This is a genomic window from Geodermatophilus amargosae (assembly GCF_041028265.1).
Lineage (GTDB): Bacteria > Actinomycetota > Actinomycetes > Mycobacteriales > Geodermatophilaceae > Geodermatophilus > Geodermatophilus amargosae_A.
In genome coordinates, this window is sequence record NZ_JABGCW010000024.1 from 1 (window position 1) to 49,639 (window position 49,639).

A 49,639-nucleotide genomic window follows, 5' to 3' on the forward strand; every position below is an offset into this window, starting at 1 on the left:
TGGCGGCGTCGGCCTTCTGCTGGGTGGCCTCGACGTTGCCGATGGCGGCGTCGGCCTTCTGCTGGGTGGCCTCGACGGCACCGATGGCACGGTCGGCCCGCTGCTGCGTCCGCTCGACGTTGCTGATGGCGCCGTCGGCCCGTTCCTGGGTCTTCTCGACGTTGCCGATCGCGTCGTCGGCCCTCCGCTGGGTCTCACCCACCGCGGAGATGGCCCGGCCGGCCGCCTGGATCGTGGAACCGGCCCCGTCGACGAGGGTGTCCGCGCGGCGGCGGGTGGCGTCCAGTGCGGTCACCGCGTCGTCCACCCGGTCGACCAGCCCCTCCGCCCGGACCACCACGGCGTCGGCCCGGTCCAGCAGCCCCTCGAGCCGGCCCACCGCCGCCGCCACCCGGGGCACCAGCGCGAGCGCCTCGGCGACTCCCTCGCGCAGGCTCTCGACGGCGGTGAAGACGTCGGACGGACCGGGGATCGACGGGAGCCTCACGGGCCGACGCTACGTCCGGACGGGATGCCCTGCCCGCCCGAGGAGCCCGTTCCCGCTCGATCGGGGCCCCCGAGGACGGATCGCCCGGCGGGTCACGGCCCACGTGGCCGGTCTCCGGGGGCACACGGCCGTATCGTCGAGTGCTGCCGCGCGTGCAGTGCGCGACGACACGGACGGCTTGGCACGGCCACGACGATGGGATGTCGACACCGGTGGGGGACGAGCGCGGGCGGGACGAGCGGGCCGCGGGCCGCGGCGCGCCCGGTCCGGTGACCGTCGAGCAGCTGCTGGCCCGCCAGGGCGGCGCCACGGGCCGCCGGGCCGCGCGGCGCACCGGCGAGGTGCCCATCCCGCTCGAACCCGGTGAGTCGCTGCCCCCGCACCGGGGGCCACGCCCGCCCGTGCCGGGCGCACCGCAGGCGGACCGGAGGAGCCGGCCGGGCCCGGCGGACCCGCCGGCCGGGCTCGAGGACTCCGCCGGCCTCCGGCGCGGGCTGCCGCCGGTGCCGCACGCCCCGGCCGGGGTCCAGCGCTCCGCCCCGGTCCCGCCGCTGCCCCCGCTCGGGGGAGCCGCCCGGTCCCAGCCGGTGCCGCCGCTGCCCGGCACCCCCCGCGACCGGGCCGTCCACCGGTCGGGCCCGGTGCCTCCGCTGCCGGCCGTCCACCGGTCGGGGCCGGTGCCTCCGCTGCCCGGGACCCCCGTCAGCGTCCAGTACTCACGGCCGGTCCCGCCGCTGCCGGGGACCGCGGCCTCCGGGGTCCAGTACTCGCGACCGGTCCCGCCGCTGCCCGGCCGCCCCGCGCACCCGCCCATCCCCGGCCTCGACGGCCCGGCGATGTCCGGGGTCGGCAGCACCCGGCGCCCGCTGGCCGACCACCCGCCGCGCAGCCCCGGACGCCGGCGGCTGGCCCGGGCCGCCGTGGTCCTCGGCGTGCTGCTCGGCCTCGTCATCGGCTACCACGCCGGCCTCTACGCCTACGTCGACCGGAGCATCGCCCGCGTCGGCGCGCTGACGCCCGAGGGGCCGGAGGTGATCGCCCCGCGGCTGCAGGAGGGCGCGACCACCTACCTCGTCGTCGGCACCGGCCTGCCCGGCACCGACGGCCCCGCGTCGGTGACCACGATGCTGGTGCACGTCGCCGCCGGTGAGGAGCGCGCCGTGCTGGTCAGCGTGCCGCCCACCGCGATGGTCGACACGCCCGGCTGCCGGGCCGACGACGGCTCGCTGCGGGAACCGGTGTCCGAGGCCTTCGCGACGTCGCTGCTGGCCGGCGGCCCGGCGTGCATGGTGCGCGCGGTGCAGCAGCTGTCCGGCCTGCGCGTCGACCACTACCTCGCCGTCGACCTCGCCCGGCTGCCTGCCCTGGTCGACGCCGTCGGCGGGGTGAGCGTCTGCCTGCCCACCGCCGGCCCGGCCGACACCGCGTCGGCCGCCCCGCTGCCGGCCGGCACCTCGCAGCTGACCGGCGCCCAGGCCACCCGCTACCTCGCGCCGGGGGACGCCGGGTCCGACGTCACCGGGATCGCCGCCGCCGAGCGGACCCAGCAGCTGCTGTCGGCCACACTGCGCTCGGCGATGACCGTGGGGATGCTCGCCGACACCTACGAGCTCACCCGCTTCCTGACCCGCGCCGCGGACGCGCTCACCGTCGACGAGCAGACGACGCTCGGCGACCTGCGCACGCTGGCCTCCGCGCTCGGGGGTCTCGACGAGGACGCGGTGCAGCGCGCCAGCCTGCCGGTGGCGCAGGTCGGCTACGTGCCGGCCGGCAGCGACCAGGCCCACGTGCTGCTCGACGGCGCGGCCACCCGCTCGCTGTTCGACGGCGTCATCGAGGACGGCGCCGTACCCGCCGAGCTGGCCACTCCGGTCGCCGCGGCCGCCGCGGCCCCCCTCGAGGACCCGGCCGCCGCCCCTGCCGCCGAGGGTCCCGCGGTGGACACCGGCGCCGAGCAGTCGCCCGCGAGCCCCGCCGCGCAGCCGCTGTCCGTGGCACCGGCCGCGGTCACCGTCGACGTCCTCAACGCCACCGCCACCAGCGGGCTGGCCGGCACCGTGGGCGACCTGCTGCGCCAGCAGGGCTTCACGGTGGGGGAGGTCGGCAACGAGAGCGGCACGGTGAACCAGACCGTCGTCCGCCACGGGACCGGGGTCGTCGAGCAGGCGCGCACCGTGGCCGCCGCCGTCCCCGGCGCGGTCCTGCAGCCCAGCGACGCCGTCGGCGCCACCGTGCAACTGGTGCTCGGCCCCGGCTACTCCGGCGTCGTCCCGGTCCAGGTCCCCGCCCCCGCGGCGGCCGTGGCGCCGGCGCCCGTGCCGGCCGCCGGGACCGCTGCCGCGGCGGCTCCTGCCGGCACCGGCCCCGTCAGCTGCGGCTGACAGGCGCACACACCGCGCAGGCCGGCACGGCCGCACACACGACGAGGGCCGCCGCGGGGGTCCCGCGGCGGCCCTTCCCTCGGGTGGCCCCCGTGCAGCGTCCCGCCGCGAGCTCGCGAGTGGCGGGGGGCAGGGGGGTCACTACTCAGCCGAAGCGGCCGGAGATGTAGTCCTCGGTCGCCTTCTGGTCGGGGTTGCTGAAGATCTTCTCGGTCGGGTTGAACTCGATCAGCCGGCCGGGCTGGCCCACCCCGTTGAGGTTGAAGAAGCCGGTGGACGTGCTCACCCGCGCCGCCTGCTGCATGTTGTGCGTGACGATCACGATGGTGAAGCGGTCCTTCAGCTCGGCCATCAGGTCCTCGATGGCGAGCGTGGAGATGGGGTCCAGGGCCGAGCACGGCTCGTCCATGAGCAGCACGTCGGGCTCGACCGCGATCGCGCGGGCGATGCACAGCCGCTGCTGCTGACCACCGGACAGGCCCGAGCCGGGCCGGTCGAGGCGGTCCTTGACCTCGTTCCAGAGGTTCGCGCCCCGCAGCGACCGCTCGACCAGGTCGTCGGTCTCGGACTTCTTCATCTTCTTGCTGTTGAGCCGGTTGCCGGCCACGACGTTGTCGTAGATCGACATCGTCGGGAACGGGTTCGGTCGCTGGAAGACCATGCCGATCTGCCGGCGGACGTCGACCGGGTCGGTGTCCGAGGCGTAGAGGTCCTGGCCGTCCATGACGACCTTGCCCTCGACGCGGGCGCCGGGGATGACCTCGTGCATGCGGTTCAGCGAGCGCAGGAAGGTCGACTTCCCGCAGCCGGACGGGCCGATCAGCGCGGTGATGCTGCGCGGCTCGATGGAGACGTTGACGCCCTCCACGGCCAGGAAGTTGCCGTAGTAGATGTTGAGGTCGGAGACCTCGATGCGCTTGGCCACGTGCGGATCCTCCGGGTCGGGTCGCTCAGCGACCGGTCTTGGGAGCGAAGAAGCGGCTGATCAGGCGGGCCACGACGTTGAGGGCCATGACCAGGATGATGAGGACGAGGGCCGCCGTCCAGGCCCGGTCCAGGAACGCCTGGGTGGCGGTGCCCGGCTGGGTGAGCTGGTAGTAGGCGAACACCGGAAGCGTCGCCATGCGTCCGTCGAACGGGTCGAGGTTCGTCCCGGTGATCAGGCCGACGGTGATGAGCAGCGGTGCGGTCTCGCCGACGACGCGGGCGACCGCCAGCGTGATGCCCGTACCGAGCCCCGCGACGGCGGTCGGCAGGACGACCTTGACGATCGTCCGCCACTTGGGCACGCCCAGGGCGTAGCTGGCCTCGCGCAGCTCGTTGGGGACGAGCTTGAGGACCTCCTCGCAGGAGCGGACGACGACGGGGATCATGAGGACCGACAGTGCCGCGGCGCCCATGAGGCCCATCCGGACGTCGTTGCCGAACAGCAGCGTGAACAGCGCGAAGGCGAACAGGCCGGCCACGATCGACGGGATGCCGGTCATGACGTCGACGAAGAAGGTGATCGCCCTCTTGAGCCGGCCGGAGCCGTACTCCACGAGGTAGATGGCGGTCAGCAGGCCGATCGGCACCGAGATGACCGCCGTCAGCGCGGTGATGATCACCGTGCCGAGGATGGCGTGGTACGCGCCGCCGCCCTCACCGACGACCCGGAACATCGAGTTGCTGAAGAAGGCGCCGTCGAAGCGGGCCAGGCCCTTGTCGAGGACGGTCCAGACCAGCGAGACCAGCGGGATCATCGCGATCCCGAAGGCCGTGGTGACCAGCGCGGTGACCAGCCGGTCGGTGGCCTTGCGCCGCCCCTCGACGGCCCGGGAGCCGATGTACACGGCCAGCGTCCCGAGGACCGCGCCGTAGACGACGGTCAGCGCGATGCTGAAGCCGGTGAGCAGCGACAGGAGCGCACCGACGGCGATCCCGGCGGCGTAGAGGCCCAGCGGGGCGTACCGCGGCAGGTGCCGGCGACGGGGGACAGGGCCCTGCGACTCGGGGGCGACCTGCGGCGCGGACTGCGTGGAGGTGCTCATCAGTTGGCTCCGGAGAAGTCGGCGCGCCGGTCGACGATCCAGCGGGCGAGCATGTTGACCGCGAGCGTGATGACGAAGAGCACCAGGCCGCTGGCGATCAGGGTGTTGATCCCCAGGCCGGTGGCCTCCGGGAACCGCAGCGCGATGTTCGACGCGATCGTCGAGGGGTTCGAGCTGCTGATCAGGTTGAGCGTGGCACCGGCGCCGCCGGAGAGCACGATCGCGACCGCCATCGTCTCGCCGAGCGCGCGGCCGAGGCCCAGCATCGCGCCGGCGATCACGCCCGACTTGCCGTAGGGCAGCACCGCCATCTTGATCATCTCCCAGCGCGTGGCGCCGAGGGCCAGGGCGGCCTCGCGGTGCAGCGCCGGCGCCTGGCTGAAGACCTCGCGGGCGATGGCCGAGATGATGGGCAGGATCATGACCGCGAGCACCAACCCGACGGTGAGCATCGTGCGGCCGCTGGTGGAGGCGGGACCGGCGAACAGCGGGATCCAGCCGAGGTGGTCGGCGGCCCACACGTGGAAGGGCACGAGGGCCGGCGCGAGGACCGCCAGGCCCCAGAAGCCGTAGACGACGCTGGGGATCGCCGCGAGCAGGTCGATCACGTAGCCCAGGGCGGCCGCGATCCGGCGGGGCGCGTAGTAGGTGACGAACAGCGCGATGCCCACCGCCAGCGGGGTCGCGACCACGAGGGCGAGGACGGCGCCGAGCAGCGTGCCGAGGACGAGCGGGGCGATGTAGCCGGCCAGGCCCTCGCCGCCGGGGATGTCCTCCGGCGGTGCGGTGAGCGCCGGGATCGCCTCGCTGACGAGGAACGCGGCCACGCCGGCCAGCACCAGCAGGATGAAGATGCCGGAGCCCTTGGCGCTCCCGGCGAAGACGCGGTCACCCGGACGGCGCACGACGCGCTGCTGCGGGGGTTCGGTCGGGGCCTTCGTGGCGGTCACCGCTGCTCCGGTCGGTCGGTCGGTGGTGCGGGGAGTGCCCGTCTCCGGGCGGGGCGGTGGCCCGGGGCGTCGTCGACACCCCGGGCCACCTGAGGGGTTCCGGTCAGCCGGCGGAGGAGATCGCGTCCACCGCGGTCTGCGCCTGCTCGCGCAGGGTGCCGGAGATCGGCGCGTTGCCGGCGTTCTCGGCGGCCGCCTGCTGGCCGTCCTCGCTGATCACGTAGGACATGAACGCCTTGACGGCGTCGCCGGTGGCCTGGTCGTCGTACTCGACGCATCCGACGTGGTAGCTGACGAGGACGATCGGGTACTCACCCGAACCCTCCGTCTGCCGATTGAGCTCGATGGCGAAGTCGTACTCGCCGCGGCCCTCGACGGCGGGGGAGTTCTCGACGACGGCAGCGGCGGCCTCGGCCGACGGGGCGACGAACTCCTCGCCGACGGCGACGTTGGCCACGCCCAGCTCGCCGGCGCGGCTGGCGTCTGCGTAGGTGACGGCGCCGACGGTGCTCTCCACGACGCCGACGACGCCGGAGGTGCCGTTGGCCGCTTCGCCGCCGGGCAGCGGCCACACGCCGTCGGGCTCGGAGGTCCAGACGTCGGGGGCGGTCTGGAACAGGTAGTCGGTGAAGTTGTCCGTGGTGCCCGAGTCGTCACCGCGGTGCACCGGCGTGATCGCCGTGTCGGGCAGCTGCGCGTCCGGGTTGTCCGCGGCGATCGCCGGGTCGTTCCAGGTGGTGATCTGGCCGCTGAAGATGCGGGCGATCGTGTCGGGCGTGAGGTCGAGTGAGTCGACGCCCTCGAGGTTGAAGATGACCGCGATCGGCGAGATGTAGTTCGGCAGCTCGAAGACCTCGCCGCCGCCGCAGCGCTCCTGCGCGGCGGTCAGCTCCTCCTCGTCCAGCGGGGCGTCGGAGCCGGCGAAGTCGGCGCGGCCGTCGATGAACTGCTCGCGACCGGCACCGGAGCCGGCGGGGTCGTAGCTGAACTGAACGTCGGGGTACTCGCCCTCGAAGCCGGCCTGCCAGGCCTCCATCGCCGCCTGCTGGCTGCTGGCGCCGGCGCCGGCGAGGGCGCCGCTGAGCGACGCGGCGCCCGAGTCGCTGCCGCCGCCCGAGGAGCTCTCGGACTCGTTGGCGGCGCCGCATGCGGCGAGCGCGAGGGTGCTGGTCAGCGCCGTGCTGAGGACGACGGCGCGCGACCTGGTGCTGAGCTTCAACCCAGTGCCTTTCGAAGGAGCCCGGACCTCGTTGCCGGGCAGGGGAGGACCAACGAGAGGGACGGTAGGGAGCGCAGGTGGCCGGTCCCGGGTCGCTCGATGAACGGCCGGTGAACGGCCGCGGAGCCTTTCCCGACCAGGTGAGAACGACGTCACGTCGAGCAGGTGAACCCGGGCGTTTCCGGTGGCGGGAGGCGACCGTGGTGCGGGAGGAAGGTCCGTTCGCACCACGGTCCGGAGGTCAGGGGGTGCGCCGCCAGGAGACGTCGACGGCGTACCGCGTGAAGCCGGTGCGCCCGTACAGGGTCACCGCGGCGGTGTTGTCCTCCTCGACGTAGAGGAGCACCTCGTCGAGCCCGCGCCCGCGCAGGTGCGCCAGGCCGCGGGCGGTGAGCGCCCGGCCCAGCCCGAGCCCCTGGGCGTCGGGGTCGACGCCGAGCACGTACACCTCGCCCACGGCGTCCGGGCCGGCGTCGCCGGGCGGGTGGACCTTGGTCCAGTGCGCGCCGAGCAGCGTGCCGCCGGCGTCGCGGTCGCCCCGCCAGGCGAGCAGGAACCCGGCCGGGTCGAACCAGGGCTCGGCCTCGCGCAGCAGCAGGTCCTCCGGCGTCCACGCGCCCTGCTCCGGGTGGGCGACGAAGGCCCGGGCGTTGAGCCGCAGCCAGGCCGCCTCGTCGCGGCCGGGGCGGAAGGCGGCCACGGACACGTCGGCCGGGAGGGCCGGGCCCCCGGCCAGGTCGGCGTCGCCCAGCGGACGGCGCATCTGCAGCAGCACGCGGGCCCGGGTGTAGCCGCGCCCGGTGGCCAGCGCGCTCGCGGCGGGGAGGTCGCCGTGCGCCCACACTCGCAGCGGGCGGCCGGCGGCGAGCTCCTCGAGGCGGGCGAGCAGCGCCCGCCCGGTCCCGCGCCGCCGGGCGCCGGGGGCGACGACCAGCTCGGCCTCGGCGTCCCCCGTGCCGTCGCCGAGCTCGAGCCGGGCGTAGCCGGTCACCGCGTCGTCGGCGTCGGTGGCCAGGACGTCGTGGCCCCCCGCCGGGCCGCCGTGCTGCAGCCGCAGCTCGGCCTCCTCCGACAGCGGGCGCACGCCGTCGGCCTCGGCGGCCGCGCGCAGCAGCGCGAGGACGGCCGCGGTCCGCGCGGGGTCGAGCCGCGCGGGGCCGGAGACGACGGCGGTGCTCAGAGCAGCGGGGCGGCGTCGCGCGCGTCGGCGACGGTGGTCGCGGCGGGCTCCTCCGCCTGGGCGCGGGCGGCCGCGGCGGTGGCGTCGGCGACGTGCTGGTCGAGCTTGTAGCCGACGTTGCGGACCGTGCCGATCAGCGCCTCGTGCTCGGTGCCCAGCTTGGCGCGCAGCCGGCGCACGTGGACGTCGACGGTGCGGGTGCCGCCGAAGTAGTCGTAGCCCCAGATCTCCTGCAGCAGCTGGGCGCGGGAGAAGACCCGGCCCGGGTGCTGGGCGAGGTACTTGAGGAGCTCGAACTCCTTGTAGGTGAGGTCGAGCGGGCGGCCGCGGAGCTTGGCCGAGTAGCTGTGCTCGTCGATGACCAGCTCGCCGGCCTGGGTGACGCCGCCGTCGGCGCCGTCGGCCGGGGTGGCCGCGGCCAGCCGGCGGGCGGTGGCCCACTTCAGCCGCGCGTCGACCTCCGCCGGGCCGGCGGTGTCGAGCAGGACGTCGTCGACGCCCCAGTCGGCCGACAGCGCGACCAGCCCGCCCTCGGAGAGGACGGCGACGAGGGCGGAGGCGACCCCGGTGGAGGACAGCAGGCCGCACAGCGTGCGGGCCTGGATGAGGTCGTGGCGGGCGTCGACGAGCACCACGTCGCCGGAGTCGCCGTCGAGCAGGCTCGACAGCTCGGGGGCCACGACGCGCACCTGGTGGCCGAGCAGGCCGAGGGCGGGCAGCACCTCGGTCGTGGCCTGACGCGCCGCGGTCATGAGCACGAGTCGCATGTCGTCTCCTCGGGGAGGGCAGTCGACGGCGCTGTCGAACCGGGACCGCAGGATAACCGACGTGTCCCCGTTCCCCGGCGAACCGCCCGGTACCGGTCCCGGGTCGGATCGACTCATGGCCGTCGCCGGGCCGGGACACGCGTGCCACTCCGCTCGCCGGGCGGGCGGGATCTGCGACGATCGGCGCGAGCGGGAGACGACGGCACCGGCGGGGATGCCGGGCCGCCCCGGGCGGGGAGGGCGCGTGACCACGGCGCTGGATCCCCGGTCCGCCACCCGGGCGCGGCACGTCGCCGCCGCGGTCGTCGCGGGAGCCGCCGTCGCGCTCCTGCTGCTCGCGCCTGACCTGCTCGGCGGGCACGGCCGGCTGGTCGCCGTCCTGGTGCTGCAGGCGGTCCTGGTGGCCGCGTGGGTGACCGCCACCGCACCGGCCGGCGCTGCGGGCGTCGCGGTCCTCGGGGCCGCGGCCGCGGTCGGCGCCGACCTCGCCGTGGACCTGCTCGCTCCTTCCGGGGACCGGCCCGGTCCCGGGCTGCTGCTGGCCGTGGCCGGTCCCGCGCTGATCGCCGCCGTGCTGCACCAGATGCTGCGCCGGCCGCCGCGCACCGACGTCGTCGGCTCCCTCGGCAGCGTCGCGCTGCTGGTCGCGGCCGTCTGCGCGCTGGCGCTCCTCCTGCTGCCCGACGTCACCGGGGACGTCGGCGACCCCGCCGGCTCGCCGCTGCTCGTCGTCGGCGCCGCGCTGGTCGCCGGGCACCTCGTCGACGCGGTCCTGCCCCGTCCCGCGGTCGCCGCCGGGGCCGACCGCGGTGTGCCGGGGCTGCTGCTCGCCGCCGCGGCCGGGGTCGCCGTCGCGCTGCTCGCGAGCGGCACGGGGGAGCTGGTCGACGTGGTCTCCGGCACCACCACGGGCCTGGTGCTCGGCCTGGTCGCCGCGCTGGGCGGGACGGCCGCCTCCTTCGTCGTCGTCGGCGAGGCCAGGGGCCGGGCCGCCGCGGCGGGGGCCGCGGTCGAGGCCGTGCTGCCGCTGTCCGTCTGCGCGCCCGTGCTGCTGGCGCTGGCCGTCGTCTGACCCGGTGCGCGCCCTCCTCGTCGTCCTCGCGCTGCTCGTCGTGCTCGCCCTCGTGGCCGACCCGGTGGCCGAGGGCATCGCCGAGGACCGGGTGGCCGAGGCGCTGCGCGACGCGGGCGGGCTGGCCGGGACCCCCGACGTCGACGTGCAGGGGTGGCCCTTCCTCACCCAGGCGGTGTCGGGCACCTACGACGACGTCCGCCTCGCCCTGACCGCCGCGGAGCTCGGCCTGCCCGAGGGCACCCGCGCCGACGTCCGCCTGCGCGGGGTCCACGTGCCGCTGTCCGGCGCGCTGTCGGGATCGGTGCAGGAGGTGCCCGTCGACCGGGTGGACGGCACCGCGACGCTGTCCTACGCGCTGCTCGAGCAGCAGTTCGGCGGGAACACGACGCTGGCCCGCGAGGGCGACGGGCTCCGCGTCACCCGCACGGTCGAGGTGCTCGGCTACTCCGTGCCGCTCACCGCGGTCGGCACGGTGTCGCTCGACGGCCAGGACCTCGTGGTCGACGTCGAGGAGGCGGAGGCGGCCGGCGTCGGCGTCCCCGACGTCGTCGTCGACCGGGCCGCCGACCTGCTCGACCTGCGCTACCCCGTCGAGCTGCCGTTCGGGCTGCGGCTGACGGGCCTGCGGCCGGCCGACGACGGCGTCGACGTCACCGCCGAGGCCACCGACACGGTGCTGCGCGCGTCCTGAGGCCCGCCCGGGAATGCGCACCGGACCGGTCGGGTTGGTGCCGGGGACGAGCGGACCGGCGGAGCCCGCCGCGGCGGCCGGTCGCGAGCGGCGGAGGAGGGGTGCGTGGGCGGACCCACCGCGGTGCTCGAGGACCTCGGCGTGCGGCCGGCCGACGCGGACCTCACCGTCGTCCAGTTCTCCACCGCGTTCTGCGGGCCCTGCCGGACCACGCGCGCCCGGTTGCAGCACCTGCAGGCCACCCGGCCGGGGCTGGCCTACGTCCACGTCGACGCCGAGAGCCACCTCGAGGCCGTGCGCGCGCTCGACGTCCGGCGCACGCCGACGCTGTTCTACCTCGACCGCGAGGGGCGACTGCTCGGCCGCAGCAGCGGTGCCCCGCGGCCGCAGGAGCTCACCGCCCTCGTCGACGCCCACACGGGGACACGGGCGTGATCGGTTACCCTCGGCGCGTGGGCACCCTGCTGACCTCGCGCCGCACAGTCGACCTGTGCCGCGTCGGCAGCTGCCTGTGTCGCGCCTCCTGAGGGCGGCCCCGCTCCGCCCAGACGTGCCCTGACCGCCGTCCGGAGAGCCCATCCATGTCGCAGAGTCCTGCCCGCACGGTCGCCGCGCGGGTCCCCGGCGCCGCCGTCGACGGCGAGCCGGACCCGGCCGTCCGTCGGGCCGGCCCTGCCCGCACCGCCTGATCGTCCGCACACCCACCACACGGAGGAGTACCCCCATGAGCCGCACCGACGTGCTCGTCACCGCCGACTGGGCCCAGGAACACCTCGGCCAGCCCGGCATCGTCTTCGTCGAGGTCGACGAGGACACCAGCGCCTACGACGGCGGCCACCTCGAGGGCGCCGTCAAGCTGGACTGGAAGAAGGACCTGCAGGACCCGCTGCGCCGCGACTTCGTCGACAAGGGCGCCTTCGAGGCCCTGCTGTCCTCGCGCGGCATCGCCAACGACGACACCGTCGTCCTCTACGGCGGCAACAACAACTGGTTCGCCGCCTACGCCTACTGGTACTTCAAGCTCTACGGCCACCAGGACGTCAAGCTGGTCGACGGCGGCCGCAAGAAGTGGGAGCTCGACGGCCGCCCGCTGTCCAAGGACGCCGTGGAGCGCCCGGCCACCGAGTACACGGCGCAGGAGCCGGACCTCTCGATCCGGGCCTTCCGCGACGAGGTCGTGGCCTCGATCGGCTCCAAGAACATCATCGACGTCCGCTCGCCCGACGAGTTCTCCGGCAAGATCCTCGCCCCGGCGCACCTGCCGCAGGAGATGGCGCAGAAGGGCGGCCACGTCCCCACGGCGAAGAACATCCCGTGGAGCAAGGCGGCCAACGAGGACGGCACGTTCAAGAGCGACGAGCAGCTCGAGGCGCTCTACGCCGAGCAGGGCTTCGACGACACGAAGCCGACCATCGCCTACTGCCGGATCGGCGAACGCTCGAGCCACACCTGGTTCGTGTTGCGCGAGCTGCTCGGGAAGACCGACGTCAAGAACTACGACGGCAGCTGGGTCGAGTACGGCTCGCTCGTCGGCGTCCCGATCGAGAAGTGAGCTGACATGTGCGGAGCTCCGAAGCAGGGCGGCGCCCTCGCCGGCATCGACCTGGACACCCAGACGGTCATCCAGGGCCAGGTCTGGCACGACGGCGCCCCGGTGGCCGGCGCCTACGTGCGGCTGCTCGACGAGACCGACGAGTTCACCGCCGAGGTGGTGACCAGCCCGGAGGGTGAGTTCCGCTTCTTCGCCGCGCCGGGGAAGTGGAAGCTGCGCTCGCTGGCGCCGGTCGGGCGCGGTGAGCGCGTCGTCGACGCCGAGGTCGGCCTGACCGAGACCACCGTCGTCCTCGAGTAAGGACCCCCGTCCCCCTCGCCACTCGCAGGCTCGCGGCGAGCCTCTGGACGGGGGCCGACCCAGCGCCCCTCCCGGCCCCGGCCGGGAGGGGCGCTGCGTGTCCGCGGGGCAGGATGGGCCCGTGCGCAGGTCGTCCGTGGTGACCGGCGGCGCCCGCGGGATCGGGCGGGCCGTCGCGGCGCGGCTGCTGCGCGACGGCGCGACCGTCGTCGTGCTCGACCGGGACCCGCCGGAGCAGCCCGCGGACGGGCCGGTGTCCGTGACCGGCGACACGGCCGCGAAGGCGGCGGTCGGGGGCCTGACCCGGGCGCTGGCGGTCGACGCCGGCCCGTCAGGGATCCGCGTCGACGCCGTCGCGCTCGGATCGGTCGACACCGCGCGCCACCGGACACTGCTGGCCGGCCAGGACCCCGAGCAGGCAGCCCGCACCGAGGCGCAGATGGCTGCCCTGCACCCGCTCGGCCGCGTGGGGACACCGGAGGAGGTCGCCGAGGCGGTGACCTCCCTGCTGTCCGACGCCGCGGCCTTCGTCACCGGGGTGGTGCTGCCGGTCGACGGCGGCCGCGCCGTCCGGGGCGCGGACCCGGGGGAGGCCTGAGCGGCGACGCCCAGCCGCGTCCGGTCCGCCCGCGCACGGTCCAGGCCAGAGCCAGCAGGACGGCGGTCCCCAGCGCCACGCCGCCGCCGGTGAAGGCGGCCGCCACGGCTCCCGACCGCACGTCCGGCGCACCCGCGGCCGCCATCGCGCCGGCCGCACCGGCCGCGACCGCCAGGGCGGTCCACGGCAGCCACCACAGCGGCCGCGACACCGCCGGCCCGGCCGGGGTGCGCCGCCACCAGCCGACCAGCCAGCCGGCGAGCACCAGCCCGCCGGCCAGCCCGCTCAGGTCCTGCGCCCAGGAGTACCCGGGCACCCCCGCCCAGGTCGAGGCCAGCGCCGGCACGTGCCCGGCGCCCCAGCGCCCGGGGTGGGTGAACTCGTCCCACAGGACGTGCGTGGCCGCGCCGGCGGCCAGCGCGGCCGGCACCGCGGCACCCTGGCGGGCGGTGCGCAGCCGCCGGCGCAGCCCGGGCGCCGCCCGCGCCGGCAGCCGCGCCACCAGCGGCGCCGGCGCCCAGGCGAGCACCGGGCGGGAGAGCAGCCCGTGCCACAGCGCCCACAGCAGCGCGCCCAGCAGCACGTCGGTGGTGACGACGGAGAGCGCGGTGTGGGTCGGCGCGCCGAGGTCGACCGGCAGGAAGAAGGGCAGGTCGGGAGCCAGCGAGCCGGCCACCAGTGCCGAGGCCGGCAGGCCCGTGCGCAGCAGCGGCAGCACGGCCGCGGGGTGGCTGCCCGTGAACGGCACGGGCCCCATCCTGCCCGGCCCGGCGGGTCCGGCCGCGGTGCGCCGGGCAGGCTGCCTACCGTGGCGTCGTGGTCGCCGCCTGGGTCCTCGTCGCGCTCGCGCTGCTGATGGCGCTCGCGTGCGCGGTCGCCGTCCGCCGGCTGGCCCGCCGTCCCCGCGCCCGGCGGGAGCCCGCGCGCGTGCCGCCGTCCCCACCCGGACGCGCCGCCCGCGGGCGCTGACTACCGTGGCGGGCATGTCTGCCCGGGACGCCGGCCGGTGACCGGCCCGACCGACCTGCCCGTCGTCGACACCGTCGACGTCCGCGACGGCCCCGAGGTGGCGCACGGCCTGCTGTCGGTGCTGCCGCTGCTGGGGGAGTGGCACGGCGAGGGCGTGCTCGCCGGAGGGCAGGCCGGTGGTGCTGCCGGTGACCGGCGCTTCGGCCAGTGGGTGCGCTTCGCGCACGACGGCCGTGACTTCCTCGCCTACGAGTCGCGCACCTGGCTCATCGGCGACGACGGCCGGGTCGAGGGCCCGGCGCTGCGCGAGACCGGCTTCTGGCGGCCTCGCGGGGAGGACGACGTCGAGCTGCTGGTGGCCAGCCCCGACGGCCTGATCGAGCTCTACGTCGGGACGGCGCGCACGACCACGAGCTGGGAGCTGACCAGCGACGTCGTCGCCCGGACCCCCGACGCGCCGGAGACCATCCGCGCCGTGCGGCTGTACGGCATCGTCGAGGGGGCGCTGATGTACGCGATCGACCGCGCCGGGGCGGACACGCCGCTGCGGCCCACGATGTCGGCGCGCCTGGAGCGCCTCCGGTGAGCGGGACCCCGCGGGGATCCACCCACCCCACCACCCCGCGCACGGTGGCCGACCGCTACGTCGACGCCGTCTGCGACCTCGACCCGATCGTCGCTACGTCGCTGGGCACCCGCCCCGGCGACGACCGGCTGCCCGACCCCAGCCCGGCCGGGCTCGAGGCCGAGGCCGAGCTGACCCGCCGTACGCTCGCCGAGCTCGACGCCGTCCTCGCCGCCGACCCCGCCCTGGAGGACGACGCGGTCGAGCGCCGCTGCGCCCGCCTGCTGCGCGAGCGGCTGGGCGCCGAGCAGGCCGCGCACGAGGCCGGCGAGGGCTTCCGCGCGCTGTCGAACCTCTTCAGCCCGGTGCACTCGATCCGCCAGGTCTTCCTGCTCATGCCCACGGCGACCGACGACGACTGGGGCGTGGTCGCCCGCCGGATGGCGCGGGTGCCCGAGGCCTACCGCGGCTACCTCGACACGCTGCGCGAGGGTGCCCGGCGCGGGCTGCTCGTGGCGCCGCGGCAGGTGTCCACCGTCGTCGGCCAGCTCGACGAGTGGCTGCGCGGGCCCTTCTTCGGGCAGCTGGCCGGCTCCGGGCCCGACGCGGTCCGCAGCGAGCTCGACGCCGCGGCACGGGACGCCGACGCCGCGGTGGCCGAGGTCCGCGACTTCCTGCGCGAGGAGTACCTGCCGCGGGCCGAGGGGACGCCGGACGCCGTCGGCCGGGACCGCTACGCGATCGCCGCGCGGCGCTGGAACGGCTCGGACCTCGGCGCGGGCGCCGGCCTGGAGGAGGCCTACGCCTGGGGCTGGTCGGAGTACCGGCGGATCCTCGGCGAGCAGCGGGCCGAGGCGCAGGCGCTGCGGCCGGGGTCGACGCCGGTCGAGGCGATGCGCTGGCTCGACGAGCACGGCCCCGCGGTCGACGGCGTGGAGGCGATCCGCCAGCGGCTGCAGTCGATGATGGACGAGGCGATCACCGCGCTGGACGGCACGCACTTCGACCTCGCCGAGCCGGTGCGCCACGTCGAGGCCATGATCGCGCCGCCGGGCAGCGCGGCGGCGCCGTACTACACCCGCCCCGCGCAGGACTTCTCCCGTCCCGGCCGCACCTGGCTGCCCACGCTGGGGCGCGAGCGCTTCCCGCTCTGGGACCTGGTCTCGATCTGGTACCACGAGGGCGTCCCCGGTCACCACCTGCAGCTGGCCCAGTGGGCGTACGTCAGCCGCGACCTGTCGACCTACCAGACGTCGCTGGGCTCCGTCAGCGCCAACGTCGAGGGCTGGGCGCTCTACGCCGAGCGGCTGATGGACGAGCTCGGGTACCTGACCGAGCCGGGCGCGCGGATGGGCTACCTCGACGCCCAGCAGCTGCGGGCGATCCGGGTGGTCATCGACATCGGCATGCACCTGCGGCTGCCGGTCCCCGACGACGCCGAGGGCGTCCTCGCCGGCTCCCGTGGCCGGCCGTGGACCCCGGAGCTCGCGCGGGCCTTCGCCGGCGAGCACCTGGGCAGCGACCCGGAGTTCCTCGACAGCGAGCTGATCCGTTACCTCGGCCTGCCCGGGCAGGCGATCAGCTACAAGCTCGGTGAGCGCGCCTGGCTGGCCGGCCGCGCGGCGGCCCAGCGGGCGCGCGGCGCGGACTTCGACCTCAAGGCGTGGCACATGGCCGCGCTGTCACAGGGGTCGCTCGGCCTCGACGACCTCGAGGCGGAGCTCGCGCGGCTCTAGGACGCGTCGAGGCCGATCAGCGCGCCCAGCTCGGCGACGGCCCGGGCGAAGTAGGCGTCGGCGTCCTCGACCGACCCGACGAGGTGGCCGAACAGCTCGAAGCTGACCGTGCCGAACAGCGAGCTCCAGGCCAGCAGGGCGCGCACGCGGACGGCGTCGTCGATGCCCGGGGCGTCCCGTCCGAGGACCTCGACGGCGGCGTCGCCGAGCAGGCCGGGCACGCGACCGCCGTCGCCGTGCAGCCGGCCGGCACGGGCGGCGTCGCCCAGGATCCCGCCGAGCACGACCCCGACCCGCGACGCCGCGCGGACGGTGTCCCGCGGCGCGGCGTAGCCGGGCACCGGTGAGCCGTAGAGCAGCGCGTACTCGTGCGGGTGGGCGCGCGCCCAGGCGCGCACGGCCCCGCACACCGCCGACCACCGCTCCTCCGGAGGCGCGGCCGGGTCGTCGGCGTCCTCCGCCGCCTGCCCCAGGGCGTCGTAACCGTCGATGATCAGCCGGGTCAGCAGGTCGTCGCGGCTGGGGAAGTAGCGGTACACCGCCGACGACGCCATGCCCACCTCGCGGGCCACCGCCCGCAGCGACAGCGCGGCCGCGCCGACCTGGGCGAGCTGGCGGCGCGCCGCCTCGGCGATCTCGGCGGTGAGCTCGGCGCGGACGCGCTCCCGGGCGGTGGGCACCACCGGATCCTGCCGACCGAGAGCACCACGCGCAAGAGAGAGCGCCGCTCTTGACAGCCGGAGCAAGGCGGGAGATCGTCGTCCCGGAACGAGAGCACCGCTCTCGTCGGATGGTGAGGAGATCCGCATGGCACTGCACGTGATCGTGGGCAAGGGCCCCGTGGGCACCACGACGGCGGAGGCGCTGGCCGCCCGCGGCCACCGGGTGCGGGTGCTGTCGCGCAGCGGTGGCACCTCGGCGGGCGCGGTCGAGCACCGGCGGGTGGACGCCGCCGACGCCGCGGCGCTCACCGCGGCCACCGCGGGCGCGTCGGCGCTCTACAACGCGGTCAACCCCGCCTACGACCGGTGGCCCACCGACTGGCCGCCGGTGGCCGCGGCGCTGCTCACCGCGGCCGAGCGCACCGGCGCCGTGCTCGTCACGATGGCCAACCTCTACGTCTACGGCCGCCCGGCCGGCCCGATGACGCCGGACGGCCCGCTGGCCGCCACCGACACCAAGGGCCGGGTGCGGATCGGCATGTGGCGCGAGGCGCTGGCCGCGCACGAGGCCGGGCGCATCCGCATGACCGAGGCGCGCGCCGCGGACTTCGTGGGGCCGCAGGTGCCGGCGTCGCAGTCGCACCTGGTGCGCCAGCTCCCGGCGCTGCGCCGCGGCCGGCGTGCCTGGGTGGTCGGTGACCCCGACGCGCCGCGCAGCTGGGCATACCTCCCCGACGTCGCGGCCACGCTGGCGACCCTCGGCACCGACGAGCGGGGGCTGGGCCGGGCCTGGCACGTGCCGAGCGCCCCGCCGCGCTCGCAGCGCCAGGCCCTCGGCGACCTCGCCCGCGCGATGGGCCGGGCGCCGGTGCCGGTCAGCGGCATCCCGTGGCCGGTGCTCACGGCGGCCGGCTGGTTCTCGCCGGTCATGCGGGAGGTGACCGACGTCCGGCACCAGTTCGACCAGGAGTACGTCATCGACGCGACGGCGACCACGGACACCTTCGGCCTGACCGCCACGCCCTGGGACGAGGTGGTCGCCGCGACCGCCGGCGCCCCGGTGCCCGCGCGGGCCTAGGTGCGCGGTGCGACGGGGTTGACCGCGTCGCAGTCGGGCGTGACCGGGTCGCGGGGGCCGGCCGGCGCCACCTCGAGCCGGGTGGCCAGCAGCGCGTCGACGGCGGCCACGCCGGCGCCGACGTAGGTGCTGGTGAGCGCGGGGTCGGTGACGACGCACCAGGCGCGGTCGGCCGGCCACCACAGCGCGGCGCTCTGCTCGCGCGGCTCCGGGGCGAAGTTGGTGGCGGCGCGCTGCACCGGCCCGCGGGTCAGCAGCAGGTCGGCGCGAGGGAGGCGCAGCCGGGGCAGGTCGGCGGCGCCGCCGTCGTCCCAGCCGAACCAGCACTCCCCCGGCGTCGTCGTCTGGTCCTCGAGGACAGCGACCAGTTCCCGGGCGACGTGCGCGACCAGGTGCCCCTCGGCGGGGGCGTCGTTCCACAGCCCGGGCTGGTCGGCCTCGCCGAGGTAGTCCCAGGAGCCGGTGATGCCGGGCCACTGCATGAGCCGGTGCGCGGTGGTGCCGTTGGCCGCGGCGACCTCGTCCCAGCGGACGTGCACGTCGTCGTCGCCGTCGTAGCGGACGGCGGGGTGGAAGACGCGGGCGTAGGCGGCGAAGCGGGCCGGGACGAGCGCGGCGACGGTGTCGGGAGGAGCGGCGCGGATGGCCTCGGCGACCCAGCGGCCGTCCGGCGCGGTGCGCCCAGCGGTCTGCACGGCCGCCGTTCCTCCCCCACGGTGGTGCGGATCGATCACAGGGTGGTGTCCCGTACCCGGGGGACGGACAACCCCCGGGCTGCTCCGTGGCGCCACCTGGGGCGGCAGCTCACGGGCCGACTGGACGAGTGTCGGCAGCCCGGGGGTCGGATGACTGTCCGGTTCTCGCTCGCCGCCGTGCGACGGACGGGCGATGACGTGCCACCGTTCGGATTCCACTCCGAACGGGCAGCCCATCTGGACGGCGGCTAGCGGACAGCCACCTCACGAGTCCGATGAGAAATCAATTGTTCGGACCACCTCCCCTCTCGTGTACCTCGACGGTACGTCGCGGTCCCGCGGTCGGCAACGACGTTGTTCAGCCGTCAGCCGAATCGCCGAGTCGCCGCCCGGGCGGCGGCGCACCCCGCCAGTCGGGGTCGTGGTCGGCCCGGTCGCGCACCGTGTCGCCCTGGTAGACGTCGGGGATGCCGTCGGCGTCGGCGTCGACGGACTCGAGCTCCTCGATCCGCCGGTACCGCCGGTTGCGCAGCCGCAGGACGACGGAGGCCAGCAGCGCGGAGAGCACGGTGCCGACGAGGACGCCGACCTTGACGTGGTCGTCGCGCTCGGAGCCCAGGCCGAAGGCGAGCTCGCCGATGAGCAGCGACACGGTGAACCCGATGCCGCCGAGCAGGGCCAGCCCGACCAGGTCGGGCCACCCCAGGTCGTCGGCGAACTCCGCCCGGGTGAACCGGGTGACCAGCCAGCTCGCGCCGACGATGCCGAGCACCTTGCCGAGCACGAGGCCGACGACGATGCCCAGCGCCACCCGGTCGCCGAGGGACTCGACCAGGCCCGACAGTCCGCCGACGGTCACCCCGGCCGCGAAGAAGGCGAACACCGGGACGGCGACCCCCGCGGAGATCGGCCGGAACCGGTGCTCGAGGTGCTCAGCCAGCCCCGGTCCGGCGTCCGGCCCGCCCGCGGCGTCGCTGCGCACCACCGGCACGGTGAACGCCAGCAGCACCCCGGCGACGGTCGCGTGCACCCCGGACTCGTGCACGAACACCCAGGTGAGCAGCGCCAGCGGCAGCAGCAGCCACCAGGAGCGGATGCGCTTCTGCACCAGGAGGCCGAAGACCGCCAGTGGCAGCAGGGCCAGCGCCAGCCAGCCCGCGGCGAGGGACGACGTGTAGAAGATCGCGATGATCGTGATGGCCAGCAGGTCGTCGACGACGGCGAGGGTGAGCAGGAAGGTCCGCAGCCCGCTGGGCAGGTGCGTGCTGATCACCGCGAGGACGGCGAGGGCGAAGGCGATGTCGGTGGCCGTGGGGATGGCCCAGCCGCGCAGGCCGCCGTCGCCGCCCAGGTTGAGCAGCGTGTACAGGACCGCGGGCATCACCATGCCGCCGACGGCCGCCGCCACCGGCAGCGCCGCCCGGCGCGGGTCGCGCAGGTCGCCGGCCACGAACTCCCGCTTGAGCTCCAGGCCGGCGACGAAGAAGAAGATCGCCAGCAGCCCGTCCGCGGCCCAGGTGCCGAGGGTGAGGTCCAGGTGGAGCGAGGCGGGCCCGACGCGGGTGTCCCGCAGGGACTCGTAGGCCGCCGACCACGGCGAGTTGGCCCAGACGAGGGCGATCACCGTGCCGACGAGGAGCAGGACACCGCCGACGGTCTCCCTGCGCAGGACGTCGGCGATGCGGCTGGCCTCGGTCCACGAGCCGCGGGCGAACACGCGGGTGGAGCCGTGCGGTGCGTTCATGGGGCGGCTCCGGGGTGTTGGGTCGGGTCGGACACCGCCGACCAGACTTCCCGGCACACCGCCGGACAGCCTATCGGCGCGGGCTCGTCGTCGCCGTGCGTGGGGCGGGCCGTCCGTAGAGTGGTGGGCGTGGACCCCCGCCCGGCACCGCCCCCGCGGGAGCGGTCCCTCCGGCTCGCGGAGCTGGCCGGCCGCCGCGTCGGGGTCTGGGGGCACGGCCGGGAGGGCCGGGCCGCGGTGTCGGCGGCACTGGCCGCCGGTGCCGCCTCGGTCCTGGTGGCCGACAGCCGCCCCGTGGACCCGGCGGCGCTGCCCGGCGGCGTGACCGCCACCCCCGACGTCGCCGACCTGGCCGGCTGCGACGTGGTCTTCCGGTCGCCGGGGATCAGCCCCTACCGGGAGGACGCGCGGGCGCTCGCCGACCGCACGCTCGTGACCACCGGCACCGGCGTCGCGCTGGCCGAGGCCGCCGCGCGGGAGGTGCCGGTCCTCTGCGTCACCGGCACCAAGGGGAAGAGCACGACCAGCGCGCTGGCGGCCGCCGTGCTGACCGCCGCCGGCCGCCCGGCCGTGCACGCCGGCAACATCGGCACCCCGCTGCTCGACGTCCTGCCCGGGGTGGGCGACCGGACCCTCGTCGTGGAGGTCTCCAGCTACCAGGCCGCCGCCGTGCCGGACTTCGCCGGCCGCGGCGCGCTCACCTCGCTGGCTCCCGAGCACCTCGACTGGCACGGCTCGGCGGAGACCTACTACCGCGACAAGCTGCGCGTCTTCTCCTCCTGCCCGGAGGGGTCGGTCGTCGTCAGCGCCCAGGCCCGCCCGCTGGCCGAGGAGCACCTCGACGCCGGGCGGCTGGTCGACCCCGCCGACGTGCTGCCCGCCGGCCTCGCCGCCCGCGTGCAGCCGGTGCACCTGCCCGGCGCGCACAACCGCAGCAACGTGGAGGTCGCGCTGGCCGCGTGCGCGCTGCTCGGCCTGGACCTCACCGCCCGCGCCGACGACGTCACCGCCGCCGTCGCGGCCTTCCGCGCGCTGCCGCACCGGCTCTCGCCGGTGGCCACGCTGGGCGGGGTCACGTTCGTCGACGACACGCTGAGCACCACACCGGTCTCGGTGCTGGCCGCCCTCGACGCGCTGGCCGGCCGCCCGGTCACGCTCATCGCCGGGGGCCAGGACCGGGGCCTGGACTACACGGGCCTGGCCGCGACGTTGGTGGCCCGTCGGGAGGAGGTCGCCCTGGTGACCGTCCCCGACACCGGGGCCCGGCTGGCCGACGACGTCCGCCGGGAGGCGGCCGGTGCCGCCGTGCGCCTGACCGAGACGGCGTCGCTGGCCGAGGCGGTCGCGGCGGCGATCGCCGGCACCGCACCCGGCGGCGTCGTGCTGCTCTCGCCCGGTGCCCCGAGCTACAACCGCTTCCGCGACTTCGAGGAGTTGGCAGCCACCTATGAGCAGATCCTCGTCGACGCCGGCGCCGAGCGCGTCCGTGCGTCCTGAGGCCGGCCACTTCACCGTCGCCGACCGGTCCCTCGACCCCGCGACGGGCGAGGCGGCCTTCACCTACCGGCTCGGTGACGACGAGTTCACCGAGCGGCTCACCCTCGACCCGGCGCTGCTGACCGGCCCGGCGCCGGCGCAGCTCGACGCCGCGCTGGACCTGGTGCACCTGGTCATGGGCACCAGCTACTACAAGCTCGCCGCGCCCGGCCGGGTCACCGTCGAGCGACCGGTCACCGCCGCGCAGCTCGCCGTCGCGCAGGCCGCCTACACGCACGGGCTCGGGGAGTTCGCCGCGGTGAACCGGCTCCCGGTGCCGCACCGCGTCGACTTCGACGCCGAGGTGCGCGAGCCCGGGGCGGCCCCGGCCGGCGGCGGGCGCGGCGCGCTGCTGCCGGTGGGCGGCGGCAAGGACTCCGCCCTCGCGCTCGTCGTCATCCCCGACGGCACGGCGCTGGCGGTCAACCCGACCGGCGCCCAGCGGGACGTCGCCCGCGCGGCCGGCGTCCCGCTGGTCGAGGTCCGGCGGAGGCTCGACCCGCTGCTGGCCGAGCGGACGGCGCAGGGCGGGCTCAACGGGCACGTGCCGGTGACCGCGATCAACTCCTCGATCGCCACGCTGGTCGCCGTCCTCGGCGGCCACGACCCGGTGGTGTTCGCCAACGAGCGGTCGGCCGACGAGGAGACGCTCACCGTCGACGGCGTGAGCGTGAACCACCAGTACTCGAAGTCCCACGAGTTCGAGCGCCTGTTCGCCGCGGCCGCCGCCGAGGTCGGCACCGGGTACTTCAGCCTCACCCGGCAGCTGTCGGAGCTGGCCACCGTGGCGGCCGTCGCCGCGCTGCCGCTGCGCGCGGACATCCTCAGCTGCAACCGCTCCTACACCCAGCGGCACCTGGGCGGGCAGGCCGAGCAGCGTTGGTGCCTGCACTGCGACAAGTGCCTGTTCACCTTCCTCTGCTTCGCCGTCTTCCTGACCCCGGCCGAGGCGGAGGAGATGTTCGGGGGCGACCCGCTCGCCGACCCCTCGCTGGCCGACGGGTTCCGGAAGCTGTGGGCGACGGAGAAGCCGTTCGACTGCGTGGGCGAGCGCGCCGAGAGCGCCGCGGCGATGGCCCACCTGGCGGCCAGCCGGTCGTGGGGCGACGCGCCGGTGGTGCGGGAGCTGGGTGCCGAGGCCGCGGCCGCCGCCGAGGTGACCGGTGCGACCGTCGCGCGGTTCCTCCCGCCGCGCGGCGGGCACGGCATCCCCGAGCGTTACCTGACGTCCCTGCAGAGGGTGCTGGCCGGCGCCCGCAGCGCCGTGGACTGACGGTGATCCGGACCCGGCCGGCGGGACCGGAACTAGGCTCGCTCCGTGACGACCGAGCACGGTCCGGCCCCGCTGGCCGAGCGGCTGCGGGCCCAGGGCCTGCGGCTGACGCCGCAGCGCCAGCAGGTCCTGGCCGCCGTCGCCGAGCTCGACCACGCCACGCCCGAGGCCATCGGCGCGCGGCTGCGCGAGCAGGCCGGGCCCGGCGGTGCGGCGCCGGACACCTCGACCGTCTACCGGACGCTGGAGCTGCTGGAGCGTCTCGGCCTGGTCTGGCACACGCACCTGGGCAAGGGTGCGCCGGTCTACCACGCCTCGGAGCACCCGCACCTCCACGTCGTCTGCGCCTCCTGCGGGGAGATCTCCTCGGCCGACCCGGCGCTGCTGGAGGAGGCGGCGGAACGTCTGGCCGCCGACCTGGGTTTCACCCTCGACGTGGGGCACGTCGCGCTGTCGGGCACGTGCCGCCGCTGTCGAGAGTCCGGGACACCCCAGGAGTGACGGAGCAGTCATGACCACCACCTCCCCGCTGGCCACGCGACCGGGGGCCGTCCTCGCCGAGGGCACGACCGTCGCCGCCCACCACGGCGACCCCCTGCGCGAGCAGCGGCTGCTCGCCGAGGGCGCCGGTCTCGTCGACCGCAGCGACCGCGACGTGCTCGCGATCCCCGGCGCCGACCGGCTGACCTGGCTGCACAGCCTGACCAGCCAGCACCTCGAGCGGCTGGCCGACGGCACCGGCACCGAGGCGCTGGTGCTGTCCCCGAACGGCCACGTCGAGCACCACCTGGTCCTCGCCGAGCTCGGCGGCACCACCTGGGCCGACGTCGAGCCGGGCACGGGGACGGCGCTGCAGACCTTCCTCGACCGGATGCGCTTCCTGCTCCGCGTCGAGCCGGCGCGGGTCACCGCCGACTGGGCGCTGCTGTCCCTCGTGGGCCCGCGCGTCCCGGAGGTGCTCGCCGCCGCGGGTCTGCCCGCCCCGGACGCCCCGTACGCCGTGACCGCCCTGCCCGGCGGCGGCTTCGTGCGCCGGATGCCGCCCCTCGGCGACGGCAGGGCGACGGCGGTCGACCTGCTCGTGCCCCGCGCCGACGTCGCCGCGCGCGCCGACGCGCTCATCGCCGCGGGTGCCGCCTCCGCCGGGCTCGACGCCTACGAGGCGCTGCGCGTCGAGGCCCGCCGGCCGCGGCTCGGCGTCGACACCGACCACCGCACCATCCCCAACGAGCTGCCGTGGCTGACCGGCGCCGTCCACCTCGAGAAGGGCTGCTACCGGGGGCAGGAGACCGTCGCGCGCGTGCACAACCTCGGCCGCCCGCCGCGGCGGCTGGTCCTGCTGCACCTCGACGGCGTCAGCGAGGACCTCTCCGCGCCCGGCACCCCGGTGCTGAACGGCGCCCGCGAGGTCGGCCGCACCGGCACGGTCGTGCGCCACCACGAGCTCGGCGTCGTCGCGCTCGCGCTGGTCAAGCAGTCGGTCGCCCCCGACGCCGACCTGACCGTGGGCGGCTCGCGCGCGTCGGTCGACCCCGACGACGCCCCGTCGGCGCTCGACGACACCCGGGCGGCGGCCCGCGACCGGGTCCGCGCGGTCCGGTCTGCCACCATCGGGCGGTGACCTCCGTGAGCCCCTCCCCGACGCCCGCCGGCGGTGCTGCCGTCGACGCGCTGCTCGACCCCGGCTTCCTCGAGGGCGTGGAGTCCCGCGCCATGGGGGAGGTGCGCGGCCTGCGCCGGCGCGCCGAGCAGGAGGAGGTCAACCTCTCCTACACGCGGCGGCTGCTGCAGGGCCGGCTGGACATCGTGCGCCGCGAGCTGCAGCGCCGCGCCGAGCACGACGGGCGCTCGCTGGTGGACCTGCTGCCGGAGATCCTCGCCGAGAAGGGCCGCGGTCCCGCGCACGGCCTGGGCCGGCACCAGACGGTGCAGCCGGCCGCGCCCGAGGTCTACGAGTCCTGGGTGCACGGCCTGACCCCCGACGTCGACCTGTCCGACGTGTCGGGCCTCCCCGACGCCGACCTCGAGCGGGCCGCCCGCGCGCTGGCCGCCGCGGAGGGGTCGCTGTCGGAGCGGCGCCGCGGCGTGCAGCACGTGATGGACGCCCTCGCCGGGGAGCTGGCCCGCCGTTACCGCAGCGGCGAGGCCGACGTCGCCGCGCTGCTGGCCCAAGAGGGCCGATGAAGGACCCCGCTCCTCCCCACGCCTCGCAGGCTCGGCGCGGGCCCCCCGAGCGGAGCCGTTCCCGCACCGTTCCCTGGCCGGACGCGCCGGTCCTCGTCGAGGTCTGGCGGTCGGGGTTCCTGGAGTCGGTGCACCGCGGCGCGGTCGTCGTCCTGGGTCCCGACGGCGCGGTGCGCTGGTCGGCCGGCGACGTCGCCCGCCCGGTCCTGCCGCGCTCGTCCAACAAGCCGGTGCAGGCCACCGCCTACCTCACCGCCGGCTGGCAGCCCCGCTCGGGCGAGGAGCTCGCCATCGCCGCCGGCTCGCACGCCGGTGAGGACGGCCACCGCGACGTCGCCGCCGCGATCCTCGACGCCGCCGGCCTCGGCCCCGACGCGCTGGGCTGCCCGACCGCGCTGCCCGGTCACGAGCCGACCCGCGCCGCCTGGACGGTCGCCGGCCGTGAGCCCGAACGGCTGGCCTTCAACTGCTCCGGCAAGCACGCCGCGATGCTGGCCTCCTGCGTCGCCGCCGGCTGGCCCACCGAGGGGTACCTCGACCGCGGGCACCCGCTGCAGCAGGCGATCGAGGCGCGGCTCGGCGAGGCGGCGGGCGAGCAGGTGGCCGCCGTCGTCGTGGACGGGTGCGGCGCACCCCAGCACGGGCTGTCCCTGACCGGGCTCGCCCGCGGCCTGCGGTCCCTGGTCGACGCGCAGCCGGGGAGCCCGGAGCGGGCCGTGGCCGACGCGATGCGCGCGCACCCCTGGTTCGTGGCCGGCACCGGCCGGGACGACACGCTGCTGATGGAGTCCGTCCCCGGCCTGCTGGCCAAGGGCGGCGCCGACGGCGTGCACGTCGCCGCGCTGCCCGGCCGCGGCGCGATCGCCTACAAGCTCGACGACGGCGGCGACCGCGGACGGGCGCCGGTGCTCGCCGCCGCACTGCGCCGCCTCGGGGTCGACGCCGACATGCTCGACCGGTGGACCGTCACGCCCGTGACCGGCGGCGACGGTGTCGTCGGGGAGGTCCGGCCCTCGGCGCTCCTCACCGACCGACCGGCCGGCTGACCTGCGGGTCGACGGCGACACGCGGGGTGTGAGGAGACTCACGGAGCGGTGCTAGCAGCACCGCTTGCAGTTGCTAGCACCCGTGGTTACCGTCGAGTAGTGCAGACCCCCGGCGAGTTCGTGAGCGGTCAGGTGAGGTCGGTCCGCGAGAAGGTGGACCTCCTCGCCGGGAGCGTCGCGGAGACCGTCGCGGCCGAGGCCCAGCAGGTCTCGGCGGTGCGTTCGCAGGTGGGTGAGTACATCCGGGAGCAGCGCAGCGCGGCCCGGGTGTCCCTGCGCGAGCTCGCCCGCACCGCCGGGGTGAGCAACCCCTACCTGTCCCAGGTGGAACGGGGACTGCGCAAGCCGTCGGCGGAGATCCTCGCCGCCATCGCCCGGGGTCTGAAGATCTCCGCCGAGTCGCTCTACGAGCAGGCGGGCATCCTCGACCGGCGGGCCGGCAACCCCGACACGGTCGCGGCCATCCGGTCCGACGACCAGCTCTCCGAGCGGCACAAGGCCGTGCTGATCGAGCTGTACGAGACCTACGTCCGCGAGTACGCGGCAGCGAGCACCCCCGCGCGCACCGCCGGCACCGCACCGGGCGCCATCCCGATCCCCCCGCCCGGAACCGACCCGAACCCCTCCAAGGAGTCCGCATGACCACCGCCACCACCCTCCTCGAGCAGGTCGCCGAGCGCAGCCGCCGCCCGCTCCTCGTCGCCGTCGGCGCCGGTGACCTCGCCGTCGAGCAGGCCCGCACCGTCCTGGCCACGCTGCGCACCCGCGCCGAGGCCCTCCCCGGTGAGGCCCAGGTCCAGGTCGACCTGGCCGCCAAGGAGGCCCGCACCCGCGCCGAGCAGGCCGTCGCCCAGGCCCGCGAGAACAGCCGTCAGCTGGCCGTCGCCGTCCGTCCCGACACGGTCGTGAGCACCGTCGCCGGTCTGGTCGAGCAGGCCCGCGCCCAGGCCACCACCGCCGTCGAGCAGCTGGCCGAGCGCGGCGCCGACGTGCTGCAGGAGCTGCGCCGCCAGCCCGGCGTCCGCCGCTTCGTCGTCCGCACCGAGCAGGCCGTCGACAAGGTCGAGGACGTCGTCGAGGACGCCATCCAGGAGACCGCGGAGGCCGTGAACGAGGCCTCGAACGAGGTCACCTCGCTGGTCCAGAAGGCCGCCGGCAAGACCACCAAGGCCGCCGCCAAGGCGGAGAAGGCCGTCGACCAGGCCGCCGAGCAGGCCAAGGCCGTGATCGAGGAGACCGCCGAGGCCGCCGACGAGGCGACCGCGAAGGCCGCCCGCAAGCCGGCCAAGCGCACCACCGCGGCCCGCACCAAGTCCGCCGCCGGCACCTCGGCCCGCGTGTCCCGCACCCGCACCACCAGCACCGACTGACGAAGGACCCCCTCCCCGCCCCTCGCACGTCCGGGGCGGTGCCCTGGAGGGGGCCACTGACCAGGGCCCCGGAGCTGCACCTGCGCTCCGGGGCCCTGTCACGTCCGGGGCCGGGACCCCCGTCGGAGGGGTCCCGGCGTCGTCCCCGGCGGGTACCCTCCGGGGCATGGGGTTCGACTTCGCGCTCGTCGAGGGCCTGCGGCTGGTGATGCTCGCGGTCGCTGCCTGGGCGTTCGTCGACGCCGTGATCCGCCCGGCCGCCGGTTACGTCGCCGTCGGCAAGCTCACCAAGCCGGCCTGGGCGGCGATCACCGCCCTGTCGGCCGTGGTCCTCTACCTGCAGGGCCCGATGAGCTTCCTCGGCCTGCCCGCGGTCATCGCCACCGTGGTCTACCTGGTCGACGTGCGGCCCGCCGTCCGCGGCGTCCAGCGCGGCAACAGCAGCTGGTGAGCCGGCCCGCCGCGGACGCGGCGGGTCAGTAGCGGTCGTCCCGGGGCATCAGCACCCACAGGACCAGGTACGCGATGAACTGCGGGCCGGGCAGGATGCAGGAGACGACGAAGGCCAGCCGCAGGCCCCCGGTGGAGATGCCGTAGCGGCGGGCGATCCCGGCGCACACGCCGGCGATCATCTTGTTCCGCGAGTCGCGGGTCAGCCGGCTGGGGACGGGTGAGGGGTACGTCATGCGCCGACACTAGGCGCGGCCGGCCGCTCCGGGCATCGGGGAAGACCCTGGTCAGCGGCTGAAGACCCCCGGAGGCGGCTCGGGGGAGGGCGCGGCGTCGGCGTCGTGCACCGGCTGGGCGTTCCCCGCGAACCGGCCGAGGTCCTCACCGGCCACCACCCGGGCGGGCATCGGGTCGCCGGCGCAGCGCCGGGTGAGCCCGGCGACCGGCAGCTCGGCGTCCGAGGCCACCGCCACGAGGTTGCCGAACCGCCGCCCGCGCAGCGTGCCCGGCTCGGCCAGGACGCCGACGTGCCGGAAGACCGCGCACAGGGTGGCCACCTGGCCGCGGGCGAAGCGCAGCGGCGGGCCGTCGGCGACGTTGGCCGTCAGCACCCCGCCCGGCCGCAGCACCCGGTGCGCCTCGGCGGCGTACTCCACCGTCGTCAGGTGTGCGGGGGTGCGTGCGCCGGCGAAGACGTCGCTGACGACGACGTCGGCGCTCGCCGTCGGCAGGGCGGCCAGCCCGGCGCGGGCGTCACCGGCCCGCACCCGCACGCGCGCACCCCGGGGGAGCGGCAGGTGCGTGCGGACGAGGTCGGTCAGCCGCTGGTCGAGCTCCACGACGCGCTGCCGCGAGCCCGGGCGGGTCACCGCCACGTAGCGGGCCAGCGTGAGCGCACCGCCGCCCAGGTGGACGACGTCGAGCGGCTCGCCCTCCGGCGCGGCCAGGTCGAGCACGTGGCCCATCCGGCGGACGTACTCGAACTCCAGGTGGGCGGGCTCGTCGAGGTCGACGTGCGACTGCGGCGTGCCGTCCACCATCAGCACCCAGGACCCGTCGCGGTCGGCGTCGCCGAGCAGCTCGGCCGTCCCGCCGTCGACCTCCGTGAGGCCCGGCGGGAGCACCTCCGGCCGGATGCGCCTCACGGCGGCGCCACCGCCGACCAGCGCACGGTCAGCTCACCGTGCCGCCAGCGGCGGCTGCTGCCCACCAGCGGCCACCCGTCGTCGGCGAGCGCCTGCACCGCGGCGACCCAGCGCTGCCGCGGCCCGAACGTCGACAGGCCCGCCGCCGAGGCCCACGCGGTGTCGAGGGCGCGCAGCAGGGCGTGCACCGGCTGCCCGGGCACGTTGTGGTGGATGAGCGCCTTGGGCAGCCGCTCCGCGAGGTCGGAGGGGCGGTCGAGGTCGGAGACCCGCGCGGCCAGCGTGAGGGTCAGCGGGCCGTCGGCGTCCAGTGCCACCCACGTCGAGCGGCGTCCCCACTCGTCGCAGGTGCCCTCGACCAGCAGCCCGCCGGGGCCCAGCGCGGCGCACGTGGTCTCCCACGCCCGCGCGGCCGACGCCTCGTCGTACTGGCGCAGAACGTTGAACGCCCGCACCAGCACCGGCTGCAGCCCGGCCAGCTCGAACCCGCCGACGCGGAAGTCCACCCGGGGCGGGTCGCGGTCCCCGGCGACGGCGGCGACCCGCGCCGGGTCGATCTCCAGGCCGACCACCTCGAGTCCCGGCACCTCGGGGCCCAGCCGCTCGGCGAGCTCCAGGGTGGTCACCGCCGAGGAGCCGTAGCCGAGGTCGACCACGAGCGGGCGGGCCGCGTCGCGCAGCCGCGGGACCTGGGTGGCCACCAGCCAGCGGTCGACGCGGCGCAGGCGGTTGGCGTTGGTGATGCCGCGCGTGGGCAGGCCCAGCGCGCGCGCCCGGCCCGCCGCCAGCCGGGGACGGGCCTTCTCCGGCGCCAGCTCAGCCCGGCGCTTGTGCCCGCTGCCCCCCTCGCTCACCGGTGCCGAGGGTAGTCGGCGTCCCCGGTGTCCCTGCGCCGCGCGGCTACCGTGGACGGGTGCTCGTCCGATCCGACGCCCGTCTCGCCGACCTCACCACGCTGGGGGTCGGCGGCCCCGTCGAGCGCCTGGTCGAGGTCACCGACGCCGCCGAGCTGGTCGCCGCCGTCCGGGAGGCCGACGAGGCCGGCCGGCCGCTGCTGGTGCTCGGCGGCGGCTCCAACCTGGTCGCGCCCGACGTCGGGTGGGCCGGCGACGTCGTCGCGGTGCGCAGCCGCGGCGTCGAGCGGCGCGGCGACGTCCTCGAGGTGCAGGCCGGTGAGGACTGGGACGACCTGGTCGCGCTGACCGTCGAGGCGGAGCTGGCCGGGATGGAGGCGCTGTCGGGCATCCCCGGCTCGACCGGCGCCACCCCCGTGCAGAACGTCGGCGCCTACGGCCAGGAGGTCGCGCAGACGGTCACCGCGGTCCGCGTGTACGACCGCGCCGAGAAGCGCGAGCGGACGCTGACCCCCGCCGAGTGCGCCTTCGGCTACCGCGACAGCCGGCTCAAGCGCGAGCCCGGCCGGTTCGTCGTCCTGACCGTCACCTTCGCGCTGGACGCCGGGCCGCTGTCCCGGCCGGTCGGCTACGCGGAGCTGGCCAAGCGGCTGGGCGTGGAGCCGGGTGACCGGGCACCGCTGGCCGACGTCCGCGCGGCCGTCCTCGACCTGCGCCGGGGCAAGGGGATGGTCGTCGACCCGGCCGATCCCGACACCCGCAGCGCCGGGTCGTTCTTCACCAACCCCGTCGTCCCGGCCGCGCAGACCGTCCCCGGCTGCCCGAGCTGGCCGGCCGGTGACGGGAGCGTCAAGCTCAGCGCCGCCTGGCTCGTGCAGTCGGCCGGCTTCAGCCGCGGCACCCGCGCGGGGCGGGTCGGGACGTCGTCGCGGCACAGCCTGGCGCTGACCACCGAGCCCGGCGCGACGGCGGCCGAGCTGATGGCCTTCGCCGACCGCGTGGTCGAGGCCGTCCGCGACCGCTTCGGCGTCACCCTGGTCCCCGAGCCCACCCGGCTGTAGGTCGAGATCGCGCGATCTCGTACGCCCAGCGGTCGGATCGCGTACGAGATCACGTGATCTCGACGGGTCAGTCGGTCTCGCGGTGGACCTTGTGCTGGGCGGCCTGGGCGCGCGGGCGGACGACGAGCAGGTCGACGTTGACGTGGTGCGGGCGGGTGAGCGCCCAGGCGATGCAGTCGGCGACGTCCTCGGCCACCAGCGGCTCGCGGACACCCCGGTAGACGGCGTCGGCCTGCTCCTGGCTGCCGGTGCGGTGGAGCGAGAACTCCTCGGTCCGCACCATCCCGGGCGCGATCTCGATGACCCGCACCGGCTCGGCGACGAGCTCCAGCCGCAGCGTCCCGGCCAGCGTGTGCACGCCGTGCTTGGCCGCGGTGTACGAGGCGCCGCCCTCGTAGCTGACCAGCCCCGCCGTCGAGCCGACGAACAGCACGTCACCGGCGCCGGAGGCCCGCAGCGCGGGGAGCAGCGCCTTGGTGAGCCGGACGGTGCCGAGCACGTTCACGTCGTAGGTGCGCGCCCACGAGTCGAGGTCGGCCTCGGCCACCGGCCGGGTGTCGAACGCGCCGCCGGCGTTGTTGACCAGGACGTCGACCCGCGGCAGGGCCGCGGCGAACGCCTCCACCGACGCGGGGTCGGTGACGTCGAGGGGCAGCGCGCGGGCGCCGATCCGCTCGGCCAGCGCGGTCAGCCGGTCCATCCGCCGGGCGCCCAGGACGACGTCGAAGCCCTCCACGGCCAGCCGTTCGGCGGTGGCGGCGCCGATCCCGCTGGAGGCACCCGTGACGACGGCGGTACGCCCGGACCCCGGCAGAGGACGCGGACCGGACGGTGAGAGATCGGCGACACCGGGCATAGGCCCATCCTGACGCTGTTGCAGGATGGAGAGTCGACAGGGGTGCCGCGACGGCGCCCGGGCTGGGCGAGGCGGGAGGTCTGTGTGCCTGCTCGCCGCCTGCTGCCCCCGCGCGTGCCCCGGCGGGTGGCGACGATCTCGGTGCACACCAGTCCGCTGGACCAGCCCGGTGCGGGCGACGCCGGGGGCATGAACGTCTACATCGTCGAGGTGTCCCGCCGGCTCGCCGCCCGCGGCATCGCCGTCGACGTCTTCACCCGCGCCACCTCCAGCGACCTGCCGCCGGTGGTCGAGATGAGCCCGGGCGTGACCGTGCGGCACGTCAGCGCCGGCCCGTTCGAGGGACTGGGCAAGGAGGAGCTCCCCGGCCAGCTGTGCGCCTTCACCGCGGGCGTGCTGCGCGAGGAGGCCCAGCACGAGCCGGGCCACTACGACGTCGTCCACTCGCACTACTGGCTGTCCGGCCAGGTCGGCTGGCTGGCGCGCGACCGGTGGAGCGTGCCGCTGATCCACACCGCGCACACCCTCGCCAAGGTGAAGAACGCCGCGCTCGCCGACGGCGACCGGCCCGAGCCGCGCGCCCGCGTGATCGGCGAGGAGCAGGTGGTGGCCGAGGCCGACCGCCTCGTGGCCAACACCGAGGAGGAGGCCCGGCAGCTGGTCGAGCACTACGGCGCCGACCCGCGCCGCACGCTCGTCGTCCCCCCGGGCGTCGACCTCGACCGCTTCACCCCCGGCGACCGCGCCGCCGCCCGCCGCGCGCTGGGCGTGCCCGCCGACGCCGTCGTCCTGACCTTCGTCGGCCGCATCCAGCCGCTCAAGGCGCCCGACCTGCTGCTGGCCACCGCCGCCCGCATGCTCGACGACGACCCGGCGCTGCGCCCGCGGCTGCAGGTGCACGTCGTCGGGGCGCCGAGCGGGTCGGGGCTGGAGGCGCCGCGGCAGCTGGAGGAGCTGGCCGCCTCCCTGGGCATCGCCGACCTCGTGCGCTTCCTGCCGCCGCAGCCGCCGGACCGGCTGGCCCTGCACTACCGCGCCGCCGACGTCGCCGTCGTCCCGAGCCACAACGAGTCCTTCGGCCTGGTCGCCCTGGAGGCGCAGGCCTGCGGGACGCCGGTGGTGGCCGCGTCGGTCGGCGGGCTGCGGACGGCGGTGCGCGACGGCGTGTCCGGCGTCCTGGTCGAGGGCCGGGACCCCGGCGCGTACGCGGCGGCCGTCCGCGCGGTGCTCGAGCGCCGGGAGCTGCTCGGCGCCGGCGCGCGCCGGCACGCCGCCGCCTTCTCCTGGGACCGCACCGCCGACGCCCTGGTGGACGCCTACGCCGCGGCCGCCGCGGAGATGGCCGGCGCCGGGCGGCGGGCGCTGTGGCCGGTGGCCGGCGTGTCCCTGGGGACGCAGGTGGCCTGGTGAGCGGAGGCACGCAGTGACCGAGGAGACCGGCGGGACCCGGACCGCCCGCGCCGACGTGGTGGCGGCGCTCGACGCGGTCATCGACCGGACCCTGCGCGACGCCGACCTGGTGCACGAGCACCCCGCGCCCGGACGGTGGCTGGTCGACCTGCCCGGCACCAAGAAGCTCAAGACGGTGTGCGGGCTGATCGTGGGCGAGCACGCGCTCCGGGTGGAGGCCTTCGTCTGCCGCCAGCCCGACGAGAACCGCGAGCAGCTGTGGACCTACCTGCTGCAGCACAACGCGCGCATGTACGGCGTCGCCTACTCCGTCGACCGCGTCGGAGACGTCTACCTCACCGGCCGGGTGCCGCACGCCGCGGTGACCCCCGAGGAGCTCGACCGGCTGCTCGGAGCGGTCCTCAGCTATGCCGACGACCACTTCAACACCATGCTCGAGATCGGCTTCGGCAGCTCGATCCGCCGCGAGTGGGAGTGGCGGGTCAAGCGCGGCGAGTCGCTGCGCAACCTCGAGGCCTTCGCCGCGTTCGCCCAGGCGGGCCGGACCGGTCCCGCGGACGAGGGCGGGACGGCGCCCTCGCCGGACGGCGGGGGATGACCACCACTGGGCGGGCGCCGGTGGCGGCCGTCGGGGAGGGCCCCGGCTACGCGCGGCGCTGGTGGGTGCTGGCCACCATGACCGTCTGCCTGCTCGTGGTGATCACGGGCAACACGACGCTCAACGTGGCCATCCCGACCCTGCAGCGGGAGCTCGGCGCCACCCAGGGCGAGCTGCAGTGGGCCGTCGACGCCTACATCGTCGTCTTCGCCGGGCTGCTGTTCTCCTGGGGCGTCATCGGCGACCGCATCGGCCGCCGCCGGGTCCTGCTCATCGGGCTCACCGTCTTCGCCGGGGGCTCGGTGATGGCCGCCTCCTCCGACAGCCCGCTGGAGCTCATCGGCTGGCGGGCGGTGATGGGGATCGGCGGCGCGGCGGTCCAGCCGACGACGCTCGCCGTCCTCACCAACGTCTTCCCCGCCGGTGAGCGCGGCCGCGCCATCGGCATCTGGGCGGCCACGGCCGGCCTCGCCGTCGCCGGGGGACCGCTGGCCAGCGGCGCGGTGCTGACCACCTTCTGGTGGGGGGCGATCTTCCTCATCGGGGTGCCGGTGGCGCTGCTCGGCGTCGCCGGCACGCTGGCGTTCGTGCCGGAGTCGCGCGACCCGGCGCCCGGCCGGCTCGACGTCCCGGGCGTCCTGCTGTCGATCGCGGCGCTGGCCGGGCTGGTCTACGGGATCATCCACGGCGGCTCGGGCGTGGGCTGGGCGACGCCCGGGGTGCTCGTCCCGCTGGTCGGCGGCGCGCTGCTCATGGTGCTGTTCGTCTGGCTGCAGCGGCGCTCGGCGCACCCGGCGCTCGACGTCTCGCTGTTCCGCAACCCCGCGTTCTCCGCCGCGGCGGCCGCGCTGGGCCTGAACTTCTTCGCGCTGATGGGCGCGACGTTCTACCTGGTCTACTACCTGCAGGGCGCCCGCGGCTACGACCCCCTGCAGTCCGGTGCCGCGCTCATCCCGGTGGCGCTGGGCATGGCGGTCATGGCACCGAACAGCTCCCGGCTGGCCGAGCGGTACGGCGCCAAGGCCGTCTGCGCCACCGGCTTCGTCCTCATCACGCTGTCGTTCCTGGGCTTCCAGCTGCTGGACGAGGCGGCTCCGCTGTGGCTGCTGCTCACCACGCTCACCGTGCAGGGCCTCGGCATGGGCGCTGTCATGGCGCCGGCCACCGAGTCGATCATGTCGGTGGTGCCGAGGGAGAAGGCCGGCGCCGGCGCGGCGGTGAACAACACCGTCCGCCAGGTCGGCGGCGCGCTCGGCGTGGCCATCCTCGGCTCGCTGCTGGCCACCGCCTACGCCGCCCACCTCGGCCGCGCCGTCGACGTGCTGCCCGCCGCGCAGCGCGGCGAGGCGAGCACCTCGATCGCCGCGACCCTGGAGGCGGCCCGGGTGACGGCGGACCGGGCGCGGGCGGCCGGCGATCCGGGTGCCGCGGCGGCCGCCGACGCCCTGGCCGACACCGCCCGCGAGGCGTTCGTCTCGGCGATGCACCTGACCGCCGTCGGCACCGCGGCGGCCGCGGCCGTCGCCGCCGTCGTCGTCCTCGTCTGGCTGCCCGGGCGCCGCCGGCCAGGGGCGCAGGAGGACTCCTCCCCCTAGCGTGGGCGAGGTGCAGGAGCAGCCCGCCGCGCAGGAACGCTTCGGCCGCGCGCTGATCGGCGTGGTGGCCGCCTCCGGCCTGGTGTACCCGCTGCTGCTGTGCGCCGTGCAGCTCGTGCTGACCCAGCTGTTCGTCGTCGACGTCGCCGCCACCGCGCTGTGGCTGGCGGTCGCGCTGGCCTGCAGCGTGGCGCTGGTGGCCGCCGTCCGCTGGGGCGCCTCCCGGCGGGTGCTCAGCCCGTGGCTGCTGGCCGGGCTGGCGCCGCCGGTGCTCTACGAGGCCTGGGTGCTCTGGCCGCTGCTGAGCTGAGGGGACCGTGCGCGGCCGGGTCGGGCAGGATGGGCGGCGTGACGACGTCTGCCGCCAGCGCGCCCGGCACCCTGGTCCTGCTCCGCCACGGCGAGAGCGAGTGGAACAAGGCCAACCTGTTCACCGGCTGGGTGGACGTCGAGCTGTCGGAGAAGGGCCGCGCCGAGGCCGCCCGCGGCGGCCGGCTGCTCGCCGAGCACGGCCTGCTGCCCGACGTCCTGCACACCTCGCTGCTGCGGCGGGCGATCACCACCGCCGAGCTGGCCCTGGGCGCCGCCGACCGCCAGTGGATCCCGGTGCGGCGCTCCTGGCGGCTCAACGAGCGGCACTACGGCGCGCTGCAGGGCAAGGACAAGGCGGCCACCCTCGCCGAGTACGGCGAGGAGCAGTTCATGGAGTGGCGCCGCTCCTACAGCACGCCGCCGCCGCCGATCGAGGCCGGCAGCGAGTACTCGCAGGACGCCGACCCGCGCTACGCGTTCCTCCCGCCGGAGGTGCGCCCGGCCACCGAGTGCCTGGCCGACGTCGTCGTCCGGATGCTCCCGTACTGGTACGACGCGATCGTCCCGGACCTGCGCAGCGGCGCCACCGTGCTGGTGGCCGCGCACGGCAACAGCCTGCGGGCGCTGGTGAAGCACCTCGACGGCATGGGCGAGGACGAGGTGGTCGGGCTGAACATCCCCACCGGCGTCCCGCTGCGCTACGACCTCGACGCCGACCTCAAGCCGGTCGAGGCCGGTGGTGAGTACCTCGACCCCGACGCCGCGGCGGCCGCGATCGAGGCGGTCAAGAACCAGGGCAAGAAGTAGCGCACACGGACGACGAGGGCCTCCCCACCGTGCGGTGGGGAGGCCCTCGTCGTCCCTGCGGCGTCAGTTCGGCAGGGCGACCATGTCCCGCTCGCCGGTGACCAGGAAGACGACGCGGCGGGCGACGCTGACGGCGTGGTCGGCGAAGCGCTCGTAGTAGCGGCCGAGCAGCGTGATGTCGATGGCCGACTCCATGCCGTGCGGCCAGCCGGGGCTGAGCAGCTCGGTGAACAGCTGACGGTGCAGCTGGTCCATCAGGTCGTCGTCCTTCTCGAGCTGGACGGCGCCCTGGACGTCGAGCTTGGCGATGACGGTGCCGACCTGGGTGACCAGGCTCTGCGCGACGTGGCCGGCCTCGAGGAAGATCGGCCGCACCTCGGCGGGGACGGCGGACTCCGGGAAGCGCATGCGGGCCAGCTTGGCCACGTGCACGGCGAGGTCGCCCATGCGCTCGAGGTCGCCGACGATGCGCATCGCCGTGGTGACCGTGCGCAGGTCGGTGGCCACCGGCTGCTGGCGCGCCAGCAGGGTGAAGCAGCGCTCCTCGATGCTCTCCCGCACCGCGTCGATGTGCTCGTCGCCGGCGATGACCAGGTCGGCGAGGGCGACGTCGGCGTCGAGCAGGGCGGTGGTGGCCTTGCTCATCGCGGAGCCGACGGAGTTCGACATCTCCACCAGGCAGGCGTTGATGTCCTCGAGCTCTTCGCGGTAGTGCTCGCGCACGGGTCCTCCTCGTCGGCCGGCCGTCCGCCGGTGCCGCCGGCCGGGCACCATCTGCTCGGTGCGCCGCCCCGGCGTCCTCGAGGGTAGGTGCTGGGGAGGCACGCGACGGGGGTGGCCGGTGAACGAGGGGACACCCGGGCGTGAACAGTCGGTCACCCGGGTTGCGTCGCCACCCGCACGGGGGACGACGGGGTCCCCGAGCCGCCTAGCATCGGCCCCGTGAGCCCGCTGGTCGCCCTCGTGACCGGCGTCGTCGTCGGCGCCCTCGTGGTGGCCGTCGGCGTGCTGCTCGCGCGCCGCCGCTCCGACAGGGCCGAACGCGCCGGGAGCGACGCCGAGCGGGACGGCGCCGCCGAGGCGCAGCTCGCGCGACGGCTGCTCGACCTCATGGACCCCGCGGTGCTCCTGCTCGACAAGGACGACGCCGTCGTCGTGGCCAACCCGACGGCGCGCGGGCTCGGGATCGTCCGCGACCGCCGGCTCGTCGTCCCCGCGCTGCAGGACCTGGTCGGCGAGGTCCGCCGCTGGGGGAGCCGGCGCTCGGACGTCTCGCTGCCCGGCGAGGTCGTGGGCGGCGGCACGCGGCTGGTCGGCGCCCACGGCATCCGGCTGGACGCCTCGCCCGGTGACGTCACGCCGTCGGCCGTGCCCGGTCCCGTGGCGCTGGTGCTCCAGGACGTCACCGAGGCCCGTCGCGTGGAGGCGGTCCGCCGCGACTTCGTCGCCAACGTCGGCCACGAGCTCAAGACGCCGGTCGGCGCGCTGGGGCTGCTCGCCGAGGCCATGCAGGGCGCCGCCGACGACCCCGAGACCGTGCAGCGCTTCGCCACGCGCATGGCGCACGAGGCCGACCGGCTGGCGCGGCTGGTCCGCGAGCTCATCGACCTGTCCCGCCTGCAGGGCGCCGAGCCGCTGCCGGAGCTGACTCCGGTCGACGTCGACACGGTGCTCGCCGAGGCCGTCGACCGCACCGGCCTGGCCGCCGCGGCCAAGGGCATCACCATCGCCGTCGGCGGCGGACGCTGCCTCCTGGTGCGCGGGGTCGAGGCCCAGCTGGCGACGGCGGTGACCAACCTGCTGGCCAACGCGGTCGCCTACAGCCCGGAGAACACGAAGATCGCCGTCGGGGCGCGGGCGCGGGGTGGGTTCGCCGAGATCGCGGTCACCGACAGCGGGATCGGCATCCCGCGGGCCGACCGCGAGCGGGTCTTCGAGCGCTTCTACCGGGTCGACCAGTCGCGGGCGACCAGGACCGGTGGCACCGGCCTGGGCCTGGCGATCGTCAAGCACGTGGCCAGCAACCACGGTGGCTCGGTCAGCGTGTGGAGCGAGGAGGGCCTCGGCTCCACCTTCACGCTGCGCATCCCCCTGGCGGTCGAGGACCGCCCCGAACCTCCCGCCGCGGCGTCCGACGCCGGCGGGGTCCTCCAGGAAGGACGGTCATGACCCGAGTGCTCGTGGTGGAGGACGAGGAGTCCTTCTCCGATGCGCTGTCCTACATGCTCGGCCGCGAGGGGTTCGAGGCGGTCGTCGCCGCCACCGGCCCCGACGCGCTGGCCGAGTTCGACCGCGCGGGGGCCGACATCGTCCTGCTCGACCTCATGCTCCCGGGACTGCCGGGCACCGAGGTGTGCCGGGCGCTGCGCTCCCGCAGCAACGTCCCGATCATCATGCTCACGGCGAAGGACTCCGAGGTCGACAAGGTCGTCGGCCTGGAGCTCGGGGCCGACGACTATGTGACCAAGCCGTACTCGGCCCGTGAGCTGGTGGCCCGCATCCGCGCCGTGCTGCGCCGCCGCGGTGACGCGGAGGTCCCGGCCGACGGCGCGCTGGAGGCGGGCCCCGTGCGCATGGACGTCGAGCGGCACGTGGTGGCCGTGGACGGCGAGCCGGTGGCGCTGCCGCTCAAGGAGTTCGACCTGCTCGAGCTGCTGCTGCGCAACGCCGGCCGGGTGCTGACCCGCGGGCAGCTGATCGACCGGGTGTGGGGCTCGGACTACGTGGGCGACACCAAGACCCTCGACGTCCACGTCAAGCGTCTGCGCGCCAAGATCGAGCCCGACCCGGCCAACCCCAAGCACCTCGTGACCGTGCGCGGGCTCGGCTACAAGTTCGAGCAGTGACACGGTCGGCCTACCGGCCTCCACCGCGTCCGGGTCGGGTGGCCGGCCGGCGCTGAGCCCTGACCCGTCGCCGCGAGGGGGACCCTCCGGGCCCCCGCTCCCGGCGACCTCCTGCGGCGTCCGTACGGGTGGCCGGCCGGGGTCACTGACCCCGGCCGGTCTCCTCCTGCAGCTCGTCGATCTTGATCGACGCGTCGGCCTTGGTGATGTCCTCCGGCACGTCCTCGCCGGCCTGCCGGGCCAGCGTGTGCAGGTAGCTCTTCTGCGCGCCGGTGGCGGGCTCGTCGCCGGTGACCCAGTCCGACGGGTCCTTCTCGGCGGTGGGGTCGCCGGCCTGACCGGTGTTCACGTTCGATTCGCTCATGTGTTCGATCCTAGGCGGGAGCGAGCTGCGCCGCAGGTCGAGCGGCCCGCTCCGCCCGCACGGCCTCCCAGCGCCGGCCGGTGCGGTAGACGTGCACGCTCCCGCAGGAGGGGCACTCGACACCCAGCGCCACGTGGGTGGGGTGGTTGGTGACCGATCGGATCCGCCGGTCGGCGACCAGCTCGTCGGTCCGGGTCACGGGGCAGGTGATCAGCAACATGGGACGAGCGTGGTCCGACGCCGCTGCACCGACGAGTGGCAGGGGTGACATGGACCGCGTCGTTCCTGCCATCATGTCCGCGTGACCGAGACCGACCGTCCGCTCGTCGTCAGCCTGCTCGCCGGGGACGGTGTCCTCGGGGCCTTCGGCCTCGGGGTGGCCGCCGAGGTGTTCGGCTACGACTACCGCCGCTTCGGCATGCCGCGCTTCGACTTCGCGGTGGTCACCGACCGCCCCGGGCTGGTGCGCACCGACACCGGGCTGACCCTGTACGTCGAGCACGGCCTCGAGCGGCTCGCCGTCTCCGACGTCGTCCTCGTGACCGCATGGGAGGACCTCTCCGCACCGGTCTCCGTCCCGGTCCTCGACGCGCTGCGCGCCGTGCACGCCCGCGGCGGGCAGGTCATCAGCCACTGCACCGGCGCCTTCGTCGTCGCGGAGGCCGGCCTGCTCGACGGCAAGCGGGCCACCACCCACTGGCGTTACGCCGGGGAACTGGCCGCCCGCTACCCGGCCGTCGACGTCGACCCGCGGGTCCTCTACGTCGACGAGGGCACGGTCATCAGCGGCGCCGGGACGGCGAGCGGCGTGGACGCCCTGCTGCACTTCGTCCGCCGCGAGTGGGGTCCCACGGCCGCCAACTGCCTGGCCCGCGAGATGGTCGTCCCGCCGCACCGCGACGGCGGGCAGGCCCAGTACATCGACGCGCCGGTCGCCCGCTGCGAGGACGACCTGCTCGGCCTGGTCCTGGACTGGGCGCGCGCACACCTGGCCGAGGACATCAGCGTCGAGGCGCTCGCCCGGCGCGCGCTGATGAGCCCGCGCAGCTTCGCCCGCCGGTTCAAGGCCACGACCGGGACGACGCCGCACGCCTGGCTGCTCGGCCAGCGGCTGGCGGTGGCCGAGGCGCTGCTCGAGGAGAGCGACGCCCCGGTGGAGGAGATCGCGCGGCTGGTCGGCTTCGGCACCGCCGCCGGCTTCCGCGACCAGTTCAGCCGGCGCCGCGGCGTCTCCCCGCGGGCCTACCGGCAGACCTTCCGCGCCGTCCGCGCCGTGCCGGCCGGCGAGGGGACGGCGGCCTAGAGCGGAACGGGACGGGCGACGCCGACGAGGGAGTCGAGGCGCCCGGCGTTGCTGGGCGCCAGCGGGCTGCGCACCACCTGCGTGAGGGCGAACCCGGCGCGGGCCAGCAGCATCGCGTGCGTACGCGGGGTGAAGTGCCAGATGTGCTCGGCGGGCTTCAGCGTCCACCACCGGGTGCCGAGCAGCCGCGCCGGCAGCGACGAGACGTAGGGCGTGGAGAACAGCACGATGCCGTCGTCGGCGACGAGCGAGCGCGCCGTCCGCCAGAAGTCCAGGGGGTCGGGCACGTGCTCGACGGTGTCCCAGGCGCAGAGGACGTCGACGCCGGGCTCCAGCGGTGCGTCGGCGAGCTGGCCGCAGAAGACGTCGAGACCGAGGACCTCGGTGGCGTGCTTCGCGCCGGTCCGGGAGAGCTCCACCCCGCCGGCGTCCCAGCCGGCCTCCCGCGCGGCGTCGAGGAACAGGCCGTAGCCGGCGCCGACCTCCAGCAGCCGTCCTCCGGGGGCGCGGCCCCGCACCCGGTCGAGCAGGGCCAGCCGGCCGGCGGTCCAGGTGCGTTGCAGGAGCATCGCCGGGTCGAACCGGCGGTCCTGCGACGACCCACTCCTGCCCGCGCCGCCGTCGTCCCCGCCGCCGTTCTCCAGGCCGCCCCCGTACACGCCGCCCTCGAAGTAGCCGACGTCGTCGTAGAGCCGCTGCAGGGCCTCCGGGCGCAGCCGGGGACTGATGAAGACCAGGCCGCAGGACGGGCAGCGGACGACGCCGAAGGGCGCGAGGTCGTGGACGAGCCGGCCGGGGATGCCGCACAGGCAGCAGTCGACCGCCTCGGTGTCCTCGGGGGTCCACGTCGCCGGGGCAGCGGTCACCGGGGCACTCACGCCGGTCAGCCTACGGAGCCGCCGGTGGTCCCCCCGGTCCGCGCCGCGCCGACCGGCGGGTCGGCCGCGCCCGGGGCGCCGTCGGCCCGGCTCTCGCCGAGCTCCGGGTAGCGCTGGGCGAGCAGGGCGGAGACCTTCCGGCGGACGGCGGCCGAGACCAGCCCGGAGCCCTCCGGGGAGCCGTCGGTCCCGAGCAGCTCGCCGGGGACGACGACGTAGCGGTCGGGCGCCGCCTCGGCCTGCGCGAGGAAGGCCGCGCGCACCGCGTCGGCGTCGGCGTCCGCGGGCCCGGCCGTGACCGCCGAGTCGACGACCACGGTGAGGTCGGGCAGCAGGCCGCGGGTGGCCCACAGCGAGGTGCGGTAGATGCGGTCGGCGTCCAGGCCCTGCCCGGCGCCCTGGAAGGCGATCGAGGTGTCCACGTAGTGGTTGCAGACGACGACCTCGCGCCGCTGCAGGGCGGGCCGGATCACCGTGGCCACGTGCTCGGCACGGTCGGCCGCGGCCAGCAGCGCCGCGGTGTAGGCGGCCACCGGGTGGCCCTCGCCGTCGGTCACGCCGGCCGTCGGGTCCGGCGCCGGCGGGTAGAGCAGCGTGCGGACCTGCCGGCCGAGCGCGGTGTCGCTGGGCTCGTGCGTGGCCACGACGGCGCACCCGCACTCGCGCAGCACCTCGGCCAGGTCGGCCGTGTAGCGGCGGGTGAGGTCGCGGTCGGCGCCCTCGACGACGATGAAGAGCCCGGTGCTGCTGGAGGAGGCCGAGAGGATGTCGGAGCTGCCCCAGAGCAGGCGGAACACGTCGCGGGCGCGGGTGCCCGGCCGCCCGCGCGGGACGACCTGGCGGACGGCGTAGGCACTGACCAGCAGGGCGAGCGCGCCGCCGATCATCAGGGTCAGCCCGGGACCGGTGAGGGTGAGCATGAGCTCGCCGACCCGCAGGTCGTGCGTGCCGAGCACGCCGGCGAGGCCCGGACCGACGGCGACCGCCAGCAGCAGGACGATGCGCACCGAGGAGACGACGAAGGCGAACACCCGGCCGCGCAGGCGGTCCTCGACCTCGAAACCGATGAGCGTGTAGCCGATGATCCAGGAGATCCCGGCGAAGACGCCCACGAGGAACGCCGCGCCCGTGGCCAGCACGAAGTCCCGCAGCAGTGACATCGCCAGCAGTGCGATCCCGGCCAGCCCGATCGAGCGGGCGAACAGGGTGCGCCGCGGGATGGTGGGCAGGATCCGCGGCCCCACCAGCATGCCGAGGGCCAGGCCGGTGAACACGATGCCGAACACCACGCCGTAGCCGGCGGCGCCGGCGTCCAGGGTGGCGATGTAGAGCTGGGCGACGCCGATGATCAGCCCGCCCGCCCCGAACGCGCCGATGACGCCGACGTACAGGGCGCGCATCAGCGGCTGCCCGCGCAGGAACGAGACGCCCTCGACGATGAGGGAGAACACGTTCGTCGACGCCTGGCGCTCGGTGGGTGTCGGCGGGATGAGCCGGCGCGAGAGCAGCACGGTGGTGGCCGAGACGGCGAAGGTCACCGAGTTGAACAGCAGGGCGACGACGATCGCCGTCCGCGCGTCCTCGTTCTGGCCGCTGCCGGGGAACACCCGGGCGACCGTGGAGAGCAGGGCGAACAGCAGCGAGGCCACCGGCACGGCGCCGTAGACGCTGAACAGCGAGACCTGGTTGGCCACGGCGAGCCGCTCGCGCGGGACGATCGCCACCCAGATCGCCTGCTTGGCCGGGTTGGTGAACAGGCCCACCGCCTCGACGAGGAACTGGGCGACGTACAGCCAGGTCAGCTCGTAGCTCAGCCCGATCGACAGGTACAGCGCGCAGGCCAGCAGGTCACCGACGACGACGGTGGTGCGGCGGTCCAGCCGGTCGGCCAGCGCGCCGGCGATGGGACCGAGGAGGAGGTCGGGCAGCAGCCGGACGAGGATGACGCCGGAGATCGCCGCGCCCTGGACGCCCAGCGACTGGTCCCGCGTGAGCTGCTGGGCCAGCGCGGTGGTCGCCAGCAGGCCGAGCCAGTCGCCGAGGCTGGAGACGGCGATCGCCGCCCACATGCGACGGAACACCGGGATCCGCACGAGCGCGAGCAACGCGTTGTCCGACGCCCGACCGCTGGCCGACGACCCGCCCGCGCGCGCGCCGGCACTCGCCGCCTGTCCGTCGCTCACAGTTCCCGCCGTCCGGTCGTCGCGGTCGTCCCGGGAAGGGTAGTGGCGGCGGGCGACCGTCCGGCCGCCGCCGCACCCGGACGGGAGAGTTCCGGTCAGCCGCCCGGCCGCCGGCGCTGCAGCGTGAGGGGCACCGGTGCGGGACTGGCCGGGTGCGGGGCGACGAGGCCGAGGTCGAGCCGGGCCTCGGCCAGCCGGCGCAGCTCGGCGTAGGCGGCCGGGCCCAGCAGCACGGTGAGCTCGGCGGCGTAGGTGGCCACCAGCGGCTCGGGGGACACGTGCGCGCCGGGGGAGCCGGTGCACCACCAGTGCAGGTCGGCACCGCCGGGGCCCCAGCCGCGCCGGTCGAACTCGCCGATCGTGCTCACCAGCACCGACGTCCCGTCGGGCCGCTCGACGTGCTCCTGCTCCCGGCGCACCGGCAGCTGCCAGCAGACGTCGGGCTTGGTGGTCAGCGGGAGCAGCTCCTCGCGCAGCGCCATGCGGTGCAGCGCGCAGCCGGTGCCGCCGGGGAACCCCGGCCGGTTGAGGAAGACGCAGGCGCCGTCGACCAGGCGGGTGCGCAGGGACCGGACGCCGCCCTCGTCGTCGGCCGCGTCCTCCTCGGTCCAGGCGCCGCGGCCGACGGGAGCGAGCTGCCAGTCCTCGTCGTCGAGGTCGGCGACGGCGGCGGTCACCCGGGCGAGGTCGTCCTCGTCGGTGAAGAAGGCGCCGTGGCTGCAGCAGCCGTCGTCGGGCCGGCCCTCGACGACGCCGGCGCACCCGCGCCCGAACACGCAGGTCCACGCCGACGCCAGCCAGGTCAGGTCGGCGCGGACGACGTGCCGTGGATCAGCCGGGTCCGGGAACTCGATCCACTCGCGGGCGAAGTCGGGATCGACCTCCGGGGGCACGTCCTGCACCGGCCCAGCCTAGGCAGACCCCGACCTGCAGACTGACCGCATGCGGCTCGGGGTGCTGGACATCGGCTCGAACACCGTCCACCTGCTGGTGGTCGACGCCCACCGCGGTGGCCACCCGACCCCGACCTACGACGACCGGGCCGTCCTGCGGCTGGCCGAGCACGTCGGCAAGGACGACGTCCTGTCCAAGGCCGGCGAGAAGGCGCTGGTCAACGCGGTGCGCAAGGCGTGCAGGCGGGCCGAGGAGCAGGGCTGCGACGAGGTGCTCGCCCTGGTCACCTCGGCCATCCGCGAGGCGGTCAACGGCCTGGAGGTGCTCGACCGCGTCCGCGCGCAGACCGGCGTCGACGTGCAGGTGACCAGCGGTGAGGCGGAGGCGCGGCTGACGTTCCTGGCCGTGCGCCGGTGGCACGGGTGGAGCGCCGGGCGGCTGCTGGTGCTCGACATCGGCGGCGGCTCGCTGGAACTGGCCAGCGGCGTGGACGAGGACCCCGACGTCGCGCTGTCGGTCCCGCTCGGCGCCGGGCGCATGACCCGCCGCTTCCTGCCCGAGGCCGCCGCGGGCGGCAAGCCCGACCTCGCCAAGCTCGAGGCCCTGCACGAGCACGCCGCCGACGTCCTCCGGCCGGCGGCGAGGAAGCTGCGCGCAGCCGGGCCGCCGGACCTGGTCACGGCGACGAGCAAGACGTTCCGCACGCTCGCGCGGCTGACCGGCGCGGCGCCCTACTCGGCCGGCCTGCGGGTGGAGCGGCAGCTCACCCTCGACGGGCTGGGGCAGCTGATCGGCTTCGTGTCCCGCATCGAGTCCCGCGGCCTGGCCGAGCTGCGCGGCGTGTCGCCCGACCGCGCCCACCAGGTGCCCGCCGGTGCGGTCGTGGCGCAGGCCGCGATGCAGGCCCTGGAACTACCCTCCGTCAAGATCTGTCCGTGGGCGCTGCGCGAGGGCGTCATCCTGCGGCGACTGGACTCCTTGGGAGGCGCGTGATGGCACAGCCCCGCAGGGACCCCGACCCCGGTCCGGAGACCGGCGGCCGGCCGCTGGCCGACATCCTGCGCGAGGCCGGCATCGAGGCGCCGCGCAGCGTGCGCCGGCGCCGCGGGGACACCGGCGACATCCCGATCAAGCAGCGCAAGCGGGAGCCCGACGCCGAGACCGGGCAGCCCAACCCCGGGCGCCGGGCCGGCGACACCGGCCGGGTCTCCGAGACCGGCCGGCTGTCCCGGGACACGGGGCGGGTCTCCGACACCGGCCGTCAGGCGCGGGACACCGGCCGCGTCGAGAAGGCCCGGGACACCGGCCGCGTCGCGGGGGCGCCGGCCGGGGCCACCCGCGGCCCGTCCGAGCCCTCGACGGCGGCCATCCCGGGGATCCGGCCCTCCCGCAAGCCGGGCGTCCCGGGCAGCACCGGGCCGGACGCCCCGCCGGCCACCGGCCCGATCCCGGTGACCCGGCCCGGGGAGACCGAGGTCCTCGACGAGCCGCTGGGCGCCCGGGACGGGGCGCTGGCCTGGCTGCGCTTCGCCGGCGAGCTGGTCCTGGCCCTCGCCGCCGGGGTCGGCATCTACTTCCTCGCCACCGTCGTCTGGGAGCAGCTGCCCCAGGTCGCGGTGGTCCTCGCCCCGCTGGCGGTCACCGGCCTGGTCGCCGGCGTGGGGGCGTGGCGGCAGCGCACCGGCCGCGAGCCCACGGGCCTGCGGCTGGTCGCCGTCCTCGTGTTCGCCGGGACGCTGCTCACCATCGCCCCGGCCGCCGGGCTGCTCGCCGGCCCCTGAGGCGCCGCCGGGCAGCCCGGCCCTGGCTCACTCGTCCTCGTCGTCCTCGGTGCCCGCCTGCGCGAACTGCTCGACGATCGCCGCGCCGAACGCGTCGAGGTCGTCGGGGTTCCGGCTGGTGACGAGGTTGCCGTCGACGACGACCTCCTCGTCCACCCAGTCGGCGCCGGCGTTGCGCAGGTCGGTCTGCAGCGAGGGCCACGACGTCATCCGCCGGCCACGGAGGACGCCGGCCTCGACGAGCACCCAGGGCGCGTGGCAGATCGCCGCCACCGGCTTGTCCGCCTCGAAGAAGGCCTTCACGAAGGCCACGGCGTCGGCGTCGGCCCGCACGAAGTCGCCGTTGACGACACCGCCGGGCAGGACCAGCGCCGCGTAGTCCTCGGGGTCGGCCAGGGCGACGGTGGTGTCGACCTTCTTCTGGTCGCCCTTGTCGATGTGCTGGTACATGGTGATCGTGCCGCTCCCCAGCGACACCAGCTCGGGCTCCGCGCCGGCCTCCTCCAGCGTCTGCCACGGCCGTTCGAGCTCGACCTGCTCGACGCCGTCGGTCGCGAGCACGGCCACCTTCATCCCGTTCAGTTCTCCTGCCATGCGGGCGCGGCTACCCGGGGCCGGGAGACGGCACACCCGCGCGCACTACGGTCCGATCGAGGTCCGGCGCGCGGGTCCCGCGCACACCGAGAGCTGGGAGAACGACATGGCACAGCGACAGGGCCTGGCGGTCCTCGGCGGCGGCAAGATGGGCGAGGCGCTCCTGGCCGGGCTGGTGAAGCGGTCGGGTCCCGACGGCGTCGTCGTCTGCGAGCGGCACCCGGAGCGGGGACGCGAGCTCGAGGCGCGCTACGGCGTCGAGGTCGTCGGCATCGAGGAGGCGGCGGCCCGCGCGCGGGTGCTGCTCCTGGCGGTCAAGCCGCAGGACCTCCCCGGCCTGCTGACCCTGCTCGCGCCGGCGGTGGACGACGGGCACCTGGTGGTCAGCATCGCGGCCGGCATCTCCACCGCCACCATCGAGGCGGCGCTGCCGGCCGGTGTGCCGGTGGTGCGGGTCATGCCCAACACCCCCGCCCTCGTCGACGAGGGGATGAGCGTGCTGTCTGCCGGTGCGTCCGCGGGGGAGGCGGAGCTGGACGAGGCGGAGGCGCTGCTGTCGACCGTCGGCCGGGTGGCGCGGGTGCCGGAGTACCAGCAGGACGCGGTGACGGCGCTGTCGGGCAGCGGCCCGGCCTACTTCTTCTACCTGGTCGAGGCGATGGTCGACGCCGGCGTGCTGCTCGGCCTGCCGCGGGCGCTGACCACGGAGCTGGTGGTGCAGACCGCGCTGGGGTCAGCGGTGATGCTGCGCGAGTCGGGGGAGCACCCGGCCCAGCTGCGCGACGCGGTGAGCAGCCCGGGCGGCACGACCATCGCCGGCATCCGGGAACTGGAGCGGCACTCGGTGCGCTCGGCGCTCATCGCGGCGATCGAGGCGGCCGCGGCGCGTTCGGTGGAGCTGGGCCAGGCCGACGGGAGCCGGTGACGATAACCCGCCGCCGGGTCCGGTGGCGGGACTCTGCGTCACCGTGTCGACACGTCGTCGCGGAGACGCGCCGATACAGCTGTGTAGCGAGTTGCATACGTGTAGTTCTGCCAGGGACGGACCGTTCCCCGTGTTCGTTTCTTCCATCGCTTCTGTCACGTGGGTCCCCCTACTCTCTGTATCAGCACGTGCGTGTCCCGTAGTCGGTGGGGAAGCCGGCGCTCGACTCGTGCTAGGTCCGGAGAGCTGATCATGACCATGCCCCAGCGCACCAACGCCGCCTACATCCGCCCGGCCGTGCCCGGCCCGCGGCCCATGGCCCGCCCGATCCCGGCCGCCGCCATGGCGCGCCCGGTCGGCCCGGCCCACCCCGCCGCGATGCCCGTCGGCCGCCCGGTCGTCCCGCAGCCGCGCGCCGCCGTCACCTTCCTGACCGTCGCCGAGGTCGCCAGCATGATGCGCGTCTCGAAGATGACCGTGTACCGCCTCGTGCACGCCGGCGAGCTGTCCGCCGTCCGCGTCGGCCGGTCGTTCCGCGTCCCGGAGCGCGCCGTCCAGGACTACCTGCGCGACGCCTACACCGACATCGCCTGAGTCGTCACACCGTCGTCCTCCCGGACGACACCGCGGCCAGGTGCCGTCCCCCCGACGGCCCGAGCCCACCCGTCGCGCCTACGCGGACCCCTCCGGGGCCC

54 protein-coding genes and 1 pseudogene are annotated in these 49,639 nt (G+C 75.8%); 33 read left to right on the forward strand and 22 right to left on the reverse strand.

Features of this window, described 5'->3' with window-relative positions; all coding sequences use genetic code 11:
* Positions 1-487: pseudogene (locus tag HLV61_RS22565) on the reverse strand (hypothetical protein); the annotation flags it as partial.
* Between the two features lie 200 nt (positions 488-687).
* Here HLV61_RS22565 and HLV61_RS22570 point away from each other — a divergent pair.
* Positions 688-2,868 (forward strand): LCP family glycopolymer transferase, encoded by a 2,181-nt coding sequence (locus HLV61_RS22570; RefSeq protein WP_369259586.1) that lies wholly within the window; start codon positions 688-690, stop codon positions 2,866-2,868.
* 145 nt (positions 2,869-3,013) lie between these two features.
* Here HLV61_RS22570 and pstB read toward each other — a convergent pair whose 3' ends face one another.
* The 6 genes from pstB to HLV61_RS22600 all read right to left on the reverse strand — a co-directional run bounded on the left by pstB (position 3,014) and on the right by HLV61_RS22600 (position 9,014).
* Positions 3,014-3,793, reverse strand: a complete 780-nt coding sequence (gene pstB, locus HLV61_RS22575) for a phosphate ABC transporter ATP-binding protein PstB (protein ID WP_369259588.1) — start codon at positions 3,791-3,793, stop codon at positions 3,014-3,016.
* 25 nt (positions 3,794-3,818) lie between these two features.
* Complete coding sequence (gene pstA, locus HLV61_RS22580) at positions 3,819-4,898, reverse strand: phosphate ABC transporter permease PstA (RefSeq protein ID WP_369259590.1); 1,080 nt, start codon at positions 4,896-4,898, stop codon at positions 3,819-3,821.
* Positions 4,898-5,848 carry a phosphate ABC transporter permease subunit PstC gene (gene pstC, locus HLV61_RS22585; protein ID WP_369259592.1) on the reverse strand — a complete coding sequence of 317 codons (951 nt, stop codon included), beginning with the start codon at positions 5,846-5,848 and terminating at the stop codon, positions 4,898-4,900. Before pstC ends, pstA begins: the two co-directional genes overlap by 1 nt.
* Before the next feature lie 103 nt (positions 5,849-5,951).
* The gene (pstS, locus tag HLV61_RS22590) at positions 5,952-7,067 is read right to left on the reverse strand and encodes a phosphate ABC transporter substrate-binding protein PstS (RefSeq protein ID WP_369259594.1); all 1,116 of its coding nucleotides are present in this window, start codon (positions 7,065-7,067) and stop codon (positions 5,952-5,954) included.
* A 241-nt stretch (positions 7,068-7,308) separates the two neighbouring features.
* The gene (mshD, locus tag HLV61_RS22595) at positions 7,309-8,247 is read right to left on the reverse strand and encodes a mycothiol synthase (RefSeq protein ID WP_369259685.1); all 939 of its coding nucleotides are present in this window, start codon (positions 8,245-8,247) and stop codon (positions 7,309-7,311) included.
* Entirely contained in the window at positions 8,244-9,014 is a 771-nt protein-coding gene (locus HLV61_RS22600) for a winged helix-turn-helix transcriptional regulator (RefSeq protein WP_369259596.1), read from the reverse strand. The genes mshD and HLV61_RS22600 overlap by 4 nt, the downstream gene beginning before the upstream one ends.
* Before the next feature lie 244 nt (positions 9,015-9,258).
* Between HLV61_RS22600 and HLV61_RS22605 the strand changes: the two genes are divergently transcribed.
* The 6 genes from HLV61_RS22605 to HLV61_RS22630 all read left to right on the forward strand — a co-directional run bounded on the left by HLV61_RS22605 (position 9,259) and on the right by HLV61_RS22630 (position 13,230).
* A complete protein-coding gene (locus HLV61_RS22605; protein WP_369259598.1) occupies positions 9,259-10,086 on the forward strand; it encodes a hypothetical protein in 828 nt (275 codons plus the stop codon).
* Between the two features lie 4 nt (positions 10,087-10,090).
* Positions 10,091-10,780 (forward strand): LmeA family phospholipid-binding protein, encoded by a 690-nt coding sequence (locus HLV61_RS22610; RefSeq protein ID WP_369259600.1) that lies wholly within the window; start codon positions 10,091-10,093, stop codon positions 10,778-10,780.
* 105 nt (positions 10,781-10,885) lie between these two features.
* Positions 10,886-11,215 (forward strand): TlpA family protein disulfide reductase, encoded by a 330-nt coding sequence (locus tag HLV61_RS22615; RefSeq protein WP_369259602.1) that lies wholly within the window; start codon positions 10,886-10,888, stop codon positions 11,213-11,215.
* 289 nt (positions 11,216-11,504) lie between these two features.
* On the forward strand, positions 11,505-12,332 hold the full coding sequence (locus tag HLV61_RS22620) for a sulfurtransferase (protein WP_369259604.1): 828 nt from the start codon (positions 11,505-11,507) through the stop codon (positions 12,330-12,332).
* A 6-nt stretch (positions 12,333-12,338) separates the two neighbouring features.
* Positions 12,339-12,632: a DUF1416 domain-containing protein gene (locus tag HLV61_RS22625; protein ID WP_369259606.1), complete on the forward strand. Its 294-nt coding sequence runs from the start codon at positions 12,339-12,341 to the stop codon at positions 12,630-12,632.
* A gap of 121 nt (positions 12,633-12,753) precedes the next feature.
* Positions 12,754-13,230, forward strand: coding sequence for an SDR family NAD(P)-dependent oxidoreductase (locus HLV61_RS22630; protein ID WP_369259608.1), 477 nt, complete (start codon positions 12,754-12,756; stop codon positions 13,228-13,230).
* Here the strand turns inward: HLV61_RS22630 and HLV61_RS22635 are convergent.
* Positions 13,163-13,978 (reverse strand): DUF4184 family protein, encoded by an 816-nt coding sequence (locus HLV61_RS22635; RefSeq protein ID WP_369259610.1) that lies wholly within the window; start codon positions 13,976-13,978, stop codon positions 13,163-13,165. The two genes, HLV61_RS22630 and HLV61_RS22635, sit on opposite strands and share 68 nt — an antisense overlap.
* 68 nt (positions 13,979-14,046) lie before the next feature.
* Here HLV61_RS22635 and HLV61_RS22640 point away from each other — a divergent pair, with 68 nt between their 5' ends.
* The 3 genes from HLV61_RS22640 to HLV61_RS22650 are packed head-to-tail and all read left to right on the forward strand — an operon-like array spanning position 14,047 to position 16,500.
* A complete protein-coding gene (locus tag HLV61_RS22640; protein WP_369259612.1) occupies positions 14,047-14,199 on the forward strand; it encodes a hypothetical protein in 153 nt (50 codons plus the stop codon).
* Positions 14,200-14,236: 37 nt separating this feature from the next.
* On the forward strand, positions 14,237-14,785 hold the full coding sequence (locus HLV61_RS22645) for an FABP family protein (RefSeq protein WP_369259614.1): 549 nt from the start codon (positions 14,237-14,239) through the stop codon (positions 14,783-14,785).
* Positions 14,782-16,500: a DUF885 domain-containing protein gene (locus tag HLV61_RS22650; RefSeq protein WP_369259616.1), complete on the forward strand. Its 1,719-nt coding sequence runs from the start codon at positions 14,782-14,784 to the stop codon at positions 16,498-16,500. The genes HLV61_RS22645 and HLV61_RS22650 overlap by 4 nt, the downstream gene beginning before the upstream one ends.
* On the opposite strand, the gene HLV61_RS22655 is transcribed toward HLV61_RS22650, so the two are convergent.
* Positions 16,497-17,180 carry a TetR/AcrR family transcriptional regulator gene (locus tag HLV61_RS22655; protein WP_369259618.1) on the reverse strand — a complete coding sequence of 228 codons (684 nt, stop codon included), beginning with the start codon at positions 17,178-17,180 and terminating at the stop codon, positions 16,497-16,499. The genes HLV61_RS22650 and HLV61_RS22655 overlap by 4 nt on opposite strands.
* 127 nt (positions 17,181-17,307) lie before the next feature.
* On the opposite strand from HLV61_RS22655, the gene HLV61_RS22660 reads away from it, so the two are divergent.
* Positions 17,308-18,240 carry an NAD-dependent epimerase/dehydratase family protein gene (locus tag HLV61_RS22660; RefSeq protein WP_369259619.1) on the forward strand — a complete coding sequence of 311 codons (933 nt, stop codon included), beginning with the start codon at positions 17,308-17,310 and terminating at the stop codon, positions 18,238-18,240.
* Here the strand turns inward: HLV61_RS22660 and HLV61_RS22665 are convergent.
* The gene (locus tag HLV61_RS22665) at positions 18,237-18,935 is read right to left on the reverse strand and encodes a hypothetical protein (protein WP_369259621.1); all 699 of its coding nucleotides are present in this window, start codon (positions 18,933-18,935) and stop codon (positions 18,237-18,239) included. The two genes, HLV61_RS22660 and HLV61_RS22665, sit on opposite strands and share 4 nt — an antisense overlap.
* Before the next feature lie 358 nt (positions 18,936-19,293).
* Positions 19,294-20,679, reverse strand: coding sequence for a Na+/H+ antiporter NhaA (gene nhaA / locus HLV61_RS22670; RefSeq protein ID WP_369259623.1), 1,386 nt, complete (start codon positions 20,677-20,679; stop codon positions 19,294-19,296).
* 129 nt (positions 20,680-20,808) lie between these two features.
* On the opposite strand from nhaA, the gene murD reads away from it, so the two are divergent.
* The 9 genes from murD (at position 20,809) to HLV61_RS22715 (ending at position 28,539) form a co-directional block, all read left to right on the forward strand.
* Positions 20,809-22,176 carry a UDP-N-acetylmuramoyl-L-alanine--D-glutamate ligase gene (gene murD / locus HLV61_RS22675; RefSeq protein ID WP_369259625.1) on the forward strand — a complete coding sequence of 456 codons (1,368 nt, stop codon included), beginning with the start codon at positions 20,809-20,811 and terminating at the stop codon, positions 22,174-22,176.
* The gene (locus HLV61_RS22680) at positions 22,166-23,488 is read left to right on the forward strand and encodes a hypothetical protein (protein WP_369259627.1); all 1,323 of its coding nucleotides are present in this window, start codon (positions 22,166-22,168) and stop codon (positions 23,486-23,488) included. The genes murD and HLV61_RS22680 overlap by 11 nt, the downstream gene beginning before the upstream one ends.
* Before the next feature lie 45 nt (positions 23,489-23,533).
* Positions 23,534-23,989: a Fur family transcriptional regulator gene (locus HLV61_RS22685; RefSeq protein WP_369259629.1), complete on the forward strand. Its 456-nt coding sequence runs from the start codon at positions 23,534-23,536 to the stop codon at positions 23,987-23,989.
* A 10-nt stretch (positions 23,990-23,999) separates the two neighbouring features.
* A complete protein-coding gene (gene ygfZ, locus HLV61_RS22690; protein WP_369259631.1) occupies positions 24,000-25,109 on the forward strand; it encodes a CAF17-like 4Fe-4S cluster assembly/insertion protein YgfZ in 1,110 nt (369 codons plus the stop codon).
* Complete coding sequence (locus tag HLV61_RS22695) at positions 25,106-25,672, forward strand: RsiG family protein (protein ID WP_369259633.1); 567 nt, start codon at positions 25,106-25,108, stop codon at positions 25,670-25,672. Before ygfZ ends, HLV61_RS22695 begins: the two co-directional genes overlap by 4 nt.
* Positions 25,669-26,718, forward strand: coding sequence for an asparaginase (locus HLV61_RS22700; RefSeq protein ID WP_369259635.1), 1,050 nt, complete (start codon positions 25,669-25,671; stop codon positions 26,716-26,718). Before HLV61_RS22695 ends, HLV61_RS22700 begins: the two co-directional genes overlap by 4 nt.
* Before the next feature lie 99 nt (positions 26,719-26,817).
* The gene (locus tag HLV61_RS22705) at positions 26,818-27,360 is read left to right on the forward strand and encodes a helix-turn-helix domain-containing protein (RefSeq protein WP_369259637.1); all 543 of its coding nucleotides are present in this window, start codon (positions 26,818-26,820) and stop codon (positions 27,358-27,360) included.
* Positions 27,357-28,088 carry a hypothetical protein gene (locus HLV61_RS22710; protein WP_369259639.1) on the forward strand — a complete coding sequence of 244 codons (732 nt, stop codon included), beginning with the start codon at positions 27,357-27,359 and terminating at the stop codon, positions 28,086-28,088. The genes HLV61_RS22705 and HLV61_RS22710 overlap by 4 nt, the downstream gene beginning before the upstream one ends.
* 166 nt (positions 28,089-28,254) lie before the next feature.
* The gene (locus tag HLV61_RS22715) at positions 28,255-28,539 is read left to right on the forward strand and encodes a DUF2516 family protein (protein ID WP_369259641.1); all 285 of its coding nucleotides are present in this window, start codon (positions 28,255-28,257) and stop codon (positions 28,537-28,539) included.
* Between the two features lie 25 nt (positions 28,540-28,564).
* Here HLV61_RS22715 and HLV61_RS22720 read toward each other — a convergent pair whose 3' ends face one another.
* The 3 genes from HLV61_RS22720 to HLV61_RS22730 are packed head-to-tail and all read right to left on the reverse strand — an operon-like array spanning position 28,565 to position 30,537.
* Positions 28,565-28,774 (reverse strand): PspC domain-containing protein, encoded by a 210-nt coding sequence (locus HLV61_RS22720; RefSeq protein ID WP_369259643.1) that lies wholly within the window; start codon positions 28,772-28,774, stop codon positions 28,565-28,567.
* Positions 28,775-28,825: 51 nt separating this feature from the next.
* On the reverse strand, positions 28,826-29,683 hold the full coding sequence (locus tag HLV61_RS22725; RefSeq protein ID WP_369259645.1) for a spermidine synthase: 858 nt from the start codon (positions 29,681-29,683) through the stop codon (positions 28,826-28,828).
* Positions 29,680-30,537: a class I SAM-dependent methyltransferase gene (locus tag HLV61_RS22730; RefSeq protein ID WP_369259647.1), complete on the reverse strand. Its 858-nt coding sequence runs from the start codon at positions 30,535-30,537 to the stop codon at positions 29,680-29,682. The genes HLV61_RS22725 and HLV61_RS22730 overlap by 4 nt, the downstream gene beginning before the upstream one ends.
* A gap of 59 nt (positions 30,538-30,596) precedes the next feature.
* On the opposite strand from HLV61_RS22730, the gene HLV61_RS22735 reads away from it, so the two are divergent.
* A complete protein-coding gene (locus HLV61_RS22735; RefSeq protein ID WP_369259649.1) occupies positions 30,597-31,598 on the forward strand; it encodes a UDP-N-acetylmuramate dehydrogenase in 1,002 nt (333 codons plus the stop codon).
* A gap of 67 nt (positions 31,599-31,665) precedes the next feature.
* Here HLV61_RS22735 and HLV61_RS22740 read toward each other — a convergent pair whose 3' ends face one another.
* Positions 31,666-32,454: an SDR family oxidoreductase gene (locus HLV61_RS22740; protein ID WP_369259651.1), complete on the reverse strand. Its 789-nt coding sequence runs from the start codon at positions 32,452-32,454 to the stop codon at positions 31,666-31,668.
* 84 nt (positions 32,455-32,538) lie between these two features.
* Here HLV61_RS22740 and mshA point away from each other — a divergent pair, with 84 nt between their 5' ends.
* Genes mshA through HLV61_RS22765 form a run of 5 tightly spaced genes read left to right on the forward strand, consistent with a single transcriptional unit; the run spans position 32,539 to position 37,176 of the window.
* Positions 32,539-33,864 (forward strand): D-inositol-3-phosphate glycosyltransferase, encoded by a 1,326-nt coding sequence (gene mshA, locus HLV61_RS22745; protein ID WP_369259653.1) that lies wholly within the window; start codon positions 32,539-32,541, stop codon positions 33,862-33,864.
* Positions 33,865-33,877: 13 nt separating this feature from the next.
* Entirely contained in the window at positions 33,878-34,462 is a 585-nt protein-coding gene (locus tag HLV61_RS22750; protein ID WP_369259655.1) for a YbjN domain-containing protein, read from the forward strand.
* Complete coding sequence (locus HLV61_RS22755) at positions 34,459-36,057, forward strand: MFS transporter (protein ID WP_369259657.1); 1,599 nt, start codon at positions 34,459-34,461, stop codon at positions 36,055-36,057. The genes HLV61_RS22750 and HLV61_RS22755 overlap by 4 nt, the downstream gene beginning before the upstream one ends.
* Positions 36,058-36,067: 10 nt before the next feature.
* Positions 36,068-36,367: a hypothetical protein gene (locus tag HLV61_RS22760; RefSeq protein WP_369259659.1), complete on the forward strand. Its 300-nt coding sequence runs from the start codon at positions 36,068-36,070 to the stop codon at positions 36,365-36,367.
* Between the two features lie 38 nt (positions 36,368-36,405).
* Positions 36,406-37,176, forward strand: coding sequence for a phosphoglyceromutase (locus tag HLV61_RS22765; RefSeq protein ID WP_369259661.1), 771 nt, complete (start codon positions 36,406-36,408; stop codon positions 37,174-37,176).
* A gap of 63 nt (positions 37,177-37,239) precedes the next feature.
* Here the strand turns inward: HLV61_RS22765 and phoU are convergent, their stop codons facing one another.
* Positions 37,240-37,899: a phosphate signaling complex protein PhoU gene (phoU, locus tag HLV61_RS22770; RefSeq protein ID WP_369259662.1), complete on the reverse strand. Its 660-nt coding sequence runs from the start codon at positions 37,897-37,899 to the stop codon at positions 37,240-37,242.
* A gap of 219 nt (positions 37,900-38,118) precedes the next feature.
* On the opposite strand from phoU, the gene HLV61_RS22775 reads away from it, so the two are divergent.
* Together HLV61_RS22775 and HLV61_RS22780 are read left to right on the forward strand one after the other, a co-directional pair.
* Positions 38,119-39,345, forward strand: a complete 1,227-nt coding sequence (locus HLV61_RS22775; protein ID WP_369259664.1) for a sensor histidine kinase — start codon at positions 38,119-38,121, stop codon at positions 39,343-39,345.
* On the forward strand, positions 39,342-40,022 hold the full coding sequence (locus HLV61_RS22780; RefSeq protein ID WP_369259666.1) for a winged helix-turn-helix domain-containing protein: 681 nt from the start codon (positions 39,342-39,344) through the stop codon (positions 40,020-40,022). The genes HLV61_RS22775 and HLV61_RS22780 overlap by 4 nt, the downstream gene beginning before the upstream one ends.
* Before the next feature lie 142 nt (positions 40,023-40,164).
* Here the strand turns inward: HLV61_RS22780 and HLV61_RS22785 are convergent, their stop codons facing one another.
* Both HLV61_RS22785 and HLV61_RS22790 read right to left on the reverse strand, forming a co-directional pair.
* The gene (locus tag HLV61_RS22785; protein WP_110005236.1) at positions 40,165-40,386 is read right to left on the reverse strand and encodes a DUF3072 domain-containing protein; all 222 of its coding nucleotides are present in this window, start codon (positions 40,384-40,386) and stop codon (positions 40,165-40,167) included.
* Positions 40,387-40,396: 10 nt separating this feature from the next.
* The gene (locus HLV61_RS22790; RefSeq protein ID WP_369259668.1) at positions 40,397-40,606 is read right to left on the reverse strand and encodes a hypothetical protein; all 210 of its coding nucleotides are present in this window, start codon (positions 40,604-40,606) and stop codon (positions 40,397-40,399) included.
* A gap of 81 nt (positions 40,607-40,687) precedes the next feature.
* On the opposite strand from HLV61_RS22790, the gene HLV61_RS22795 reads away from it, so the two are divergent.
* Complete coding sequence (locus HLV61_RS22795) at positions 40,688-41,689, forward strand: helix-turn-helix domain-containing protein (RefSeq protein ID WP_369259670.1); 1,002 nt, start codon at positions 40,688-40,690, stop codon at positions 41,687-41,689.
* On the opposite strand, the gene HLV61_RS22800 is transcribed toward HLV61_RS22795, so the two are convergent.
* From HLV61_RS22800 to HLV61_RS22810, 3 genes are all read right to left on the reverse strand, one after another.
* A complete protein-coding gene (locus tag HLV61_RS22800) occupies positions 41,686-42,567 on the reverse strand; it encodes a class I SAM-dependent methyltransferase (RefSeq protein ID WP_369259672.1) in 882 nt (293 codons plus the stop codon). The two genes, HLV61_RS22795 and HLV61_RS22800, sit on opposite strands and share 4 nt — an antisense overlap.
* Positions 42,568-42,572: 5 nt before the next feature.
* Positions 42,573-44,750 (reverse strand): bifunctional MFS transporter/dTMP kinase, encoded by a 2,178-nt coding sequence (locus HLV61_RS22805; protein ID WP_369259674.1) that lies wholly within the window; start codon positions 44,748-44,750, stop codon positions 42,573-42,575.
* Positions 44,751-44,845: 95 nt separating this feature from the next.
* Positions 44,846-45,652: a hypothetical protein gene (locus HLV61_RS22810; RefSeq protein ID WP_369259676.1), complete on the reverse strand. Its 807-nt coding sequence runs from the start codon at positions 45,650-45,652 to the stop codon at positions 44,846-44,848.
* A 40-nt stretch (positions 45,653-45,692) separates the two neighbouring features.
* On the opposite strand from HLV61_RS22810, the gene HLV61_RS22815 reads away from it, so the two are divergent.
* Positions 45,693-46,637, forward strand: a complete 945-nt coding sequence (locus HLV61_RS22815; protein WP_369259677.1) for a Ppx/GppA phosphatase family protein — start codon at positions 45,693-45,695, stop codon at positions 46,635-46,637.
* Positions 46,637-47,425: a hypothetical protein gene (locus tag HLV61_RS22820; protein WP_369259679.1), complete on the forward strand. Its 789-nt coding sequence runs from the start codon at positions 46,637-46,639 to the stop codon at positions 47,423-47,425. Before HLV61_RS22815 ends, HLV61_RS22820 begins: the two co-directional genes overlap by 1 nt.
* A 27-nt stretch (positions 47,426-47,452) precedes the next feature.
* Here the strand turns inward: HLV61_RS22820 and HLV61_RS22825 are convergent, their stop codons facing one another.
* Complete coding sequence (locus tag HLV61_RS22825; RefSeq protein WP_369259681.1) at positions 47,453-48,019, reverse strand: type 1 glutamine amidotransferase domain-containing protein; 567 nt, start codon at positions 48,017-48,019, stop codon at positions 47,453-47,455.
* A 106-nt stretch (positions 48,020-48,125) separates the two neighbouring features.
* On the opposite strand from HLV61_RS22825, the gene proC reads away from it, so the two are divergent.
* Complete coding sequence (gene proC / locus HLV61_RS22830) at positions 48,126-48,944, forward strand: pyrroline-5-carboxylate reductase (RefSeq protein WP_369259683.1); 819 nt, start codon at positions 48,126-48,128, stop codon at positions 48,942-48,944.
* Between the two features lie 252 nt (positions 48,945-49,196).
* The gene (locus HLV61_RS23250; protein ID WP_245784485.1) at positions 49,197-49,538 is read left to right on the forward strand and encodes a helix-turn-helix domain-containing protein; all 342 of its coding nucleotides are present in this window, start codon (positions 49,197-49,199) and stop codon (positions 49,536-49,538) included.
* Positions 49,539-49,639: the final 101 nt, after the last annotated feature.

Coding starts and splice junctions, on each gene's coding strand:
- HLV61_RS22820 (WP_369259679.1), top strand. CDS start 46,637: ATGGCACAGCCCCGCAGGGACCCCGACCCCGGTCCGGAGACCGGCGGC.
- pstA (WP_369259590.1), bottom strand. CDS start 4,898: ATGAGCACCTCCACGCAGTCCGCGCCGCAGGTCGCCCCCGAGTCGCAG.
- nhaA (WP_369259623.1), bottom strand. CDS start 20,679: ATGAACGCACCGCACGGCTCCACCCGCGTGTTCGCCCGCGGCTCGTGG.
- ygfZ (WP_369259631.1), top strand. CDS start 24,000: ATGACCACCACCTCCCCGCTGGCCACGCGACCGGGGGCCGTCCTCGCC.
- HLV61_RS22625 (WP_369259606.1), top strand. CDS start 12,339: ATGTGCGGAGCTCCGAAGCAGGGCGGCGCCCTCGCCGGCATCGACCTG.
- HLV61_RS22785 (WP_110005236.1), bottom strand. CDS start 40,386: ATGAGCGAATCGAACGTGAACACCGGTCAGGCCGGCGACCCCACCGCC.
- HLV61_RS22700 (WP_369259635.1), top strand. CDS start 25,669: ATGAAGGACCCCGCTCCTCCCCACGCCTCGCAGGCTCGGCGCGGGCCC.
- proC (WP_369259683.1), top strand. CDS start 48,126: ATGGCACAGCGACAGGGCCTGGCGGTCCTCGGCGGCGGCAAGATGGGC.
- HLV61_RS22755 (WP_369259657.1), top strand. CDS start 34,459: ATGACCACCACTGGGCGGGCGCCGGTGGCGGCCGTCGGGGAGGGCCCC.
- HLV61_RS22660 (WP_369259619.1), top strand. CDS start 17,308: ATGGCACTGCACGTGATCGTGGGCAAGGGCCCCGTGGGCACCACGACG.
- HLV61_RS23250 (WP_245784485.1), top strand. CDS start 49,197: ATGACCATGCCCCAGCGCACCAACGCCGCCTACATCCGCCCGGCCGTG.
- HLV61_RS22715 (WP_369259641.1), top strand. CDS start 28,255: ATGGGGTTCGACTTCGCGCTCGTCGAGGGCCTGCGGCTGGTGATGCTC.
- HLV61_RS22825 (WP_369259681.1), bottom strand. CDS start 48,019: ATGGCAGGAGAACTGAACGGGATGAAGGTGGCCGTGCTCGCGACCGAC.
- HLV61_RS22720 (WP_369259643.1), bottom strand. CDS start 28,774: ATGACGTACCCCTCACCCGTCCCCAGCCGGCTGACCCGCGACTCGCGG.
- HLV61_RS22740 (WP_369259651.1), bottom strand. CDS start 32,454: ATGCCCGGTGTCGCCGATCTCTCACCGTCCGGTCCGCGTCCTCTGCCG.
- HLV61_RS22570 (WP_369259586.1), top strand. CDS start 688: ATGTCGACACCGGTGGGGGACGAGCGCGGGCGGGACGAGCGGGCCGCG.
- HLV61_RS22600 (WP_369259596.1), bottom strand. CDS start 9,014: ATGCGACTCGTGCTCATGACCGCGGCGCGTCAGGCCACGACCGAGGTG.
- HLV61_RS22790 (WP_369259668.1), bottom strand. CDS start 40,606: ATGTTGCTGATCACCTGCCCCGTGACCCGGACCGACGAGCTGGTCGCC.
- HLV61_RS22620 (WP_369259604.1), top strand. CDS start 11,505: ATGAGCCGCACCGACGTGCTCGTCACCGCCGACTGGGCCCAGGAACAC.
- HLV61_RS22815 (WP_369259677.1), top strand. CDS start 45,693: ATGCGGCTCGGGGTGCTGGACATCGGCTCGAACACCGTCCACCTGCTG.
- HLV61_RS22780 (WP_369259666.1), top strand. CDS start 39,342: ATGACCCGAGTGCTCGTGGTGGAGGACGAGGAGTCCTTCTCCGATGCG.
- HLV61_RS22710 (WP_369259639.1), top strand. CDS start 27,357: ATGACCACCGCCACCACCCTCCTCGAGCAGGTCGCCGAGCGCAGCCGC.